At 71.6% G+C, this 56,808-nt stretch carries 50 protein-coding genes and 1 pseudogene (2 of these 51 running past the window's edge); 24 read left to right on the top strand and 27 right to left on the bottom strand.

The genetic code is table 11. The features are described from left to right. Positions 1-600 carry the 5' portion of a hypothetical protein gene (locus QSK37_RS25815; RefSeq protein WP_285625766.1) on the bottom strand. Its footprint begins 426 nt before the window's first position, so the window shows 600 of its 1,026 coding nt (coding positions 1-600); its start codon is at positions 598-600; the stop codon falls past the left edge of the window. Positions 601-695: 95 nt separating this feature from the next. On the opposite strand from QSK37_RS25815, the gene cofD reads away from it, so the two are divergent. Both cofD and QSK37_RS25805 read left to right on the top strand, forming a co-directional pair. After that, the gene (cofD, locus tag QSK37_RS25810; RefSeq protein ID WP_285625761.1) at positions 696-1,640 is read left to right on the top strand and encodes a 2-phospho-L-lactate transferase; all 945 of its coding nucleotides are present in this window, start codon (positions 696-698) and stop codon (positions 1,638-1,640) included. A 64-nt stretch (positions 1,641-1,704) separates the two neighbouring features. After that, complete coding sequence (locus QSK37_RS25805) at positions 1,705-2,979, top strand: coenzyme F420-0:L-glutamate ligase (protein ID WP_285625759.1); 1,275 nt, start codon at positions 1,705-1,707, stop codon at positions 2,977-2,979. 67 nt (positions 2,980-3,046) lie between these two features. Here the strand turns inward: QSK37_RS25805 and QSK37_RS25800 are convergent, their stop codons facing one another. From QSK37_RS25800 to QSK37_RS25790, 3 genes are read right to left on the bottom strand one after another with little or no spacing between them, the layout of a single operon-like run. Continuing rightward, the gene (locus tag QSK37_RS25800; protein ID WP_285625757.1) at positions 3,047-5,356 is read right to left on the bottom strand and encodes an alpha/beta hydrolase family protein; all 2,310 of its coding nucleotides are present in this window, start codon (positions 5,354-5,356) and stop codon (positions 3,047-3,049) included. 15 nt (positions 5,357-5,371) lie between these two features. Beyond that, on the bottom strand, positions 5,372-6,064 hold the full coding sequence (locus QSK37_RS25795) for a hypothetical protein (RefSeq protein ID WP_285625754.1): 693 nt from the start codon (positions 6,062-6,064) through the stop codon (positions 5,372-5,374). Beyond that, a complete protein-coding gene (locus tag QSK37_RS25790) occupies positions 6,061-6,987 on the bottom strand; it encodes an ABC transporter ATP-binding protein (RefSeq protein ID WP_285625751.1) in 927 nt (308 codons plus the stop codon). The genes QSK37_RS25795 and QSK37_RS25790 overlap by 4 nt, the downstream gene beginning before the upstream one ends. Positions 6,988-7,054: 67 nt before the next feature. On the opposite strand from QSK37_RS25790, the gene QSK37_RS25785 reads away from it, so the two are divergent. From QSK37_RS25785 to uppS, 3 genes are all read left to right on the top strand, one after another. Then, entirely contained in the window at positions 7,055-7,354 is a 300-nt protein-coding gene (locus tag QSK37_RS25785) for a PadR family transcriptional regulator (protein ID WP_285625749.1), read from the top strand. An 11-nt stretch (positions 7,355-7,365) separates the two neighbouring features. After that, the gene (locus QSK37_RS25780; protein WP_285625746.1) at positions 7,366-8,133 is read left to right on the top strand and encodes a hypothetical protein; all 768 of its coding nucleotides are present in this window, start codon (positions 7,366-7,368) and stop codon (positions 8,131-8,133) included. A gap of 90 nt (positions 8,134-8,223) precedes the next feature. After that, positions 8,224-8,994, top strand: a complete 771-nt coding sequence (uppS, locus tag QSK37_RS25775) for a polyprenyl diphosphate synthase (RefSeq protein WP_285625743.1) — start codon at positions 8,224-8,226, stop codon at positions 8,992-8,994. 130 nt (positions 8,995-9,124) lie between these two features. Here uppS and QSK37_RS25770 read toward each other — a convergent pair whose 3' ends face one another. Together QSK37_RS25770 and QSK37_RS25765 are read right to left on the bottom strand one after the other, a co-directional pair. Continuing rightward, positions 9,125-9,643, bottom strand: a complete 519-nt coding sequence (locus tag QSK37_RS25770; protein ID WP_285625738.1) for a P-loop NTPase family protein — start codon at positions 9,641-9,643, stop codon at positions 9,125-9,127. Further along, positions 9,640-12,192, bottom strand: a complete 2,553-nt coding sequence (locus tag QSK37_RS25765; protein ID WP_285625735.1) for a bifunctional FO biosynthesis protein CofGH — start codon at positions 12,190-12,192, stop codon at positions 9,640-9,642. Before QSK37_RS25765 ends, QSK37_RS25770 begins: the two co-directional genes overlap by 4 nt. A 241-nt stretch (positions 12,193-12,433) precedes the next feature. Here QSK37_RS25765 and QSK37_RS25760 point away from each other — a divergent pair, with 241 nt between their 5' ends. Next, positions 12,434-12,559 (top strand): hypothetical protein, encoded by a 126-nt coding sequence (locus QSK37_RS25760; RefSeq protein ID WP_285625732.1) that lies wholly within the window; start codon positions 12,434-12,436, stop codon positions 12,557-12,559. Here QSK37_RS25760 and QSK37_RS25755 read toward each other — a convergent pair. The 6 genes from QSK37_RS25755 to QSK37_RS25730 form a co-directional block, all read right to left on the bottom strand. Beyond that, on the bottom strand, positions 12,544-13,449 hold the full coding sequence (locus tag QSK37_RS25755) for a DNA-3-methyladenine glycosylase family protein (protein ID WP_285625729.1): 906 nt from the start codon (positions 13,447-13,449) through the stop codon (positions 12,544-12,546). The two genes, QSK37_RS25760 and QSK37_RS25755, sit on opposite strands and share 16 nt — an antisense overlap. Positions 13,450-13,484: 35 nt before the next feature. Next, positions 13,485-14,687, bottom strand: coding sequence for an alpha/beta hydrolase family protein (locus QSK37_RS25750; RefSeq protein ID WP_285625728.1), 1,203 nt, complete (start codon positions 14,685-14,687; stop codon positions 13,485-13,487). A gap of 89 nt (positions 14,688-14,776) precedes the next feature. Continuing rightward, entirely contained in the window at positions 14,777-15,829 is a 1,053-nt protein-coding gene (manB, locus tag QSK37_RS25745) for a mannose-1-phosphate guanylyltransferase (protein ID WP_285626177.1), read from the bottom strand. Between the two features lie 47 nt (positions 15,830-15,876). Then, positions 15,877-17,001 (bottom strand): glycosyltransferase family 4 protein, encoded by a 1,125-nt coding sequence (locus tag QSK37_RS25740; RefSeq protein WP_285625725.1) that lies wholly within the window; start codon positions 16,999-17,001, stop codon positions 15,877-15,879. Between the two features lie 96 nt (positions 17,002-17,097). Next, entirely contained in the window at positions 17,098-17,802 is a 705-nt protein-coding gene (locus tag QSK37_RS25735) for a class I SAM-dependent methyltransferase (protein ID WP_285625722.1), read from the bottom strand. An 82-nt stretch (positions 17,803-17,884) separates the two neighbouring features. Further along, positions 17,885-19,696, bottom strand: coding sequence for a DUF2207 domain-containing protein (locus QSK37_RS25730; protein ID WP_285625719.1), 1,812 nt, complete (start codon positions 19,694-19,696; stop codon positions 17,885-17,887). A 196-nt stretch (positions 19,697-19,892) separates the two neighbouring features. Here QSK37_RS25730 and QSK37_RS25725 point away from each other — a divergent pair, with 196 nt between their 5' ends. Beyond that, positions 19,893-20,837, top strand: coding sequence for a lysylphosphatidylglycerol synthase transmembrane domain-containing protein (locus tag QSK37_RS25725; RefSeq protein WP_285625716.1), 945 nt, complete (start codon positions 19,893-19,895; stop codon positions 20,835-20,837). A gap of 70 nt (positions 20,838-20,907) precedes the next feature. Here QSK37_RS25725 and QSK37_RS25720 read toward each other — a convergent pair whose 3' ends face one another. Beyond that, complete coding sequence (locus QSK37_RS25720) at positions 20,908-21,474, bottom strand: TetR/AcrR family transcriptional regulator (RefSeq protein ID WP_285625713.1); 567 nt, start codon at positions 21,472-21,474, stop codon at positions 20,908-20,910. Between the two features lie 120 nt (positions 21,475-21,594). On the opposite strand from QSK37_RS25720, the gene QSK37_RS25715 reads away from it, so the two are divergent. The 3 genes and pseudogenes from QSK37_RS25715 to QSK37_RS51800 all read left to right on the top strand — a co-directional run. Further along, complete coding sequence (locus tag QSK37_RS25715; RefSeq protein ID WP_285625710.1) at positions 21,595-22,119, top strand: SDR family NAD(P)-dependent oxidoreductase; 525 nt, start codon at positions 21,595-21,597, stop codon at positions 22,117-22,119. Positions 22,120-22,170: 51 nt separating this feature from the next. Continuing rightward, positions 22,171-23,328 (top strand): epoxide hydrolase family protein, encoded by a 1,158-nt coding sequence (locus QSK37_RS25710; protein ID WP_285625707.1) that lies wholly within the window; start codon positions 22,171-22,173, stop codon positions 23,326-23,328. A gap of 157 nt (positions 23,329-23,485) precedes the next feature. Continuing rightward, positions 23,486-23,731: pseudogene (locus tag QSK37_RS51800) on the top strand (hypothetical protein); the annotation flags it as partial. Positions 23,732-23,848: 117 nt separating this feature from the next. Here the strand turns inward: QSK37_RS51800 and QSK37_RS25700 are convergent. Beyond that, positions 23,849-24,772, bottom strand: coding sequence for an NmrA/HSCARG family protein (locus QSK37_RS25700; RefSeq protein WP_285625705.1), 924 nt, complete (start codon positions 24,770-24,772; stop codon positions 23,849-23,851). Between the two features lie 122 nt (positions 24,773-24,894). Between QSK37_RS25700 and QSK37_RS25695 the strand changes: the two genes are divergently transcribed. Together QSK37_RS25695 and trxA are read left to right on the top strand one after the other, a co-directional pair. Continuing rightward, a complete protein-coding gene (locus tag QSK37_RS25695; protein ID WP_285625702.1) occupies positions 24,895-25,461 on the top strand; it encodes a TetR/AcrR family transcriptional regulator in 567 nt (188 codons plus the stop codon). Positions 25,462-25,553: 92 nt separating this feature from the next. Continuing rightward, complete coding sequence (trxA, locus tag QSK37_RS25690) at positions 25,554-25,901, top strand: thioredoxin (RefSeq protein ID WP_285579202.1); 348 nt, start codon at positions 25,554-25,556, stop codon at positions 25,899-25,901. Positions 25,902-25,946: 45 nt separating this feature from the next. On the opposite strand, the gene QSK37_RS25685 is transcribed toward trxA, so the two are convergent. The 5 genes from QSK37_RS25685 to QSK37_RS25665 all read right to left on the bottom strand — a co-directional run bounded on the left by QSK37_RS25685 (position 25,947) and on the right by QSK37_RS25665 (position 30,265). Next, positions 25,947-26,816 carry a class II glutamine amidotransferase gene (locus tag QSK37_RS25685; RefSeq protein ID WP_285625699.1) on the bottom strand — a complete coding sequence of 290 codons (870 nt, stop codon included), beginning with the start codon at positions 26,814-26,816 and terminating at the stop codon, positions 25,947-25,949. Continuing rightward, positions 26,816-27,673 (bottom strand): pyridoxal-dependent decarboxylase, encoded by an 858-nt coding sequence (locus tag QSK37_RS25680; RefSeq protein ID WP_285625696.1) that lies wholly within the window; start codon positions 27,671-27,673, stop codon positions 26,816-26,818. The genes QSK37_RS25685 and QSK37_RS25680 overlap by 1 nt, the downstream gene beginning before the upstream one ends. Before the next feature lie 129 nt (positions 27,674-27,802). Next, positions 27,803-28,381 (bottom strand): Uma2 family endonuclease, encoded by a 579-nt coding sequence (locus QSK37_RS25675; RefSeq protein WP_285625694.1) that lies wholly within the window; start codon positions 28,379-28,381, stop codon positions 27,803-27,805. 91 nt (positions 28,382-28,472) lie between these two features. Beyond that, positions 28,473-29,606, bottom strand: coding sequence for an agmatine deiminase (gene aguA, locus QSK37_RS25670; RefSeq protein ID WP_285625692.1), 1,134 nt, complete (start codon positions 29,604-29,606; stop codon positions 28,473-28,475). Beyond that, a complete protein-coding gene (locus tag QSK37_RS25665) occupies positions 29,603-30,265 on the bottom strand; it encodes a VC0807 family protein (RefSeq protein WP_285625690.1) in 663 nt (220 codons plus the stop codon). Before QSK37_RS25665 ends, aguA begins: the two co-directional genes overlap by 4 nt. 123 nt (positions 30,266-30,388) lie before the next feature. Here QSK37_RS25665 and QSK37_RS25660 point away from each other — a divergent pair, with 123 nt between their 5' ends. Then, positions 30,389-31,024 (top strand): TetR/AcrR family transcriptional regulator, encoded by a 636-nt coding sequence (locus QSK37_RS25660; protein WP_285625687.1) that lies wholly within the window; start codon positions 30,389-30,391, stop codon positions 31,022-31,024. 285 nt (positions 31,025-31,309) lie between these two features. Here QSK37_RS25660 and QSK37_RS25655 read toward each other — a convergent pair whose 3' ends face one another. From QSK37_RS25655 to QSK37_RS25645, 3 genes are read right to left on the bottom strand one after another with little or no spacing between them, the layout of a single operon-like run. Continuing rightward, positions 31,310-32,398: a glycosyltransferase family 4 protein gene (locus QSK37_RS25655; RefSeq protein WP_285579214.1), complete on the bottom strand. Its 1,089-nt coding sequence runs from the start codon at positions 32,396-32,398 to the stop codon at positions 31,310-31,312. Further along, complete coding sequence (locus tag QSK37_RS25650) at positions 32,395-33,291, bottom strand: glycosyltransferase family 2 protein (RefSeq protein WP_285625684.1); 897 nt, start codon at positions 33,289-33,291, stop codon at positions 32,395-32,397. Before QSK37_RS25650 ends, QSK37_RS25655 begins: the two co-directional genes overlap by 4 nt. Positions 33,292-33,344: 53 nt before the next feature. After that, the gene (locus QSK37_RS25645) at positions 33,345-35,408 is read right to left on the bottom strand and encodes a hypothetical protein (protein WP_285625682.1); all 2,064 of its coding nucleotides are present in this window, start codon (positions 35,406-35,408) and stop codon (positions 33,345-33,347) included. 213 nt (positions 35,409-35,621) lie between these two features. Here QSK37_RS25645 and QSK37_RS25640 point away from each other — a divergent pair, with 213 nt between their 5' ends. From QSK37_RS25640 to QSK37_RS25630, 3 genes are all read left to right on the top strand, one after another. After that, entirely contained in the window at positions 35,622-36,368 is a 747-nt protein-coding gene (locus QSK37_RS25640) for a TIGR03089 family protein (RefSeq protein ID WP_285625679.1), read from the top strand. Between the two features lie 6 nt (positions 36,369-36,374). Further along, positions 36,375-37,781: an LCP family protein gene (locus tag QSK37_RS25635; protein ID WP_285625676.1), complete on the top strand. Its 1,407-nt coding sequence runs from the start codon at positions 36,375-36,377 to the stop codon at positions 37,779-37,781. A 115-nt stretch (positions 37,782-37,896) separates the two neighbouring features. Continuing rightward, positions 37,897-39,030 carry an acyltransferase family protein gene (locus QSK37_RS25630; RefSeq protein WP_285625673.1) on the top strand — a complete coding sequence of 378 codons (1,134 nt, stop codon included), beginning with the start codon at positions 37,897-37,899 and terminating at the stop codon, positions 39,028-39,030. Here QSK37_RS25630 and QSK37_RS25625 read toward each other — a convergent pair. The 3 genes from QSK37_RS25625 to wecB are packed head-to-tail and all read right to left on the bottom strand — an operon-like array spanning position 38,960 to position 42,980. Further along, positions 38,960-41,209 carry a glycosyltransferase gene (locus QSK37_RS25625; protein ID WP_285625671.1) on the bottom strand — a complete coding sequence of 750 codons (2,250 nt, stop codon included), beginning with the start codon at positions 41,207-41,209 and terminating at the stop codon, positions 38,960-38,962. The genes QSK37_RS25630 and QSK37_RS25625 overlap by 71 nt on opposite strands. Next, positions 41,206-41,877 carry a hypothetical protein gene (locus QSK37_RS25620; protein ID WP_285579227.1) on the bottom strand — a complete coding sequence of 224 codons (672 nt, stop codon included), beginning with the start codon at positions 41,875-41,877 and terminating at the stop codon, positions 41,206-41,208. Before QSK37_RS25620 ends, QSK37_RS25625 begins: the two co-directional genes overlap by 4 nt. A gap of 44 nt (positions 41,878-41,921) precedes the next feature. Continuing rightward, entirely contained in the window at positions 41,922-42,980 is a 1,059-nt protein-coding gene (wecB, locus tag QSK37_RS25615; RefSeq protein ID WP_285626176.1) for a non-hydrolyzing UDP-N-acetylglucosamine 2-epimerase, read from the bottom strand. Positions 42,981-43,039: 59 nt separating this feature from the next. Between wecB and QSK37_RS25610 the strand changes: the two genes are divergently transcribed. The 3 genes from QSK37_RS25610 to QSK37_RS25600 all read left to right on the top strand — a co-directional run bounded on the left by QSK37_RS25610 (position 43,040) and on the right by QSK37_RS25600 (position 46,900). Beyond that, complete coding sequence (locus QSK37_RS25610) at positions 43,040-44,461, top strand: glycosyltransferase family 4 protein (RefSeq protein WP_285625668.1); 1,422 nt, start codon at positions 43,040-43,042, stop codon at positions 44,459-44,461. A 13-nt stretch (positions 44,462-44,474) separates the two neighbouring features. After that, positions 44,475-45,743: a nucleotide sugar dehydrogenase gene (locus tag QSK37_RS25605; RefSeq protein ID WP_285625666.1), complete on the top strand. Its 1,269-nt coding sequence runs from the start codon at positions 44,475-44,477 to the stop codon at positions 45,741-45,743. Between the two features lie 68 nt (positions 45,744-45,811). Continuing rightward, positions 45,812-46,900, top strand: coding sequence for a glycosyltransferase (locus QSK37_RS25600; RefSeq protein ID WP_285625663.1), 1,089 nt, complete (start codon positions 45,812-45,814; stop codon positions 46,898-46,900). 25 nt (positions 46,901-46,925) lie between these two features. Here QSK37_RS25600 and QSK37_RS25595 read toward each other — a convergent pair whose 3' ends face one another. After that, positions 46,926-48,662, bottom strand: coding sequence for an outer membrane protein assembly factor BamB family protein (locus QSK37_RS25595; protein ID WP_285625661.1), 1,737 nt, complete (start codon positions 48,660-48,662; stop codon positions 46,926-46,928). A gap of 327 nt (positions 48,663-48,989) precedes the next feature. Here QSK37_RS25595 and QSK37_RS25590 point away from each other — a divergent pair, with 327 nt between their 5' ends. The 5 genes from QSK37_RS25590 (at position 48,990) to QSK37_RS25570 (ending at position 56,367) form a co-directional block, all read left to right on the top strand. Next, a complete protein-coding gene (locus QSK37_RS25590) occupies positions 48,990-50,411 on the top strand; it encodes a bifunctional cytidylyltransferase/SDR family oxidoreductase (protein ID WP_285625659.1) in 1,422 nt (473 codons plus the stop codon). Beyond that, positions 50,408-52,351, top strand: a complete 1,944-nt coding sequence (locus QSK37_RS25585; protein WP_285625656.1) for a hypothetical protein — start codon at positions 50,408-50,410, stop codon at positions 52,349-52,351. The genes QSK37_RS25590 and QSK37_RS25585 overlap by 4 nt, the downstream gene beginning before the upstream one ends. Then, the gene (locus QSK37_RS25580) at positions 52,348-54,372 is read left to right on the top strand and encodes a hypothetical protein (protein ID WP_285625654.1); all 2,025 of its coding nucleotides are present in this window, start codon (positions 52,348-52,350) and stop codon (positions 54,370-54,372) included. The genes QSK37_RS25585 and QSK37_RS25580 overlap by 4 nt, the downstream gene beginning before the upstream one ends. Positions 54,373-54,748: 376 nt before the next feature. After that, the gene (locus QSK37_RS25575; RefSeq protein ID WP_285625651.1) at positions 54,749-55,342 is read left to right on the top strand and encodes an RNA polymerase sigma factor; all 594 of its coding nucleotides are present in this window, start codon (positions 54,749-54,751) and stop codon (positions 55,340-55,342) included. Positions 55,343-55,344: 2 nt separating this feature from the next. After that, positions 55,345-56,367: a CU044_5270 family protein gene (locus QSK37_RS25570; protein WP_285625649.1), complete on the top strand. Its 1,023-nt coding sequence runs from the start codon at positions 55,345-55,347 to the stop codon at positions 56,365-56,367. Positions 56,368-56,521: 154 nt separating this feature from the next. On the opposite strand, the gene QSK37_RS25565 is transcribed toward QSK37_RS25570, so the two are convergent. Next, positions 56,522-56,808, bottom strand: partial view of an RpnC/YadD family protein gene (locus QSK37_RS25565; protein WP_285625646.1) — the final stretch only. It continues 637 nt past the right edge of the window; the window shows 287 of its 924 coding nt (coding positions 638-924); its start codon lies off the right edge, out of view; its stop codon occupies positions 56,522-56,524.

Here is a 56,808-nt window from a genome sequence, read left to right as displayed (position 1 = left end):
CGGCTGCTGCGGCTGCTGCGGCGGCTGACCGTAGGCCGGCGGCTGCTGCTGGCCGTAGGCCGGCTGGCCGTACGGCGGCTGCGCGCCCGGCTGACCCCAGCCCTGCTGCGGGTACTGCGGGCCGTACGGCGCCGGCGGGGCGGAGGTCTGGTAGGTGTGCAGGGCGTAGAAGCCGCCGACGGCGAGCACCGCGAGCTTCGAGAGCCCGTACAGGAACATGGTGACCTTCTGCGTCGCCGCGCTGTCGAACAGGATGCCCGACTCGTCACCGCCCGCGCCGAGGCCGGCGAGCATGCAGATGATGGTCAACAGAGCGACGACGCCGAGCACGATGAGCGCGGCGAGGGCCACGTTGCGGGCCTGCCGGGTCGGCGGCCCGCCGATCCTCGTCACGAGCAGCACGGCGACCACGACCAACCCGGTGACGGCCGCCTCAGTGAAGAACAGGTCACCGGTGACGTACTGGAAGGCTTCCATCGTGAAGGGCAATCTGCCCCGGCCGAACAGCAGCCCGATCAGGCCGGACAGGATCTGAAGCGCGACCGCTCCGAGCAGAACCCATGCCCCGGGCTCTCGCAGCCGCTGTACGTCTTTGTTCACGAACCAGCTCCAGTGAGTAATCGGTTTGTGTCAGCTTCGCACAAGCGGATGGCCCGTCGCATTTGGTCCGGCCCAGTGATGCCAGACTTGTCCACATGCGCATCGTGGCACTCGCGGGCGGGATCGGGGGAGCCCGTTTCCTGCGCGGACTCCGGCACACCGCTCCCGAAGCGGACATCACCGTCATCGGCAATACAGGCGACGACATATCTCTCTTCGGGCTGCGGATCTGCCCCGATCTCGACACCGTGATGTACACCCTCGGCGGCGGCATCAATGAGGAGCAGGGCTGGGGGCGCGCGGACGAGACGTTCACCCTCCGGGAGGAGCTGGCCGCGTACGAGGTGGGGCCCGCGTGGTTCACCCTCGGCGACCGCGACTTCGCCACGCACATCGTGCGCACCCAGATGCTCGACGCCGGATATCCGCTGTCGGCGGTGACCGAGGCGCTGTGCGACCGCTGGCGGCCCGGCGTCCGGCTGCTCCCGATGACCGACGACCGCGTGGAGACGCACGTCGTCATCGAGGACGACGGGGGAAAGCGCGCGGTCCACTTCCAGGAGTGGTGGGTGCGCCTGCACGCCGGGACTCCGGCGCGGAGCATCGCCGCGGTCGGCGCCGACGACGCCAAGCCCGCCCCGGGCGTGCTGGAGGCGATCGAGGCCGCCGACCTGGTGGTCCTGCCCCCGTCCAACCCCGTGGTCAGCATCGGCACCATCCTCGCCGTGCCGGGCATCCGCGCCGCGGTCGCGGCCAAGACGGTGGTCGGGGTCTCGCCGATCATCGGCGGCGCCCCGGTGCGCGGCATGGCGGACGCGTGCCTGACCGCGATCGGCGTGGAGACCTCGGCCCGCGCGGTGGCCGCGCACTACGGCCCGGACCTGCTCGACGGCTGGCTGGTCGACACGGCCGATGACGGCACCGCCGGTGACCTCGACGGCATCGCCGTGCGGGCCCGGCCACTCCTCATGACCGACCTGGAGGCCACCGCGGACATCGCCCGCGCGGCACTCGACCTCGCCGAGGAGCTGCGGGCATGACCGAGCGAAGCGAGGGAATCGACAACACGCCTCAGTGGTCACGCCCTCCGACGAAGCAGGACTCATGACTCAAACATTCGAGGTCTTCGGTGTGCCCGGTCTGCCCGAGGTCCACGAGGGCGATGACATCGCGGCGCTGATCGCCGGCACGGACCTCCGGGACGGCGACATCGTGGTCGTCACCTCCAAGATCGTGAGCAAGGCGGAGGGGCGGGTCCTCGTCGCGGACGACCGGGAGAAGGCGATCGACGCCGAGACCGTGCGCGTCGTCGCGCGCCGCGGCGACACCCGGATCGTGCAGACGCGCCATGGCCTCGTGCTGGCCGCCGCGGGCGTGGACGCCTCCAACACCGAGCCCGGCACCGTGCTCCTGCTCCCGGTCGACTCCGACGCGTCGGCCCGCCGGATCCGCGCCCGGCTGCGCGAGCTGACCGGCGTACGCGCCGGCGTGATCGTCTCCGACACGCTCGGGCGTCCGTGGCGGATGGGCCTGACCGACGCCGCGATCGGCGCCGCGGGCGTACGGCCGATGGACGACCTGCGCGGGCGCACCGACGCGTACGGCAACCTGCTCACGGCCACGGCGACCTCGGTGGCCGACGAGGTCGCCTCGGCGGCGGAGCTGGTCAAGGGCAAGCTGGCCGGCGTCCCGGTGGCGGTCGTACGCGGCCTGCCCCACCTGGTCACCGAGGAGGACGGGCCGGGCGCGCGGGTGCTGGTCCGCCCGGCCGACGAGGACATGTTCCGGTACGGCTCCGCGGACGTCGTGGGCGCCCGCCGGACGATCCGCGAGTTCACCGACGAGCCGGTCGACCGCGCCGCCGTACGCCGCGCGGTGTCCGCCGCGATCACCGCGCCCGCCCCGCACCACACGACGCCGTGGCGGTTCGTGCTGGTGGAGGAGGCCAAGGACCGGCTGCTCGACGCCATGCGCGACGCCTGGGAGGCGGACCTGCGCGGCGACGGGTTCTCCGAGGAGTCCATCGCGCGCCGCCTGCGGCGGGGCGAGGTGCTCCGGCGCGCGCCGTACCTGGTGGTGCCGTGCCTGGTGGCGGACGGGGCGCACCCCTACCCGGACGCGCGCCGCTCCCGTGCGGAGCGCGAGATGTTCCTGGTCGCGATGGGCGCTGGGGTGGAGAACCTCCTCGTGGCGCTCGCCGTGGAGGGCCTGGGATCGTGCTGGGTGTCGAGCACGATGTTCTGCGCCGACGTCGTACGCGAGACCCTTGACCTGCCGGCGAACTGGGACCCGATGGGCGCCGTCGGCATCGGCCACGCCGCCGCGCCCCCGCGCGACCGCCCACCCCGCGACCCGGACGCCTTCATCGAGCTGCGCTGACGGCGCGATCGCGGTCGGGAGTCGATGAGGCTCTCGACGCGCGGCGTCGGCGGTTGTCGAGCGTCCGTCACCGCACCGCTGGCGTCGACCGTATCGTCGGCTGGATCCGTATCTGCGGGTAGGGCGTGGTCTGTCCGGTGAGGAGCGGTTCGGGGCTGCCGCGCAGGGCGTGGTCGACGAATGCGCTCAGGTAGGTGTTGGTGATCTGGAGCCCGAGGTCGCCGTCGATCGTGCCCAGCGCGAGCAGGGGGCGGATGGGGGCGGCCAGGTAGTAGGCGCCGTAGTCGGTGAAGTTGAAGTGCCGGGCTCCCTCGATCTGGTAGCGCCAAGCGGGCCCGGTGCCGGCGGTGAGCATCGCGTGGGCCGTGGCGACGTCGGAGCGGTCCGCGGTATCGGCGGGCCGGCAGGTGCCGGTCACGCAAGAGTCCTGAGCGGCGATGATCATCATGGGCTTGTTCAGGCCGGTGTGTGCGACCGGTCCGAACTGGGTGCCGTCGAGGTCGGCAGCGCCCGCGCAGTGCGGGTCGGTGCGGCATGCTTCCAGTGCGGCCGCACCGCCGAAGGAATGACCGACGTAGGCGGTACGCGCCGTGTCGACGCGCCCGGCGAACCGGCCGGTCAGGCCCAGCCGTGCGACTTGGGCGGCGGCGAAGCGCGCGTCGGCGGCCCAGATCCCGGTCAGACGGTCACCGGCCTCGGTGGCGGCGGCGGTGTGCAGGTCGGTGCCGTCGAACGCCGGGTTGCCGGAGGTCGTCGCGTGTACCGGGTGTGCGTGCAGGACGGTCAGGTTCGCGCTGTAGGTGGGGGTGACGCCGGCGACGAGGTAGCCGTGGCTCGCCAGGTTCTCGGCCAGCGTGGCGTACTGCGGCGCGGCGAACCCCAGGCCGGGTAGCAGCACGACGACCGGGAAGCGGCCACCGGCCGGTGGGACGTCCTCCAGAGCATGGGTTCGGACGGCGGCGAAGTCGGTCTCGCCCAGCCCCGGCAGGCTTGGCAGATGCAGTTGGTTCCAGGCGCCCGGGGCGTACGGCGCGCGGCGGCCACGGGCGCCCGGCACTGCGGGATACCACACCCATACGGACAGGTTCCGAGCGTTCCCCGGGGTGGGGGCGAGCGGGTCGGCGCGGGTGTGGTCGGTCCAGTCGAACATCGTGCGGCCGACGTGGTGCGGACCTGCCGGGGCGGGCAGCGTGACCGGCTGCGCGTGCAGTATCGCCACGGCGGCGACGTAACCGGCGCTCACGACCACCAACGCGGTCGCGGTCGCCGCGATCGATTTGACCGTACGGCGCACCCATCCGCGCCACCTTCGCGGGCGTCGGCGCGGCCTGGTCGGTCGGCTGAGAATGAGGACGGTGCCGAAGACGACCAGTGTGGTGGTGGCCGTGCCGGTGAAGGTGATCGTGGCGAACGCGACCGGTACGGGCAGCCGGCCCCCGCTGCCGAGCATCGGCCAGATGCTGCCGCGCAGCACCGCGGACGTGGGCAGGGCGAGCGCTCCGGCGACGGCGGCCATCCGGGCCGAGCGGCGTGCTCTGCCCAGACGCCCGGACAGCGTTCGATCGTCCGCATGCGGTACGACGATCCGTAGCGCCTTGTTGCAGATCATGATCAGGGCGAAGAACCCTCCCGAGCCGATCGCGTTCACGGTGACCGACAAGAGTGGGTCGGTCCAATGCTCGCCGAGCGCCTCCCCGATGCTGAGCGGGAGTTCGGTGACCAGGGCGATCGCCGCCGCGAGCGGCAGGACATGCCGCCGGGTGAACCCGATCACCTCGTCACGGCCCAGCACGCCGGCGAGCCGACGTCCGGTGCGGGGAAGGGCTCGTGCCACCAGTTCGGTCAGGGCTGGGAGGTCGTCCAGCCAGTCGCCCTCCGGCCCGCGGGCGTCGCGCGGCGGCAGTCGGCGGAACGCCCGCCACTGCGTCAGTAGTCCTGCCGCCACCGCCGCGGTGAGGGGGGCAAGCGCTGCTATGAGCCAGGGTGTGCCGTGGTTCCAGAGCCGATGGTCGGCCCGTACGGTGACCGCGAGCCAGTCGGTGACGACGGTGGCGGCGACCAGCAGGGTGCACACGAGCGCGGCCCGCAGCAGCTGCCCGACCCGGAACACCGGCTGGCAGCCGCATCCGCGTAGCAGCCGAGCGCGCGTCACGGTCAGCACGGCCAGCGCCGGGACGATGAGCTGGGTGAAGGACACGACGCCGTCGTACGGGTCGTCCTGCCACGGGCTGCCCGCCCGAATGGCGTGAACCTGGGTCGTCAGGAAGGCGAACACCGTGAAGGCCGCCGCCCCGGCGACCGAGACCCACAACGCCGTCACCGCGGCCGATCGTGCCCGGTGCCCAACCGTGAGGAGCACCATCTCAGAACTCGTCAAAGGAAGGTCGCTCCTTCAGCTGTTGATATCGCGGCGCAGGAAGAAGACCAGCGCGGCCGCGTCGAGCAGGACGAGCGGGAGGGTGGCGTGGAACACGGCTTCGGCCGTCGTACCGCCCGGGGCGACGTGGCCGAGGGTGAAGTCGTGCAGGACGGAGCCCGGCAGCCACCTGTCGAGCCGCGCGGAGCGGCCCTGCAGGACGGCTTCGGCGGGCAGGATCCAGCCGAGGGTGACGGTCAGGGCGACGGGCACCGACCGGGTCATGACCCCCGTGGCATGCCCGAAGACCGAGAGGGCCGCGCAGGCCAGGGCGAGCTGCGCCGTCGCGGTGGCCATGGCGCCGACGGGGGGAACGCGGCCGAACACCCCGCTGACCAGGTAGGCGCCCAGTCCCATGAGCACGGCGGTGCCCACCGCGATGGTGAGCGAGGCGGCGAGCTTTCCCAGGAACACCGGACCTCGCGACCGGGTAGAGATGATCCACGGCCGGATCGTCCCGGTGCTGAAGTCGCCGGCCGTGACGGTCGCGGCCCGGCCCATGAGCAGGGTCGCGATGAAGATGGCGGCCTGGCGGAATCCCCACAGCGGCGGCTCGTGCTGTGGCCCGGCGTTCGACATGCTGAAAACAGCCAGGCAGAGGCAGAGCAGCAGCAGGCAGCCGGTGGCTCGACTGGCGGAACGGAGCAGTTCGGCGCGGTAGGTCCTCATGAGCGGGCTCCGGAGATCGCGGCGTGGAACGCCTCTTCCAGGGTCGGTGTGATGTGGCCGAGCTCGACCAGCTCGATGCCGGCGTCGACCGCGGTGGTGAAGACGCGCTGGGCCGCGCGGTCGGGGTGTCGGCCGTCGGCCGGAACTCGGACGCCGTCCGTGGCCTGCCGGGCCGCGATCCCCTCGTCCTGGAGGCGTGCGGTGAGCCGGGCCATCGCCTCGGCGTCCTGTGCCCGGACGCGCAGGCTCGGCGGCCCCACGAACGACGCGAACGGGCCGTCGTAGAGGACCTGCCCCTCGTGCATGACGGTGAGGGTGTCGGCGACCCCTTCGAGCTCCCGGAGCATGTGCGTCGACACGATCACCGCGGTTCCACGGTCGGCGATGCGCCGGACCATCACGCGCAGGTGGGCGGTGGCCTCCGGGTCGAGGGCGTTGGTCGGCTCGTCGAGCAGGAGGACGGCGGGTGATCCCAGCAGCGCCACGGCGATGGCCACTCGCTGCCGGTAGCCCTGGGACAGGGCACGGACACGGCGTGACATGACCTGATCAATCCGGGTCAGCGTTGCGACGGATTGGACGTCGTCCGGGTGCGCGCCGGTGAGGATGCGATGAATCCGCAGGTTGTGGCGCACCGTCAATCCGGTGAACAACGCAGGAGCCTCGATCATCGCGGACAGCGAGCGCCGCCCCTGCTCGGCCGGCACCGTCACCGCACCCCCCATCGGCTTGATCAGGCCGGTCATGATCCGCATGAGGGTCGATTTACCGGCGCCGTTGAGGCCGACCAGCGCTGTCACCTCGCCGCGCCGGGGCGCCCAGGAGACCGAGCGGACGGCGTTCGCGGATCCGAACTTCTTCGTTACGTCCGTCACGACCACGGGGTTTCCGTCGTTCATGACCGCAAGGTTTCCGTCGTTCATGACCGCAGATAGTACACGGCGCGTAGTACTTGTCGCGTAGTAAGGTGGGCGGTGAGAGGAGGTGCTGATGCAAGCGAACGATGCTCAGACGCTGGTGCTGTGCGTACTTGCGGAAGGGCCGCTGCACGGTTACGCCATCAACACCGCGATCGAGGAGCTGACCGGGCGGCGGCTGGGGCCCGGCAGTCTGTACGGGGCCCTGACCCGACTGGAGACCAAAGGGCTGATCGAGTCGCTCGACGAGAGCGGCCGCCAGCGTCCGGTCCAGCTGACCCCTCAGGGCCGTCAGGTCCTGGAACGGGAGCTGCGGGCCATGGAGCGGGTCGCCGCCGCAGGCCTGCGCAACCTCGGGGCGCATCCGGCGTGAACATCGCGCGGATGCTGGTCAGGCTCTACCCGGCCGCCTTTCGGAGCCGGTGGGGTCCGGCCCTGGAAGGCGAGATAGGGACCGGCGGATGGAAGGCATGGCCCAACGTGCTGGCGGGGATCGCCGACATGTGGCTGCACCCGGTCGTCTGGCCCGCTGAGTCCTGCACGCAACGCTACCGACGGGCTGCGACGATGGCGGTCGCGGTCTCTGCCGTCTGCTGGTTCATCACGCATGCGGTCATGGAGTTGCACGCCCCGCTGCCGGTGAAGACCGCCGGGTCCTGGCCGATGAGCGTGTGCAGCCTCCTGATGCTCCTCGGGCTCGCCCTCGTCGCACCTCGACCCCGCATGACGCTCAACGCCGTGATCGCGGTGGTTCGTTGCGCGGCCGCGCGATTCGCCGTCCCGGTCGCGCTCGGCGCGGGCGTGGTGGTCTGCGTTGACACCGGCGCGTACACGGCCGCGCCGACGCTGCTGCGACCGGTGCTGCTCGCCTGCTGGTGGACCGCACTGGCGCTCGCGGCGATCCAAAGTTGCCGGATCGTCGCGGCCTTCGGTCAGGCCGTGGTCGTGCCGCCCCGCCCCGGCCGTCTGAAACTCGGCCTGTGGGTTCTGGCGGCCGCGGTGACCGCGCCTGGTCCCATCCTGCTCCACGCTTCCACGACGAACGGGCATCTCGACCTGCTGTCCGCCGCGTCGGGTGCCGGACTGCTCGTCTTGGTGCCGGCGTTCGCCGGAACCCTGTACGACATTCGTCACCTGTCGCCGGCCGACTGAGCGACGCCCACAACGCCCCGAGCCCGGTCGCGTGTTTCCTCACGACTCCGAGGCGCGCCGATGACGGCGCCCGACAGCGGAAGGTGCCAGATGATCGGTCCGCTCTACTCGTTCTACGCTCGCCGCCTGCGTCGGCGGGTCATGGCCGGTTCGCTGCCCGAGCACGTCGGGCTGATCATGGACGGCAACCGCCGGTGGGCCCGGCAGATGGGCCTGGAGAACCCGAGCCTCGGGCACAAGTACGGCGCCGAGCACGCCGAGAACGTCCTGTCCTGGTGCGAGGCCGTCGGGATCAAGCACGTCACCGTGTTCCTGTGCTCGACGGAGAACCTCCAGAACCGTGGTGACGCCGAGGTCGCCTTCCTCATGCAGGTCATCGAACAGCTGGTGGCGGACCGGCTCGGCCGCCGGGACGCCCGCTGGCGGGTGCATGTCGCCGGCGTGCTCGACGCGCTGCCCGATACGACGGCCCGTGCCCTCAAGGACGCCGTGGAGGCCACTCGCGGCTGTGCGACCGGCGCCCACGTCACGCTCGCCGTCGGGTACGGAGGCCGCCAGGAGGTGATCGACGCCCTGCGTGAGCACCTGTACGACCGGGCCGAGGCCGGAGAATCCCTCGCCGACGTGGCGTCGACCCTGACGGTGGACGACATCGCCCGGCACCTCTACACGGTGGGCCGGCCCGACCCGGACCTCATCATCCGCACCAGCGGCGAACAGCGGATGTCGAACTTCCTGCTCTGGCAGAGCGCCTACGCCGAGCTGTACTTCTGCGAGGCCAACTGGCCTGCGTTCCGTGAGATCGACTTTCTGCGGGCGCTCCGCAGCTTCGCCGCCCGACAACGCCGCTACGGCGCTTGAGAAAGCCCGCGGACTGCCCGTTTCGCGAACCGGACAGCCTCGTCCTGCACGGTCCGCCCGGGTCGATCGGGCACACAGGCGACCGAACGGCGGCCGCGGTCCGACTCGAACCGTTCCCGGCCTGATCGGGTCAGGCCTGCCGTAGCCAGTGACGGGCCTGGCGTGCGGTGCGCAGGCGGACGACGGTGACGCCGGGGAACCTCGCCGCCCGCGCGGCGGTCGCCTCGCGGCGGGAGGCGGCCTGCGACCAGGCCCAGCGGATCGGGTGGGACGGGCGCAGCCAGTCGCGGGCGCTCTCGCGGTTGCCGTTCCACAGCTCGCGGCGCGTCACCGCGCGGGCCACCGAACGGCGTACGACACGCCACATCACGGTGCGCCGGGGCAGGTCCAGCCAGATGACCGTGTCGGCGCGCTCCCACAGCAGGTCGCCGAGGACGCGGTGGTACTGGTCCTCGGTGACCCAGCGGTCCTCCGCGGCGAGGCGGCGCACGTCCGGGAGGAACCCCGGACGCGGCGTCCACCCCGGGCCGTGGTGCAGCGCGTCGAGTTCGTGGCGCGGCAGGCCCCAGCGGACGGACAGCCTCCGCGCGAGCGTGGTCTTGCCCGCGCCGGAGATCCCCGCGACCAGGACGCGGCGGGGCGGGGTCAAGACACGATGGGCAGGAAGTGCCCCACCCCGTCCGTGGCGCGGGCCGCCGCGACGCGTTCGGCCGGGACCTCGCCGTACATCGTCATGCGCTGGCGGGCCGGGCGGCCGGCGCGGGCGGCGATCTCCTCCAGCGCCGACATCGTCTTGAACGAGCCGTTCTCCGAGCCCGCCATGCGGCTGATGGTCTCCTCCATGAGGGTGCCGCCCAGGTCGTTGACGCCGCCCTGGAGCACCTGGGTGCACAGTTCGTCGTCGAGCTTGACCCAGGAGCACTGGATGTTGGGGATCGCGCCGTGCAGCAGGATGCGCGCGAGGGCGTGCACCGCGCGGTTCTCCCGCCGGGTCGGGCCGGTACGGGCCAGGCCGGCGAGGTAGATCGGCGCGTTCTGGTGCACGAACGGCAGGAGCACGAACTCGCTGAAGCCGCCCGTGCGCTCCTGGATCGAGCGCAGCAGCTTCAGGTGCGCCACCCAGTGCGCGGGGGTGTCCACGTGCCCGTACATCATCGTCGAGGTCGTCGGGATGCCCAGCTCGTGCGCGGTGGTGACCACCTCGACCCACTCGGCGGCGGGCAGCTTGCCCTTGGTGAGCACCCAGCGCACGTCGTCGTCGAGGATCTCCGCGGCGGTGCCGGGCAGCGAGTCGACGCCCGCGGCCCTGGCCTCGGTCAGCCAGTCGCGGATGGACAGGTTCGTCCGGGACGCCCCGTTGACGACCTCCATCGGGCTGAACGCGTGCATGTGGATCTCGGGCGCGCGCTTCTTCACCTCGCGCGCCAGGTCGAAGTAGGCCGTGCCGGGCAGGTCGGGGTGGATGCCGCCCTGCATGCAGACCTCGGTGGCCCCGGCCGCCCACGCCTGGTCGACGCGGTCGCCGACCTGGGACAGCGAGAGTGTGTACGCGTCGGCGTCGGTGCGCCGCTGGGCGAAGGCGCAGAAGCGGCAGCCGGTGTAGCAGACGTTGGTGAAGTTGATGTTGCGGGTGACGACGTACGTCACGTCGTCGCCGACCGCGTCGCGCCGCAGGTCGTCGGCGAGCCGGGCCAGCGCGTCCAGCTCCGCGCCGTCGGCCTGGAGCAGCGCCAGGGCCTCCTCGTCCGACAGCCCGCCCGGGTCCCGCTCCGCGCTGCGCAGCGCCGACGCGACGTCCGCGTCGAACCGCTCGACCGGCCGGATCCGCTCGCCCACCTCGGCCCAGTCGCCGTACACCTCGTCGAAGTCCTCGCGCCGGTCGGCGCTGCGGCCCGCGGTGTCGATGGCGACGTGCAGGTCCGTACGGCCCTGGTCGGCCCAGCCGCCGTCGGGCTCCTGCCAGGGCAGGCCCTCGGGAATGACGTCCTCGCGGGCCAGGCCGGACGGCTCGGCGAGGGCGGCGACGTGGGCGGCCAGGCGCGGGTCGAGCCAGGGTTCGCCGCGCAGGACGTACTCGGGGTAGATCGTCAGGCGTTCGCGCAGCGTGAAGCCGCTCTCGGCGGTGCGCGCGGCGAGGTCGTCGATCTGGGGCCACGGGCGCTCGGGGTTGACGTGGTCCGGGGTCAGCGGTGAGACGCCGCCCCAGTCGTCGATGCCGGCCCGCAGCATCAGCTCGTACTCGGCGTCCACGAGGTTAGGCGGCGCCTGGACCCGGATCTTGGGGCCGAGGACCAGCCGGGTGACCGCGATCGTGGCGGCGAGTTCCTGGAGGTCGGCGTCGGGCATCGACCGCATCTTGGTGTCCGGCTTGGCGCGGAAGTTCTGGACGATGACCTCCTGGATCCCGCCGTACTCCCGCGCGACCCTGCGGATCGCGAAGATCGACTCGGCCCGGTCGCGCACCGTCTCGCCGATGCCGATGAGGACGCCCGTGGTGAACGGGACGCTGGAGCGTCCCGCGTCCTCCAGCACGCGCAGGCGTACCGCCGGGTCCTTGTCGGGCGAGCCGAAGTGCGCCTGGCCTTTCTCCTCGAACAGCCGGCGCGAGGTCGTCTCCAGCATCATCCCCATCGACGGCGCGACGGGCTTGAGCCGCTGGAGGTCCTGCCAGGTCATGACGCCGGGGTTGAGGTGCGGCAGCAGGCCGGTCTCCTCCAGCACCCGGATCGCCATCGCGCGCACGTAGGAGAGCGTGTCGTCGTAGCCGTGCGCGTGCAGCCACTCGCCGGCCTGCTTCCAGCGGTCCTCGGGCCGGTCGCCGAGGGTGAACAGCGCCTCCTTACAGCCCAGCGCGGCGCCCTGGCGAGCGATCTCCAGGACCTCGTCGGGACTGAGGTACGGGGCGTCGAGGCGGCCGGGGACGGTGGCGAACGTGCAGTAGCCGCACCGGTCGCGGCACAGGCGGGTCAGCGGGATGAACACCTTGCGGCTGTAGGTGATGACGCCGGGCCGGCCCGCCGCCTCCAGGCCCGCGTCGCGCACGCGGGAGGCGTGTTCGAGCAGCGTGTCGAGTTGTTCTCCCCGGGCGGCCAGCAGGACTTCGGCCTCGGTGACGTCGAGCGCCTTGCCGTCGCGGGCGCGGGCGAGCGCCCGCCGGACGGCGGTCGGCGGCGGGGACCCGTCGGCGAGATCGGTCACGAGCCCTCCTTCGCCGGGGGACGGACCGGGCGCGCCGGTCCCTCGATTCGCTCACTCCGTTCGCTCATGTCCGGAACATACGCCGAGGCCGTGCCCGGTATTCCCGTCGCCCCCGGCGTTGCGGCCGAAGCTTCAGCGACGCTTACCGGTTCCGTACAGAAACGCTCGCTGGTGCTGAACGTTTTCACCGCGCACACTTAAGCAGCGAAACGACAAACACTCCTTACTCCGGGAGACCGTCATGGCCTGGATCATCCTGTCCTTCATCGTCGCCCTCGCCGTGCTCGGCCCGCTCTACGGCGCCGACACCCGCGACGGCCGCTCAAGCCACTTCGGGCCGGCCTGGCGCCGTCAGAACGCGCGGTAGTCGCGTACGGACATCCGCGGCCCGCGGCGGGGCGGGCCGCCGCCGGACAGCTCCAGCATCCGGGTGACCCGGTAGCGGTGCCCGGCGTACGGCTTCAGCAGCTCGAGCATCCCGGCGTCGTCGACCTTCTGCCCGGTCAGGGCCCAGCCGACGATGCCGGGGATGTGGTAGTCGCCGACGGAGACCGCGTCGGCGTCGCCGAGGGCCCGCTGCCGTACCTCGGCCGACGTCCAGACCCCGATGCCGGGCAGTGAGCGCAGCCTCCGGTCGGCCTCGGCCGTGTCGGCGACCTCCAGCCGGCTCGCCACCCGCGCGGCGCCGATGATCGTACGGGCCCGCACCGCTTCGATCCCCGACCGGTGCCATTCCCACGACGGGATGGTGGCCCAGACCCGGGGCGGCGGCGGCACCCGCAGCGGCCACCGCAGGTGCGGCGGCTGCGGACCCGGCGCGACCTCGCCGAACCTCCGGACCAGGTAGCGCCAGGCGCGCCAGGCCTCCTTGCCGACGACCTTCTGCTCCAGCACGGCCGGCACGAGTGCCTCGAAGACGTTGCGGCTCCGGCCGACGCGGAAGTGGCCGAACCGGACGGCGGCCGTGCGCAGGATCTCGTGCGCGGGCGTGAACGACGTCGGGTCGTCGGCGGCACCGAGGAGCTCGGGCAGGCCGTCGAGCAGCCACTCCGCCCCCGGCCCCCACGCCCGGCCCTCGACCGTGTCGCCGCGCCGCAGGACCCGCAGCGTGCCGGGCCCCTCCGGCGTCGTCGACGCGCGCCACACCGCGCCGTCGGGACCGACCGTGTACGCCGGGTCGCCCGAACCGCGCCGGTGCGGCCCCAGCGTCAGGTTCAGGTCCACCGGCCATGAAGGCAGCCACTCGCGGGTGAGCATGGTTCTCGTCCTGAGCTTACGTGGTTTCGCCGTTCTTACAGGGAGGCGAACCAGCGTACGACCTGCGGCACGGAGCGGAACGCGGAGCCGTTGTGGTCGGTCGCGCCGACGTCGGTCAACGGCGCGTCGACCCCGTGCTCGCGCAGCTGCGCCTGGCAGTGCCGCGCGTTGAGGATCGTCACGTCCTTGTCGCCGTGCGCGGCGAAGATACGGATCGGCACCCCGGGCCGCCAGCTGGAACAGGTGTCGTCGTTCTCGCGCAGCGCGCGGGCGAGGGAGCCGTCGGGGTGGTCGAGCCGCGCGATGAACTCCGGCCGGAGCAGCTCCTGCGGCGTCGCGGGCAGTCCGGCGAAGATCTGCGCCCCGCTGTGGTCACCGTCGAAGAGAGTCTCCACGGTCTCGTCGTACGGCTTCCGGAACACCTCGGACGGCGAGGCGTAGAAGTGGTGCAGCCGGTTCATCGACGTCGTCCAGTAGCCGAGGTAGAAGGTGACCTCCTGGGGCGACAGCCGATCGCCGTGGAGACCCACCGGGATCTCGGCGTGCTCGACGTCGTACGGGCCGCTGATCGGAGCGAGTGCGACGAGCCGCCCGCGCGCCTGCAGGACGCGGCCCAGCGCCATCGCCGCCGCGCCGCCCTGGGAGAAGCCGGTGACCCGCACCTTCGAGGTGAGCGAGCGGCCGTGGTCGGCGGCGACCTCACCGGCCGCACGGAGCATGTCCAGCGAGGCGGTCGTCTCCGAGGCGTGGTCCATGTACGGGTGGTGCCCCGGCCCGAGGCCGAGCCCGAGGTAGTCGGGGGCCACCGTGCCGAACCCGGCGGCGGCCATGAGCGCCGCCGCGGCCCGGTCGTAACTCTCGGCGGAGGTCGTCGCCGCGTCCAGCCGCGTGGGGTTGGTGCCGTGTTCGTAGGCGACCGTGCGCAGCGTACGGTCCTTGTTGCGCGGCAGGATGAGCAGGCCGCTGGCGGTGGTCGGCGCTCCCGTGGGGGTGATCGTCCGGTAGACGATCGCGTACTCGTCGATCCCGTACCTGGGCGCCGGCGACCCGAAGTTCATCGTGTCCAGGTACGAGGCCGTCTGCTCCCGGGAGAGACCGGCGATCTTCTTGGCGGAGACCACGCGGCCCCGTCCGCCGGAGTCATCCCCGTGCGGTGACGTGGCCGACGACCGGGTGGGCGCCGAGACGACCCCGACCAGGGCGAGCCCGGCGAGAGCGGCGGATGAAAGAATCCTCATGCCGACGAAACTAGGCACGCCGCCCGTCCCGCCCCAGCCGGTCAGACCCCGGGCGGGGGTGTACCCAGCACCACTTCTCGGCGCCGGCCTCAGACGTCGCTGGAGAACCGCACCGCGGTCGGCGGGAGCTGGGTGCCGGGCCACAGCCGCAGGCCGCCGCGCAGTTCGTTGCCCGCGCCGACCATCGCGCCGTCGCCGATCACCGTCTCGTCGAGCACCGCGCCCGCGCAGATGCGGGCGCCCCGGCCGATCACCGAGCGGGAGACCCGCGCGCCCTGCTCGACCACGGCCCCGTCGAACAGCACGCTGGACTCCACCGTCGCGCCCGACTCGACCACGGCCCCGGCGCCGACGGCCGTACCGCCGGAGACCGCGGCCTCCGGGGCGACCACCGAGCCGTTGAGGAACAGCACGCCGCCGCCGGGCGTGACCGCCGGCGACGTCATCCGGCCGAGCACCAGGTCGCACGAGCCCTGCACGAACGTGCTCGGCGTGCCCACGTCGAGCCAGTACGCGCCCTCGACGTACCCCATGATCGTCTCGCCGGCGGCGAGCAGGCCGGGGAAGGTCTCGTACTCCACCGAGACGACCCGGCCCTCGGGGATGGCCTCGATCGCCGAACGCCGGAAGACGTAGCAGCCCGCGTTGACCTGGTTGGTCGGCGGCTTCGGCGACTTCTCCACGAACTCGATGACCTTGCCCTCGGAGGTCGTCGGCACGGCGCCGTAGCGGCGCGCGTCGTTGACCAGGGTCAGGTGCATCGTGACGGCCGCGCCGGACTTCTCGTGCATCATGATCTGGGCCGCCAGGTCGTGGCCCGACAGGATGTCGCCGTTCAGCACGACGACCGGGCTGTCGGCGTCGCACGTCAGCTCGCGCGCGGCGTTGCGGATCGCGCCGGCCGTGCCGAGCGGCTGGTCCTCGGTGACGTAGACGAGTTCGAGGCCGAGCCGCGAGCCGTCGCCGAACGCCTCGGTGAACATCGACGCGCGATAGGACGTCGCGAAGACGATGCGCCGGATTCCGGCCGCGCGGGCCTTCCTGAGCAGGTGCTCCAGCAGTGGCACGCCGGCGGTGGGAAGCAGCGGTTTGGGGGTGGAGATGGTCAGCGGCCGCAGCCGCGTGCCCTTACCTCCGACCAGCAGAATCGCTTCCAGCGTGTCCCTCCCTTATCGGTGTGGCGGCCACACTACTGCTCGGCGGCGCGCCGGTAGGAAGCGAGATGCGCCTCGGCGGACGCCGTCCAGGTGAACTCCGCGGCGCGGGCGGCGGCCGCCTCGGCGAGCGCGCGCCGGCGGGCGTCGTCGGCGATCAGCGTGCTCAGCGCCGCGCCGATGCTCTCGGCGTCGGGCTCGGTGTAGGCGACGGCCTCACCGCCCACCTCCGGCAGCGACGAACGGTGCGTCGTCAGCACGGCCGAGCCGCAGGACATCGCCTCCAGCACCGGCAGCCCGAAGCCCTCGCCCCGGCTCGGCAGTGCGACGACGAGCGCGCCGCCGAAGAACCCCGGCAGCGACGACCAGCGCAGATAGCCCGGCCGCAGCACTCTCAGCTGGTGCGGGACGTCGGCGAGCGCCGCGTCGACCTCGTCGTCCCAGCCGCCGCTGCCCGCCAGCACGAGGGCGGGCGCGTCCTTCAGGCCGTCGGCGGCGCGCACCCAGCCGCGGATGAGGTTCGGGACGTTCTTGCGCGGCTCCAGCGCGCCGAGGAACGCGATGTACGGGTGGCCGTGCAGGCCGAGCCGGTCGGAGACGCGCCGCCGCTCGTCCTCGCCCGGCGGGTGGAAGATCTCGTGGTCGACGCCGTGGTAGGCGACGTCGATGCGCGTCGGGTCGGCGCGCAACAGCCGGACCATCTCGTCACGCGTCGCCTTGGACGGCACGATCAGCCGGGCCGCGCGGCGTACCGCGGTGCGCGTGGCCGACTTGATGTAGGTCGCCTTGACCGGGTTGTGCACCTCCGGCTCGGCGAAATAGGTGACGTCGTGCACCGTGACGACCACGGGCACCCCCGGCCGCAACGGTGTCGAGTAGTACGGCGCGTGGATGACGTCGGCGGCGACCTGCTTGGCGATGAACGGCAGCCCGGTCTGCTCCCAGGCCAGCCGCGCCGGCCGGTGCACGATCGCCGGCGGCCCCGAGACGACACGGGCCTTCGGTGCGAGCGCGGCGTAGCGCTCCTCATCCGATCGCTGGCAGGCGACGGCCAGATCGGCGTCCGCGCGGTGCAGCGCGGCGATCAGGCCGTCGACATATCGCCCCAGCGCACCGCGGTCAGCGGGTACAGCGGTCGCGTCGACGAGGACCCGAGGCACCACGTTGACAGTCGCCCCCTCGTTAGGTGCCGAAGTGGTGGGGATCACTCCCCGATCGGAAGCCTACGCCGATCAGTCCGGAACGGGGGGACGTCACTATTTCTTGCGCGCCCTGATCAGCACGATGCTGCCGCGGTCATTGGGACTGCGGCGGTCGGCGAGTGCCACGAGGGGCGTCAGCGGCGCGGCGGCGTTGAAACCGACCCGGCCCCCGTACGCCGACAGCGACAGGTAGAGGCGCTCGGTGGTCCGGCTGCGGAACTGGTAGGAGTAGTCGACCAGCTCCATGCCGCGCTCGCCGAGCAGCCCGGCCAGGGTCTCGTGCGTGTAGGTGTGCTGCACGTGGTACTTCTCGCAGTGCGCCTCGCGGAGCTTGGGCCAGTCGCGCGACCGGCTCAGCACGTCGGCGGACATGAACAGCTCGCCGCCCGGCTTGAGGATGCGCGACATCTCGTCCAGCGCCGTGCCGCCGTCGTCGAAGTGCTCGATGGCGCACACCGACAGCAGCGCGTCGAAGGACTCGTCGGCGAACGGCAGCCGGAGCGCGTCGCACTCGATCAGCGCCGGCGTGTACTTGAGCGTACGGCCGTAGAGCATCTTGCCGCGGGCCAGGTCGATGGAGACCGCGTACGCGCCGCGCTTGCGCGCCTGCCCCGCCCAGTAGCCGTCACCGCCGGCGACGTCGAGCACCCGCTTGCCGCGCAGGTCGTCACCCATCCAGCGGAGAAGCGTCCCGGCCTCACGGAAACGGCACACGTGCACCTGATGGCCCACGAAGGCCTTTGCGTCGTTGAGTTTCATCGCGACCCCACTCTACGGGCGGAACCTGAGCGGTATCCGCTGATCACCGAGTGTTCACCGTTTGCTTCCGCCGTACGGCCCGTCACCAGGAGCCGCCTCCTCCGCCGCCCGCACCGCCGCCGACCGAGAAGCCGCCGCCGGAGCTCGATCCGGAGCCCGAACTCGATCCGCTGGAAGACGGCGCCCTGGTGGTCGAGGAGACCGCCGAGAGGATCGCCGTGGCCATCAGCGGTCGGTACAGGGACGCCCTTGCGCGCCGGTGCCCGGACGCCGGAGGCACCGTCGACTTCTCCGCCGCCTCGGACCAGCGGTCGGCCACGCCGAGGGCCACCGCCCAGGCGGTGTACTGGTCCAGCGCTCCGGCCTCGGCCGCCTTCTCCACATGCTCGGCGCCCGCTCCGGCCAGGTAGCGGCGGAAGGACTCCACTTCGAGCCACAGCTTCGACCCCCGAGGGGTGCGGACCAGCGTCTCGTCCGCCCAGGCGAACAGTGCGACGCTCGCGCCCGCCACGGCCGCCCCGATGGGCAGCAACACCGACCAGTACCCGTGCACACCTCCCGCGGCGGCACCGGCGACGCCCACGGCGATCAGACCGGCCAGGGCACCGACCACACCGCCGAGCACGAGACGTCTTCTCAGCCTCTCCCGGCCCGGCTCCCACAGGCCACTGCCGTCGAGCCACCCTCTCAGCTGATCGGCGATCTTGTTCCAGGCCTTCGTGAAGTACGGGTCGTAGGAGCCGCCGAGCACCAGCGAGTCACGACCCACGAATGCCTGGTCCAGCACGTCCCGGACGGCACGGTCGTCGCGCGTGACCTCCTCCCGCGACGGGCGGGTGAGGGTGGGATACGAGTCGTTGTCGTCGCCCAGGACGAGGTAGCCGTCGATCGTGGTGCTCAGCAGCCAGGCCACCTGGTGCCTGGGCCAGACGAACTCGTCGAGCAGAAGGCCGCCCTGCGCCGGGGTCAGCTCCTCCGGCGGGGACGACGCCTCGGTGGCCAGGGAGGCCAACCGCGTGACGTCCACGCGGCGCACCTTGCCGGCCGGCGGGGAGCCTGGCAGCGCGTCGGCGGCGATCCGCTCACGCCCGGCCCTCCGCATCACCCACCCCACCAGCAGCCCGGCGGCCAGAGCGATCCCGGCGGCGTACAGCCCGGCCCACAGCACACCGGGCCGGTCGGCGAGGACGACCGGGCCGGAGGGCTCGGCCGGCGACGGTGGCGCGGCGGCGAGCCTGCCGGCGGAGGTGGCGTACAGCGTGGCGCCCTGACCCGCCTTCAGCGCGTCGAGCCCGAGCGTGAGCTGCCCCGGCTGCGGCCGGCCGGCCCGACACGGGTTCCTGGAGCCGGACCGGCCGCTGACGCAGCGGACGTCACCGAAGGCGAAAGGCCCGGTCACCTGGATCTCGATGTGGCTGAGCGGGACCTGCCACCCGGTGCCCACGGCGTTCCAGGCGAGCTTCCCGCCGGGGGCGACGCCCTCCAGCGGGTACTGGATGCGATAGCGGTGATGGCCGCTGATCAAGTGGTCGGCGTCACCGATGAGAATCCGGGTCTCACCGTGATCGCCCCAGTAGGGATCCACGTCGTACGGGACCGGCTTGCCGTCCATGGTGACGCTCACCTTGGCGTCCTCGGGTATGCCGGGGACGTCGCGGAAGATGCCGTGCCGGCGGTTGGCTCCCCCGAAGTCGTAGTCGATCACCTCGGTGACGCGGGCACTGCCGTCGGCGGACAGTTCCGCCTCGACCCACATGCGGGCGACACGCTCGTTCTGCCCCAGCAGCGTGGTCAGCGCCGCGACCCCGCCCACCACCAGCGCCACGACGACCGCCCATACAACCCTCCGGCGCCGCCGCCGGCGCACCTCGCCCGCCGTCCTGCCGCCGCTCACGGCACACCCCTATCCCCCGCGCGGGCCGACTTATCGGCCTATGCGCACGTCGTGAGGCCGCAGCGTACGTGAGCGGCCGAGCGGGAAGTTCGACGAAGGCCCGTACCGCCGGGTTCCGGCGCGAACGGGCCGTTGTTCATCAGGCGGGCGCGAGCGTGATGCCCGGGCCAGGCCGGGCAACGACTACCCTGACCGGGTGATCTCCCGGCTGCGAGCGAGTCGCCTGCCGCGCGTGGCGCTGGTCGTCGTCGCGCTCGCCTTCTGCGTGTACGGCCTGGCGTCGCGCTGGGACGACACCCGCCATGCGCTGACGGCCTTCTCCTGGCCGTACATGGTCGCCGCGCTCGTCGCCGGCGTCGCCGGGCTCGGCGCCTGGATGCTGGGCTGGCGGTCGCTGCTGGCCGGGATGGGCTCGCCGCTACCCCTGCGGGCGGCCGTGCGGGTCTACTTCGTCTCCCAGCTCGGCAAGTACATCCCCGGCTCGGTGTGGGCGCTGGTCGCCCAGATGGAGCTGGCGAAGGAACATCGCGTACCCCGCCAGCGCGGTGCGACGGCGGCCCTGCTGGCGATGGCCACCACGATCGCCACCGGCTGCGCGGCGGCGGCCGTGACCTTGCCGCTGACCTCGTCCGATGCCACCCGTCGCTACTGGTGGCTGCTGGTGCTCGCGCCGATCTTCCTGGCCCTGCTGCACCCGCGGATCGTGGCGTGGGCGCTCAACCGGGCACTCCGGCTCGCCCGGCGCCAGCCCCTCGACCGTACGGCGGGCCTGGCCACGATGATCCGCGCGGTGGCCTGGACGGCACTGGGCTGGCTCCTGTTCGGCGCGCACGCCTGGCTGCTGGTCCGCGCGGCGGGCGGGTCGGGGTTCTTCCTGTCCACCGGCGCGTACGCGCTCGCGTTCACCGCCGGATTCCTGGTCGTCATCGCACCAGGCGGCGTGGGGGTACGGGAGGCGGCGCTCACCGTGACACTGGGCCCGGTCCTGCCCGCGGGCGCCCCACTGATCGTCGCCCTGGCCTCAAGGGTCGTGATGACCGTCGCCGACCTGGCATGGGCGGGCGCGGCGGTGCTCCTGGGCTCCCGCCACCCGGCCCTCGAAGAGGCCGAACTCCTGGAGGAACAGCCGGGCACCCGGTGACCGACGCCCGACACGTACGGCTTCGGCCACCGGCCGTCAGGCGAACGGCACCGACATCGCCCGGCCGCGTTCACTGGCCAGGTTCGACGAGCGCGGCGGCGGCGTTCGCGATCCGTTCGCGCAGATCCTGTGGGTCGGGGGCGCCTCCGAACACCATCGAGCCGGCGATGGGCAACGCCTGGGCCCACGTCGCCAGCGCCAGGATGCCGTACAGGACGAACCGTGCGGTCTCGTCGTCGGTACCCGGAGGCACGAGCCGCTGTGCGGCCTCGGTGTAGAAGCGCGTTCGCCGCGCCGCGGCCTCCGGTGAGATCCGCTGTCGCTGCAACGACTCCCACATCAACAGGCGGATCAAATGCGGGTTCGACCGGTGGAAGTCGAATGTCGCGGCCGCGTAGGCGGCCGGGTCGGTCAGTCCGGCGGCCGGCTTGAGTTCCGCCGCCTCGGTCAGCGCGGCCGAGAGCACCGCCTCGAAGAGCTGTTCCTTGTTGCCGAAGTGGCCGTAGATCCGCTCCTTGTTCACTCCCGCGGCCCCGGCGATGCGGTCCACCCGAGCGCCCTCGAGACCATGCTCGGCGAACTCCGTCCTCGCGGCATCCAGCAGCCGTCTACGGGTCTCCTGCGTGTCACGTGCCATACGACGATCATATCGAGGCGTCAACTGAACCGTTGGTTCCGTACAGCCAAGCCGACCCTCGCATTTCGCTGCCTCTCGCCTGCTAGCATCAGCTACAACCAAACAGTTGGTTGGAGCTACGTGAATATCCAGAAGGTCATCGCCATCACGGGCGCCGGCCGGGGACTCGGGCGCGCGCTCGCCCTGGGGCTCGCGGCGGAGGGTGCGCGCATCGCCCTCCTAGAACGCGACGGCGCGGACCTCGATGCGGTCGCCCGCGAGATCGAGCAGAGCGTGCCGAGCGCGGAGGAGCCACTGGCTCTCAAGTGCAACGTCACGGACGAGGCCGCCGTCGCCGAAGCGGTCGGCGCCATCGACGGCCGATGGGGGCGGATCGATGCCCTGGTCAGCAATGCGGGACTGATGCTCCCCGCGGAGAAGCTGCGACTACTGCACGCCGACATCCGCGACGTACGCCGTCTGACCGACACCCCGGGCATGCGCGGCACCGTCGAAGACGGGTACGCCGAGCGCGTCGCGTCGGCGTACCCGGGCGGGCGAGTCGACCGGCCCGAGGACATCGTTCCCTTCGTGCGCTTCCTGTGCGCCGACGAGTCCATGCACCTGTCCGGCACCCTCCTGCCGATCCGCCCGGTCACCGGCTGAACGCGACCGCCGCGCGACCACGTCAACGCGACCGTGGAAAGGAACCTCCCGATGAGTGACCGCCAGAATGCGGAGATCACCTCGTTTCGGCCCGTCGTGCCGGATCACGAGATCAACGACCTGAGAGAACGCCTCAGCCGAGCCCGGCTCCCCGAACCGGAGACGGCACCCGGTTGGGCGCAGGGCATCCCCCTCGACTACCTGACCGAGCTCATCCGCTACTGGCGCGATGAGCACGACTGGCGGCGCGTGGAGGGCGAGCTGGCCTCGCGCGGACAGTCGCACACGATCCTCGACGGCCTCGGCATCCACTTCCTCCACATCCGGTCCTCGCGGCCGGATGCTCGTCCCCTGCTGATCACGCACGGGTGGCCGGGATCGGTCATCGAGACCCTCGACGTGATCGACGCGCTCGCCGAGCCGTGCGACGGCGAGCCCGCGTTCCACCTCGTCATCCCGTCCCTGCCCGGGTTCGGCTACTCCCAGAAGCCGGCCGAGGCGGGGTGGGGCATCGAGCGCATCGCCGATGCCTGGGTCGCGCTGATGACCCGGCTCGGCTACGAACGGTTCCTCGTTCAGGGCGGCGACTGGGGCGCCATGGTCACGATCACGATCGCCGTGCGCCACCCCGAACGGGTCGCCATGATGCACACCACCGTGCCCTGGGCGCCGCGCCCCGAGGGATTCGACGACAACACGCTCACGCCGACCGAGAAGCGCTGGCTCGAGGAGTACGCCGAGTTCGGGCGGTCAGGGCGGGGCTACGCGCTCCAGCAGTCCACACGCCCGCAGACGATCGGGTACGCGCTGGTCGACTCGCCGACCGCCCAGCTCGCCTGGATCGCGGAGAAGTTCTTTGACTTCTCCGACTCAGAGACCAACCCCGAGGAGGCGGTGTCCCGGGATCGCATCCTCGACGACGTCTCGCTGTACTGGTTCACCCGCACCGGCGCGTCCGCGGCCCGGCTGTACTGGGAGAGCTTCCGCGGCCTCGGCATGTCCGACACGAACACGCCCGTGACGGTGCCGGCGGCCGTGACGGTCTTCCCCCGCGACCTTCAGAAGCTGCCCCGCTCATGGGTCGAGGAGCGCTACCGCGACCTGCGCCACTGGAGTGTGGCCGAGCACGGGGGCCACTTCCCGATGCTCGAAGTGCCCGAAGCCTTCTGCGCGGAGATCCGCACGGCATTCGCGAACGCTCCGGCGTGACAGCCGTGGCCGCGAGAAGGAGGGGGGCTGAGCCCATGAGGTCGTCCACGCTCTCCTGGCCGTGGGCGGCCCACTCACTCACGACGAACGCGCGGCCGCGCTCCCCCGGCGTGCGGTGACCGGCGAGGCCGTCTCATGAGACTCCCCCAAGGCGACGATGACCTGCTCAGACGCCGGGAGGTGGCGGAGCTCTTCGGGGTCCGTACGGTGGGCACGCGACGGCAGGCTCACGCCGATCCGCACTCCCGGCGGTCACCGTCGCTACCGCCTCGCGGCGATCCGCCGCCTCCTCGAGGCCGAACGCGGCGAATCGGGCGATGCCCTACGGCAACGCGCCGAGGACGCGGTACGCCTCTACGAGCCGGGCTGGAGCATCCGCCAGGTCGCCGACAAGTTCGGCACCGGCAACGGCGTCATGCGGCGGATCCTCCGGCAGAACACCACCCTGCGAGGCCGGGGCGACCGGCTGGACGGTCGACCGCCGTGGCGTGGACTCGGCGACCCCGGGCCAAGAAAACGGTCAGGCCGCTGCCCGCATGTGCTCCCGCGCCCACTCCTCGAAACTCGTGAGCGGGAGGCCGAGGGCCCTCGCGTACTCCGGGCGGCCCGGCTGGCCAGCCACGTTCAGCCACTCGTGGGTGGCTCCCATCGCGGGCATTCCGGCGGCGAGGGCCTCCTCCTCGGTCATGTCCGGCGCGGTCAGCCGTGTGCCCAGGGCGCGGGAGAGGACCTCGGCGATCTCCTTCATCGACAGATGGTCGCTCGCCAGCTCCAGCTCCACCCCGTCGAACCGCTCCGGCGCGGCGACGGCCGCGGCGGCCGCCCTGCCGATGTCGTCCACCGCGACCAGGGACAGCCGGGTCTCGGGGTTCAGGACGCTCACCAGACCGCCCTCGACGCCGCGCGGGAACAGGAACGCCATTGACGGGAGGAAGTTCTCCATGAAGAAGCCCGGCTTGAGCAGCGTCCAGTGCGGGAAGCCGGCCTCGCGGACCCGGTCCTGAATCGCACTCTTGGCGCCCAGGGTGCCCTCCATCGAAGCCCACCGGCCCTCGGCCCAGCCCGGAACCTCGGTGTGCCGGCCGGCGCCGGTGACGGACGTGTGCACGAACTGCGGCACTCCGGCGGCCTTCGCGCCCTCGACGAGGTTGACGCCCTGGGCGATCTCCCCTTCGAAGTCGAAGGCATCGCCGACGATCGCGGGCATCTGCACGGAGAAGACCGCGCGGGCGCCCTCGGCGGCCCGGATCACGGAGTCGCGGTCGTGGAGATCGCCGGTGACCAGTTCGGCGCCGAGCGCCTCGACGGCCCTGGCCCGGTCCGTGGACGGGTCGCGCACCAGGGCGCGTACGGGAACGCCCGCCGCACGCAGGGCACGGGCGGTGGCCCCGCCCTGCCTGCCGGTGGCGCCGGTGACCAGGACGGGCGCGGAGTATGTGGACATGGTGCTCCTCGGGGTGCTCGACACTAAACGGCGGGCCCCGCCGTTTTCTCCGCGCTACGATATGGCGGGGCCCGCCACTTAACAACCCCGCCGCATGACAACCGACCCTGGAGACGAGGCCGATGCCCGACCGCCAGCGCGCGGACGCCCGGCGCAACTACGGGCGCATCCTCGCCGTGGCCGAGGAGGAGATCGCCGCCCACGGCGCCGACGCCTCCCTGGAACAGATCGCCCGCATCGCGGGGGTCGGCTCGGCGACCGTGCGCCGCCACTTCCCCACCCGGCGCGCGCTGCTGGAGGCGGTGTCCCGGAAACGGATCGAAGCCCTGGCCGCCCGCGCCCAGGCCCTGACCGGCGAGAGCGACAGCCGGGCCGCGCTCCTGGAATGGCTGAGTGACGTCGTCGCCTACTCCGCCTCCGCCCGGGGGCTGGCGGCCGCGCTGACCTACGACGGGACCGAGCCCGACCCGTTGCACGACAACACCTGCGCGGCGGTGATGCGAGAGGCGGGAGATCCCCTGCTGCACCGCGCCATGCAGGACGGCACGGTGCCCCCCGGCGTCACCATCGCCGACCTGATCGCGCTGATCGTCGGCATCGTCCTCGCGACGGAGCACCATCCGGACCCCGCCGCCGCGGCGGACCGGCTGTTCCGGCTGTCCGTCGCGGGACTGAGCCCCCGGACTTGAGGCCGGCAGTGCGGGAACAACTTGGGCGGTTCGCGACTTTCAGCGTGAGACGTCGCCGCCGTACGGGCGGTGCGCCCGGAAGGAGACATCTGATGGCGGACGCGGCCGCGCCCTTTACCGTGACCGACGCGACCTTCGACGAGGCGGTGCTGGCGAGCGAAACGCCCGTGCTGGTCGACTTCTGGGCGACCTGGTGCGGACCCTGCCGCATGATCGCTCCGGTGCTCGACCAGATCGCCGAGGAGCACGGCGACAAGCTCAAGATCGCCAAGCTGGACTACGACGCCAACCCGAACGTTCCGAACCGCTACGGCGTCATGGGTCTGCCCACCCTGCTGCTGTTCAAGGGTGGCGAGCCGGTACAGCAGATCGTCGGGGCCAAGCCCAAGCGTGCCCTGCTCAAGGAGCTCCAGCCCCACATCGAGGGCATCAGCGCCTGAGACACCCCGTACCCGGCGCGCCGTCCGGCGAGGCGCGCCGGGTCCCTACGCGGACTTCTGGGATTCGGCGGCCTCGGGCCGCAGATCCTTCAGGCGGAGCCGATGGCTCGGTTCGCGGGGAAGCGCGATCGTGTGGGTGACGCGCGGGCCGGGTCCCGCGTGGAGGAGCTCGCCGGGTTCCATCAGGCGCCAGGCGGGGTTGTCGTCCATGCGTTCGCTGGCGATCACGACCGCGGGCGCGCCGGTCAGGTCGCGGGAATGGACGCGCATGTGGCCGGCGGTGCCGCCGTGGTCCAGGTGCCGGTCGCCGTGCCGGCCGCCCGGCGGGCGTTCGAGCACGTACAGGGCGTGGGTGTCCGGGTAGCGCAACGCCCACAGCCCGTCCGCGGTCGTCAGGACCAGGTTGAGGGAGTAGACCGGCAGGCGGTCGGCGACCCAGCGGGCCGCGCGGACGATGCCGCCGGCGACGTCCCCGCCATGAGCCCGGATCTCGCGTGTGATCAGAGCGAAGAACCGTTCGGAATCGGTGTCCCCGTGGACCAGCGCGATGTCCGGACCGAGCTCGGTGTCGAGCTCGTCCAGGTTCTCCAGCACGCCGTTGTGCGCGAACAGGCGACCGTCCTGTTCGAACGGGTGAGTGTTGCGCCGCTCCAGGCCGCCGGTCGAGGCGAAGCGGATGTGCGCGAGGAAGGTCGTCGACTCGACCTGCTTGGCCTCTGTCGCGAAACGCCGGTCCTCGTACGCGGCGATGGGCGCCTTGCTCACCCGCGGGGTGCCGTCGGCGTCGAAGTAGCCCAGCCCCGTACCGTCCGGGTCCCGCCGGCTCTGGTCGCTGAGGCTGTCGGGGGCGTCCAGCAGCCAGAACGTGGCGTGCGTACGCCGCGGCGAACTGCTCATCCCGAACAGGCGACACATCACGTCTTGATGCCGTGAGCGAACGCCTCGTTGCGGACGACGATCCGCAACACCGACAGGTCGGTACGGTCCGGCGGAAAGGTGTACGCGGGCACCAGCCGCCCGTATTCGCGCAGGGCGGCCGAGACGTCGAAGACGGTGAAGTTGGTGATCTCCGGGCGCAGCCGGAACGCGAAGACCGGCGCCTCGCCTCCGTCGGTGATCAGCTCGAACGGCCCCAGCGCGGCGATCTCTCCGGCCAACCGCACGGCGACGTCCCGGCAGGTGCGCTGGACGCGGCGGTATGCGTCGAAGCCCAGCCGCAGGAAGTTGCAGTACTGCGCGATGACCTGGGCGCCGGTACGGGAGAAGTTCAACGCGAACGTGGGCATCTGCCCGCCCAGGTCGTTGACGTGGAAGACCAGGTCGTCCGGCAGCGCGTCGGCGTCACGCCACAGCGCCCAGCCGAGACCGGGCATGACCAGCCCGTACTTGTGGCCGGAGGTGTTGATCGACGCCACGCGGGGCAGCCGGAAGTCCCACACCAGGCCCGGGTCGAGGAACGGCGCGATCACCGCGCCGGCGGCCTCGCTCGATCTGGTCGTCGAGCACCCCGCCACCCGCCGGGGATCCGGGGCGTGCCACAGCCGGGCCGGCATGTGCACGCACCGCAGTTCCAGCTCGGCGGTCTGCGGACACTCATCCTTGTCGATCATGTTCTTTTCCGCGCACTCGGCCACGAGCCGCAGCGCCCGCCGGGTCCATCTCCCCGGCGGCAGGGCGTACCGGGGAACCGTGACCGGCTCCTGGCTGAAGAGGGGATTCACCTCCAGGTCACGGGTGGAACGACCGCCGCGCCGCGAGTGCTTCAACGCCATCTGCTGACATCCCCCGAAGCTGTGAAGCCGTACCCGGCGATCACAGAATTCCCCGCGCGGCGCGTCGCGACGCCCAAGCGATCTTCAACCTACGGCGGGGCCAGACCCAAGCGCGCCCTGCTCCGAGCGCTACGCCGCACGCCGTCCGACGAGACGCGCCGGGTCGAACGCGACGGGGAACGGCTGGGTCAGCTCCAGCACCTGCCCCGCGTTCGCCTTCGCCACCAGGGTGTACGCGCCGTCACGCAGATGAAACACCTCGACGTACGGCGGCGCGATCCCGGCCAGTTCGATGCGAAGGAAGGTCGGGATGCCGACGCCGGCGTAGATCCGGGGCTTGTCGTGATAGTCCCGCTGGCGGTGACTCGGACTGACGATCTCGGCCACGAGGTGAGTCTGCTCGGGGAGCAGCACGGTGGCGCCACCCAGAATCACGTCTGCGTCACCGACCACCACATCCGGGACCGGCACCTCGTTCGCCGTCCGCACGCCGAACGCTTCGAGGACCTCGAGGTCATGCGATGCGGCATCGTCCAGAATGCGTACCAGCCGCTTGGCGCAGAGCTGATGAGTCGACAACGGCGTGGGACTCACGACAAAGCTCCCGTCGATGAGCTCGATCCGCTGCCCGACGGTTTCGGGCAGGTGAAGCCAGTCCTCGACGGTGTAGTGGTCACGGGGCAGGTCGACCTCAAGGGGCACGGCCATGCCTTCCTCACCTCCACTACGCATACTTCAGTTAAACACAGATCGCCGATCACTCAGCGACACCGTTCGATTACGTCGGGGAATCGGGGGATTAGCGCACCGAGAGGCCCTTACGGGCGCGTTCGTCAGGAGAATCAGCGTCGAGAACGCCGATAGCGGGGATCTGCTGGGTCGCGCAGTGGATGTTGCCGCCGCCCAGGAGGAGTTCGCGGGTGGGGAGGCCGACGACGGTGTGGTTCGGGAAGATCCGGCCGAGTCGGAGCATCGCCTCGTCGTCGTGTTCGGGGTCGAGCAGTGGCGCGAAGACGTGGTCGGACGTGAGGTAGAAGTTCGCGTACGACGCCGCGAGGCGGCCGGGTCCCGTGTCGGGCACGCCGAGGGTGTCGACGCCGCGGGCCTCCTCATCGGTGCGGTGAAGCGGGCCGGGCAGGGGGAGCTTCTCCACCCGCAGTGTCCTTCCCCGGGCGTCGGTGGCGTGCCGTAGGTCCTCCAGCGCGCGGGCGCTGCGCTCGTACTGCGGGTCGCGCGGGTCGTCGGTCCAGGTGAGGCAGACGACGCCGGGAGCGGCGAAGCAGGCGATGTTGTCCACGTGGCCGCGCGTCTCGTCGCAGGTCAGGCCCCACTCGATCCAGACGGTGCGGGTGACGCCCAGGTAGTCATGGAGAAGCTTTTCCATCGCGGGCTGGGAGGGCGCCGGGTTCCGGTCGGGGTCCAGAAGGGTCTCGGCGGTGACGAGGGCGGTGCCCTCGCCGTCGACGTGGAACGCCCCGCCCTCCAGGACCATGGGGGCGCGGTAGCGATCGGTCCCGGTGAGGTCGAGGACCTTCCGGGCGTACTGGTCGTCGGTGGCCCAGTACGGGTAACGGGCGCCGTAGCCGTTGAAGGCGAAGTCCACCCCGCGCCGGCGGCCCTCGCGGTCGACGACGTAGGTCGGGGCGATGTCGCGCGCCCAGCCCAGCCAGCACGTGGTCTCCACCACGCGGACGCGGCCGTCGAGTACCGCGCGGGCGTGCGCGTACTGGTCGCCGGTGACCGTGACGGTGACCTGCTCGCCGACGTCGGCGAGCGCGTTGGCGACGGCCGCGAGGGCGCGCTGGGCGGGCCGTGCGCCCTCCCGCCACACGTAGCCGTTCTGCGGCCACGCCATCCAGCATCCCTCGTGGGGTTCCCACTCGGCCGGCATGCGGAAGCCGTCCGCCGCCGGCGTGCTCTCCAGGGTCCTCATCGCGTCCACCCCGGTCCGTCCGCCGCGGCGCCGACCGGGGCCCGCGGGTCGGACGCGGCCCGGGCGCCGCCGTCCGCCGCGCGAGCGCGCCTGCGATGCCACACCGCCCAGGCGACCAGCGGCAGCAGGACGGCGAACTCCACGGGCGGAACCACGGTGGCGCTCGTGGAGAGCGGCAGCGTGAAGACCAGCACGAGCCGCAGCAGCGCCTCGGCGGTCAGCCCGATGCCCAGTACGACGGTCTCGACCAGGTGCAGCCTGCGGTACGCCCGCTCGTCCGCCGGCCGCTCGCCATGCAGCTTGCGCGCGAGGTACGCGGTCGCGGGCGTGCCCTTGACGCAACTTCCCAGGAACACCAGGCCCGCCAGCCCGCTGGTCACCGGATCGCGCGTGAGCAGGAGCCGTGGGTCGGCGGTCGCCGCCGCCAGGGCGGCCATGACGCCGTACATCCCCAGCATGCAGACGGCCAGGGCGTCCGCCTTGCGATCGTGCACGGTGACGGCGACCAGCCATACGCCGGCCACCACCGTGGCGGTGAGCAACGAGCGCAGCGTGGAGACACCGGCGAGAACACAGCCGTAGTACGCGAGGGGAGAGATCCCCAGGTCGAGTGCCAGGCGGACCAGACGTGCGCCATGACGCCGACGCCTCTGTCCCATGAGACCTCCTGCAAGGGGTGAGAAGAACGAACGAGAGCCAATGTAGCATGACCGTGCTACTACAAGGCGTAGTCGATGGCGCCGCATTGTCCAGGGCACCGAGAGGACGGCTAGATTCGTCGCATGCCCCGGTACGTGGATCCCGTCGCCCGCCGTACGGACGTCATCGACGCGCTGTTCCGGGTGACGGAGCGCGACGGGTTGCACAGCGCCTCGCTGCGCACCGTCGCCGAGGAGGCGGGGCTCAGCATCGGTTCCGTACGTCACTACTTCGCGAGTCACCACGACCTGATGACGTTCGCGATGCGCTCGATGCTCGACCGGCTCGGCACCCGCCTGCGGACCCGCCTCGACGAGCTCGGCGACTTCCGGCGCCTGTCCCCCGCCGAGCGGCTCCGCGCCGCGACGGATCTGCTGGCCGAACTGCTTCCGCTGGACACCCGCCGCCGCAGCGAGGTGGCGGTCTTCCTCGACTTCATGGTCGCGAGCCGGACCGACACGTCGTTCCAGGCACCGGCCCAGGAGGCGTCCGCCGACGAGCGCGTCTTCGTACGCCTGCTCCTGGACCGGCTCCACGAGACCGGCACGCTCCGGCGGGACCTCGACCTGACACTGGAGACCGAACGTCTCGCCGCCCTCATCGACGGCCTGAGCCTGACGACCGTTCTCCGGCCGGGCCCGGCACGGCCCGAGGACCACGTCGCCCTGCTCGAAGCCCACCTGCGCGCGCTGACCCCGCACGACGAGACCACGGACTAGCAAAAGCTGGACAAAGCGCACCATAAACCGGTTATCGGTGATTGGTGCACGGGAACGCTATGTCATGCAGTGGGCGCCTGCAGGCCCCCGTTCACGCACTCCGGCGACGACGAATTCCGCCGAGTCCTCCCTGTGGATAAACAGTCCGGCCGACCGACGCCGGGAACGGGGTCGCGGCGGAGAATACGGCCACGAATTCTAGGCGCTGAAAACCGACTCCCCCTCCTCATGCGAGGGGGAGTTCCGGTTTTCCAGCGAGACCGGCGCGTCGCCGCCGGGCGAAAATCAGTGACTGAGCAGCTGCTCCAGATAGGCGACCCAGTGCGGTTCCGCGTCGACCGGTTTCACGCCCGCGCGCAGCCGGGCCGGCTCGCCCGGGGCGTAGAAGCGTTTCAGCGCGTCGGTCAGGGAGTCGACGTCGTCCGGGTCGCACAGCAGTCCGTCGATGCCGTCGCGTACATGATCGGCGAGGGTGCCGGCGCGGGTGGCGATCACCGGGACGCCGTGCTCGTACGCCATGAAGACGTTCTGCGAAGCCGTCGCCGTGCGGTAGGGCAGCACGAGCGCGTCGGCGCGGGCGAACAGGCCCGGCACGTCGTCCGCCGGGACGTACCCCGGCCGCAGCTCGACCCGGTCGTCCAGGCCGAGCGAGGAGATCAGCGCGCGCGTCTCGTCCACACCGCCCCAGAACTCCCCGGCCACGGTCAGCGAGACGCCGTCGAGGCGCGCGAGGGCTCTCAGCAGCACGTCCAGCCCCTTGTACGGCCGGACCATGCCGAAGAACAGCAGGTGGTCGGCCGGCTCGGCGTCGGCGACCACGACCGGCGTGCCGCCGGCGGGCGTCGGCAGGTGGGCGGGCAGTCCGGCGGTGACCACAGGGGTGCCGGGCGCGAGGTCGCGGGCGAGCTGCGCCTGCTGCGCGGAGTGCACCAGGGCGCCGTCCACGCGACGCAGCAGCCGCCGCATCAGCGGGACGTCGTAGGGCTTGCGCTCGTGCGGCAGGACGTTGTGGCAGAGGGCGATCAGGCGGGGGCCACCGCGGCCGAGGCCACGCGCCATGCCGAGGTAGGCCGGCACCTGGACCGGCGAGAGCACCACCAGCACGACGAGGTCGAAGGAGCGCAGCCGCCGCCCCGTGCGGATCCAGCCGTCCGGGCGGTACCAGGCCAGCGTGCGGCGGGTGCCCGGGAACGGCACGCCCTCCGGCGTGGAGATCGTCTGCTCGCCCGGGTAGAGGAAGCCCGGATACTGGGCCTTCCACGACTCGATCGTCACGTCGTGCCCGGCCGCGGCGAGCCGGTGGGCGAGTTCGGTCGTGTGGTGTGCGCCGCCTCCCTTGTACGGGAAGGCGGGACCCACGATCGCTATCTTCACGTGTCTCCCCGCGACCGCACGATGAGGTCGGCGAGCAGCGCGAGCGAGGCGATGATCATGCCGGTCACGAAGATCATGACGGTGTTGTTCGCGAACCGCACCGGGTGCACGATCAGGTCGAAGACGCCCTTGGCGATGCCCAGGCCGAGCAGCCACAGCGCGGGCGGCATCAGCACCTTGAGCGGGTTGAAGTACATCACCATCCGCAGCACCTGCAGGATGTAGCGGTAGGCGTCGTGCACGAAGTGGAACTTCGACTTTCCGGCCCGCTTGGCGTAGTCGATCGGGACGTACCGGACGTCGTGCTGGTTCGACATGAACGCCAGCGTGATCGTGGTGACGCAGGAGAACCCGGGCGGCAGCAGCTTGAGGTACGGCTCGGCGACGTCACGGCGGAAGGCGCGCAGGCCGGAGTTGAGGTCGGGGATCTTCTGCCCCGCCAGCCGCTCGGCCGTCTTGCGGATGAACCACTTGGCGGGCACCCGCAGGAGCTTGTGCGAGCCCTCCTCGCTGGTCCGCGCGCCCACGACCTGGTCGACGGTCGGGTCCTCGTCGAGGATGTCGACCAGGTCGGGGATGCGTTCGTTGGGGTAGCTCATGTCCGCGTCGGTCCAGACGACGATGTCGCCCTTGGCCTGCTGGGAACCGATGCGGCGCACGGTGCCGGAACCGCCGTTGCGGTGGAACGGGACCACCTGCATGGAGGGGAAGTTCGGCGCCGCCTCCTCGAGCCGCGCCAGCGTGCCGTCGGTCGAGCAGTCGTCGACGGCGAGAAGCTCATAGGTGTGGCCACTGGCATCCATCGCCTTACAGATGCGCTCGACCTCGTCGATGACGTGGTCCTGCTCGTTGTAGCACGGCAGGACGATCGTCACGTGGGGCGTGTCAGTCACGCATGGCGAGGATACTCGGACTGGCTGGGCCACGAGCCAAGGGTACGCACTGTTCACCCTGCGTACACGGGAACGGCCATCCAGACGTTGATCGCCAGTGACCACGTGCCGTGCGGAGCGGCGACGAGGCTGCTGGAGTCGCGGCGGGTGCTGACGTGATAGACGCGCCGCGCGGTGCCGTACGGCGCCACGTCCACGGAGTTCGCGCCCAGGAGCACCGGGCGGCGACCCGCGGCGACGACCTTCTCACTGATCCGCTCGACGTCCTCCGACGCCGCGGTGTTGGAGCCCGGCCGTACCCGGATCCGGCCGGACGGCACACCGCACGTGCCGCGGACGAGCTGGGTGAAGCGGTCGGCGGTGACCCGCTCGATGATCAGCACGGTGGCGCGCGGGCCGATACTGCGGCACATCGACCGTGCCTGCGCCACCTCGCCCTGCTCCGTCGGGGTGAACATCATTCCGGTGGAGGTCAGCACGGTGGGCACTAGGACCAGCAGCACGCCGACGACCGCCGTGCCGCCCGCGATCTGCGGCCCGTACCCCAGCCGCCGCACGCTCCGCACCGCCCAGGCCATCATCCACAGCGCGAACAGCAGCAGGCCGGGCAGCACCACGACGATCAGCCGCCGGCTCGCCCAGGGATGGTCCGGGGTGATTCCCGGCCGCCACAGCGTGGTCACCGTCGTCCACGCGATCACCGCGTACGGCAGGAGCCAGTCGGTACGGCGGCGGAGCAGCAGCTTGCGCAGGAGCAGGCCGGCGCCGATCGTGGCGAGCAGCACCGCCGGCACGCCGATGTACCAGGTCACCCAGTGCAGGCTCAGCTCGGAGTACTGCCGGTACGGGTCGGCGGGCAGCCGCAGCGACTTCTGCAGCGCCGCGATGAAGGAGGCGTTGGCCTCGTCGTCGGGGTTGTGCGGCACGCGCCGGACCGTCTGCAGGCTCGGCCGGGCAGCGAAGAACGCCATCACCGCGAACACCGCCGCCAGCGCAAGGTCCGGCAGCCGGAACCGGTCCAGGCGGGGCAGGCCCCACCGCCGCACGACGACGACCGCCACCGCCGTGGCCACGAGCACGGCCCCGCCGATGTACAGCAGCGGGACCAGTGAGGCGCGGACGTAGTGCAGGTACGGCTGCGAGAGGGTGTAGCCCTCGAGCACCCCGGCGCCGACGCCGACGACCAGCCCGGCGAAGAGCGCCGGCCCCGTGCGCCGGCGCAGCGCCACCAGCAGCCCGGCGTACGCCACGACGGGCAGCACGTCGCGCAGCCCGTCGATGCGCACCAGGATGGTGAGCCCGAGCGCGAGCCCGCCGAGCAGCGCGGTCAGGCGGCGGTTCGCCCGTACGGCGTCGATGGCGAGGGCCAGGCCGCCGCACACCAGCACGAGCGCGGCCGTCTCGCTGTAGATCGACCGCGAGATCATCATCATCGGCCAGACCAGCGCCAGCAGCAGCGCGCCGGCCGGCGCCCACCGGGGCCCGACGAGGCGCGCGGTCAGGCCGCCGAACGACAGGACGGCCAGCGCCCCGATCACCGGCATCGCGGCGAGCATGGCGTACGGGCCCGCGAGGCGCCCGACCGGTGCGAGGATCATCGGCGTACCGGCCATGAACTGCGGCCACAGCACGCCGCCGCGCTGGTAGAACGCGGGGCTGCCGAACGACAGCGCGGGATCCGCGCCGCCGAACGGGCCCAGGGCCGGGTGGATCGGCAGCGACCCGTGGCCGGCGAGCCAGGTGGCGAAGTTGAAGTACGACGCGGGGTCGCGGCGCACCACGATCTGCTCGGAGAAGGTCAGGAGCTGCATCACGCAGAACGCCACGGTGACGGCGAGCAGGCCGCCGACCGTCCACCACGAGCCCCAGCGCGCCCCGGACGGGCGTACCGCCCGCAGGCCGAAGGTCAGCACGAGCGCGGCGACCGGCACGAACGACGCGATGGCGGGCAGCGGCGTGAACACCCCGGCCATGAGCAGCGGCAGCGCGACCGCCAGCCAGCAGACCAGCAGCAGCGCCGGGGCGACGGTCAGCCGGGCCAGGAAGACGCCCGCGCGGGCCTCGCCCGGGTCTCTCCTGTCCCGCTCATCCGTCGGTTCGGGAGCGACTACCGACACGGCGACCCGTCACCTCCGCTTCGAAGTGGGAATCGCCCTGATGTCGGCGCGTCCGTACGGTCCCGGACCAGCTCATCGACCAGCACAAGCAGTCAGGCTAGAACACGGATCGCAACGGAGGGGTCTCTCCGACGCGAACCCGGCGCGCACGAGAACCCATGAGACACCCCGGCTACACGCGGAACCCGTGAAACACCCCTAGTCTTCACTCTCATGTCTCATCCCGTCGACCTGCTGCGGGGGGCGCTGGCGGCCGAGCCGTCCCGCCCGCTCGTCACCTTCTACGACGACGCCACCGGCGAACGCGTCGAACTGTCGGTGAAGACCTTCGACAACTGGGTGGCCAAGACGGCGAACCTGCTGCTCGACGGGCTCGCCGCCGACCCGGGCGCCCGGGTCGCGCTCGCCCTGCCGGTGCACTGGCAGACCGCCGCGTGGCTGTTCGCCTGCTGGTCGGCGGGGCTGACCGCGATTCCGGTGGACGAGGGCGAGATCCCCGCCGACGCCGACATCGTGGCCGCCGGCCCCGGCCGGCTGGAGGCCGCGCTCGCGGCCACCGGCAGTGGACACGCCGAGGTGGTCGGCCTGTCGCTGCACGCGCTCGGCGCGCCGCTGGCCGAGTGCCCGCCCGGGGTCACCGACTACGCGGTCGAGGTGCGCTCGTACGGTGATCACTTCACCGGCGTGACGGACGCGGACGCCCCGGCGGTGGAGATCGGCGGGGAGGTCATGAGCGGGGCGCGGCTCGTCGCCGCGGGCGAGGCGCTGGGGCTGCCGCCCGGCACTCGCACGCTCACGACTGTGTCCTACGCCACACCGGAAGGGCTGCTTTCCGGACTGATCGGACCGTTGGCCTCGCAGGGATCAGTAATAATCTGCCAAAACCTCGAACAAAGCGGACTAGATCGACGTATATCCCTGGAAAGGGCCACTGCGTTGGTCACCTCGCCTAGCCTCTAGGGCCGAATGTTCAGCGACTACGAGTACCCCGAGTACGACGACCCGCTCGGCGACGCGCCGAAGCGAGGCGTCCTCTGGCGCGTGCTCGGCTGGGTGTCGATCGGGCTCGCCGTGGTGCTGGTCGGGACGAGCCTCGTCGCGTACGGGACGTACCGCAAGCTGCAGGGCAACATCACGCAAGAGGACGTCACGGCCGAGCTCGGCACGCACCGGCCGCCCAAGCTCAACCAGGCTCTCAACGTCCTGCTGATCGGCTCGGACCAGCGCAACGGCGCCAACGCCAAGTACGGCAAGGCGGAGGGCGAGCGTTCGGACACGATCATCCTGCTGCACTTCTCCCCCGGCGGTCAGAAGGCCGTCGGCATCAGCTTCCCGCGCGACTCGATGGTGAACCTCCCCTCGTGCAAGACCCCGAGCGGGCGGACCATTCCGGGCGGCCTGAACATGATCAACTCGTCGTTCAACAACGGCGGCGCGGGCTGCACCATGCACACCATCGAGACGCTGACCGGGATCCGCGTCGACCACTTCGTCAAGGTGGACTTCTCCGGCTTCAAGCGGGTGGTGGACGCCCTCGGCGGCGTCGAGATCTGCCTGCCCCAGCGCGTGGACGACAGAGACAGCAAGCTGCACCTGTCCGCCGGCCGGCACATCGTCAAGGGCGACACGGCCCTCGCGTACGTGCGCAACCGGCACGGCCTCGGCGACGGCTCCGACACCGACCGGATCAAGCGGCAGCAGAAGTTCCTCGGCGCGGTCGTGAAGAAGGCCACCAGCAACGGCACGCTGACCAGCCCGGGCAAGCTCTACGGCTTCCTCGACGCCGCCACCAAGTCGGTCACCACGGACAAGGACTTCACCGTCGACCAGATGAAGAAGGTGGCGGGCAGCCTCCAGGGCATGTCAGCGGGCAAGGTCCAGTTCGTCACCGTGCCGTGGGGGGCCTACGCGCCGGACCCCAACCGGATCGCCTGGCGGCAGCCGGACGCCAACAACCTGTTCGCCGCGATCCGCAACGACAACAAGATCCAGACACCGGCGAAGGCCCAGAAGGTGAGCGTGCCGCCGGCGCAGATCAAGGTGCGCGTGCTGAACGGCACCGGCACCGCCGGTCTGGCCCAGCGGGTCGGCGACCAGCTGACCGCGCGCGGCTACTCCGTCGCCGGCATCGGCACCGCGACGACGAGGCCGAGCAAAACCGAGCTGCGCTACGGCAGCGGCGCCGACCAGCAGGCCACCGCGCTCGGCCAGGTCGCCCCGGCGAGCACGCCGGTGCCGGACCAGTCGGTCGCGGCCGGCGTCGTCGACCTGGTCCTCGGCCCGGACTGGAACGGTCTCAAGGGCGCCCAGTCCACCACCATCCCCAAGTCATCGGACGCCGTGACCGCCTCCGACGACCCCTGCAAGACCTGAGAGCTTTTGGAGAGTTTTTCGACCCGGCGTCCGATCAGCGGCCCGGATAGGTATGGTCGTTCGCGGCCCCGGGCGTGCCCGGGGCCGCCCTCACCGTCGTCCCTCAACGGAATCGATGACTTCGCCGAGCACACCTCACACCGCACCGCCGGCCTCACCGACCGGCATTCCGGCCGACGCCTCCGCCGCCCCGACGGTCCCCGCACCACGGGACGCGGTCGTCGAGCAGCGTCCCGCGCGACGGCGGCGCGACCCGTTCTTCGACAACGCCAAGTTCATGGCCATCGTGCTCGTCGTGGCCGGTCACTCGATCGTGAACCTGCGCGACGTACGCGCCGCGCACGCGCTCTACATGTTCGTCTACACGTTCCACATGCCGGTCTTCATCGTGATCACCGGCTACTTCTCGCGTAACTTCACCTTCAGCGGCCGCAAGGCGCAGAAGCTGATCGTGAACCTCGGCGTGCCGTACGTCGTGTTCGAGACGGCCTACTCCACCTACCACTGGGCGGTCGGGCACTCGAAGTTCGAGATCAGCATCCTGGATCCGTACTACCTGACCTGGTTCCTGATGGCGCTGTTCCTGTGGCGCCTGTCCACGCCGGTCTGGCAGCAGATCCGCTGGCCGGTCCTGGCGGCCGTGCTGATCTCGCTGCTGTCGGCCATGACCGCCCTGCCGGGCGAGCTCGAGATGCACCGCACGCTCGGCCTGGTGCCGTTCTACGTGCTGGGCCTGGTGCTCAAGCCGGAGCACTTCGAGATGCTCAAGCGCCCGGTGGCCCGGGTACTGGGCGGGATCACGCTCGTCCTGGCGCTCGCCTTCACGTACCTCTTCGCCGACCGCCACATGACCACCGAGTGGATGTACTGGCGCGACGGCAACGCCGACATGCACGTGAACAACCTCGTCGGCTCAGGCATGCGCCTCGGCCTCCTGGTGGGCGCGGGCATCCTCGTGTTCGCGTTCCTCACGATGGTGCCCGCGCGCCAGACCTGGTTCACCAACCTGGGCGCGACCACGCTGTACGCCTATCTACTGCACGGCTTCGCCACGAAGCTGATGGAGTACATGGGCTGGTACGACACGCCGTTCCTGCACACGCTGCCCGGCGTCGCCGTGACCGCCGTGACCGGCGCGGTGCTCGCGACGATCCTGTGCACCCCGCCGGTGCGCTGGCTCATGCACTGGGCGTTGGAGCCGGACATGTCGTGGGCGTTCGTCCCGCTGCGCCGTCCGAAGAGCGTGTGAGCACCAGTTCGGCCCACCGGTCGCAGACGAGGTCGAGGGCGTAGGACCGCCGCACTTCTTCGCGTGCCCGCGCCCGCTCCTCCTCCCAGCGGCCCTCGGCGACGGTCGCCGTGATCGCGTCGGCCATCGCGGCCGGGTCGTCGTGGATCCAGCGGCGGTCATAGATCCGGTCCGAGCCCTCCCAGGGCAGCAGCGCCGGTATCGCGCCGGAGGCCATGCCCTCGGCGGGCGCCAGGTGGAAGCTCTCGTCGTCGCTGGTGGACAGCACGAAGCCGACCCGTCGCAGCCAGGAGGCCACGTCGGGCCCCGCCGGGTCGAACACCACACCCGGGGCGAGCAGCGGCGACCGGCGGATCCGGCGGAACAGCGCCTCGAACCTCTCCCGCTCCTCGCTGCGGTTCCAGATCCACGGCAGGTCCCAGGGCAGCTTGGACTTGATGAAGAGCGTGAACCTCGGGTCGTCGCGCCGGAGGCGTTCGAGCACGTCGACGGCCAGGTCGAGTCGCTTGCGCCACGGCGCGAGGCCGATGAAGCCCAGATGGTGCTCGGCGCCCGGAAGCTTGGCCCGGCCGAACTGCGCGTCGTCCACCCAGTTGGGGATGACGGTGACCTTGTCGGCGGGCCAGCCCGTCATCTTGCGGGTCAGGTCGGCGTAGTGCGGGCTGACGCACACCACCTGGTCGACGGCGTCGATGTCGAGGCGGCCCGGCCACGCGCCGTACAGCTCGAAGCGGTGCAGCCGGACGACGAGGCGCTGTTCCGGCCGGCCGTGCTTCTTCAGCCACTCGCTGTACCAGATGGCGTTCGGACCGCACCACTCGCAGACCACGACGTCCGCCCACGCGGCCAGTTCACGGCTGACCTCCGGGTCGTGCTTGCCGAGCGCGGGCCACTGGTCGACCCGTACCTCCACGTTCGGCAGGGAGCGCAGGTGGTCGAGCAGCCGGGTGAAGAACTTCAGGTCGTGCCCGGCGACCACGATCTTCGTCGGGCTCGCGCCCTCCGGAGCGGGCGGGAAGGCCTGGCGCAGATAGCCGCGCAGCCGGCCGGCGGCGGCCTGGAGCGTGAACGCGCGCGCGGCCTCCAGGCAGCGCTCGCGCGCCCGTGCGTACGTCGCGGGGTCGGCCGCCCCGGCGATGACGTCGACCACCTCGTCCTCGGTGCCCGCGAAGAGCGGATAGTCCGGGCCGAGGAGGTTCTCGTGCATCGGCGTGCGGTTCAGCACGACCGGCACGCCGAGGCCGCCCATCTCCAGGACCTTCGTGGACAGTTCGAGGCTGGCGTCCAGCTCCGGGTGCCGCCAGGACAGCCCGATGTCGCAGCCGGCGCTCACCCGCATCGCCTCGGCACGCGGGTGCCCGCCGTGCCAGACCAGGCCGGGGGTGGACTCCAGTGCCACGCGCATCCGGCGGGAGAACCCCGGGTCGGTACGGTCGTTGTGGATCTTGTCGCCGACCATGTGGAGCTCGGCGTCGACGCCGCGCGCGGCCAGGCGCCGGGGCAGCGAGGTCATCTCGTAGGTGTTCCACCGCGGCGCGAACTTGCCGGTGTAGACGAGCTTCAGCGGCCGGCCGGGGATGCGCTCCGGCGCCGGCTCCAGTCCCTCGGGCAGCACCACGACCGGCGGGAACAGCACGCACTTGCCGGCCGCCTTGTGCAGCATGCCTTCGAGGAAGCAGCGCAGTTCCTCGGTCTGGCAGAGCAGGAAGCGCGACGCCTTGGCGACCGCGGCCAGTTCGCCGCGGACGCCCTTGTTCGCCGGGGCGGCCATCTCGGCGGCGTTCTGCGGCACGTCGGTCAGGTAGGTCCACAGCCGTCCGGCCAGCGGCGTGGCGGTGACGCGCACCGCGAGCCGGCGCCCGCGCACGACGACCAGGTCGTACGGCTCGGCGGCGTCCAGCTCGGTCAGCAGCTGAGCGGCGTCCTCGACCTTGAGGGGGCCGGCGGCGTCCTCGGGCCGGCGCCGCACGGTCACTCCCGGCAGCCGCTCCAGCGGGGCCACGAGGCGGTCCGTGCGCACCGGCGCCTTCAGCACGAGGGTGACCTCGACGCCCGCCTCGTGCAGCGCCTGCACCATCGCCTGGGCCCAGATCGCCGACCCGTCGATGATGTTGAGGTCCACGTCGCCGTACACGAGAGCGCGCACGCGATTTCCTTTCGCGGTGGTGGTGAAGGTCATGGTCGTTCGAGGCCGAAGCGGGTGCGAAGAGCGGCGAGTCCCTCGTCCAGGGGCGTGCCGGCCTTCAGCGTGGCGTCCCAGCCCAGCCCTGCCAGACCGGGCGCGGAGCCGAGCAGCACGAGCGGGCGGCCCCGGCCCCGCGCGACGTCCATCAGGCCCAGCAGGGCGCGCTCGCGGTCCGGCACCCCCGGGACGCCCAGGTACGCCCACGGCCCGCCGGGCGCGCCCGCGGCGGCGTCCACGAGCACCAGGTCGACGTCGGCGGTGTCGACGATCAGGGCGGCGTCGTGCGGCATCAGCGGGACGACGCGGGCGGTACGGCCCAGCTCCTCGGCGGCGGCCGCGCCGAGCACCCCGGCCACGATCAGGCCCGTGGCGGGCGAGCCGACGATCAGCCGGTCCTCGTCACGGGCGCTGAACATCGGACGCTCGCGGGCGTCGACCGACGTGACGACGTTGGGCGCGCCGCGGTGCCGCCACATGCGGTACAGCTCGCGCGGCAGCCGGACGACGCCCTTGCCGGGGCTGCGCGCCGCGTCGGTGACGGCGCGGCCGACCCGCAGCGAGGTCGACTCCTCCAGGGCGGCGACCCGCGCCTCCAGGATGCGAACCCGGGCATCGCGGTCGGCCAGCGCCGCCTTGAGCCGGGACACCTGCCGGTCAGCCATTGAGCAGTCCCTTCGTATCCGCGATCCGCGACCCGGCCTCCGGGTCAGCCATTGAGCCAGCTCTCCGTGATCCGGGCGATGCGCGGGCCGGCCTTGCCGTCCCACAGCGGCGGGACCTCGTGCTCGCCGGCCGGCGACGCCAGCACCTGCTCGACCGCGGACACGAGCCCGTCCGGGGTGACGAGGCGGTTCGTGCCGTGCGTGATGGTGATCGGCCGCTCGGTGTTGGGCCGCAGGGTCAGGCACGGGACGCCGAGGATGGTGGTCTCCTCCTGCACGCCGCCCGAGTCGGTGACGGCGGCGACGGCGCCGCGTACGACCGCGACGAAGTCGACGTAGCCGAGCGGCTCCAGCAGCGTCACGCGCGGGTGGTCGTCCAGCCCGGCCTCGGTCAGCACCCGGCGTCCGCGCGGGTGCACCGGCATGACCACGTCGGCCAGGTCGGCGATCTCGTGCAGCCGCTTGACCAGCCCGGCGGCGACCTGCGGGTCGTCGACGTTCGCCGGCCGGTGCAGCGTCGCGACGATGTAGCGCTCGGGCAGCCCGTGGGCGGCGCGCACCGCCTCGGTGTCGAAGGAGTCCAGGTGGGCGAGCAGCGTGTCGATCATCGGGTTGCCCACGAAGTGCACCCGGTCGACGTCCACGCCTTCGGCTGCGAGGTGCCCGACGGCCTCGGGGCTGGTGACGAACAGCAGGTTCGAGAGCTGGTCGACCAGCCGCCGGTTGACCTCCTCGGGCATGGTCATGTCGAAGCTGCGCAGCCCGGCCTCGACATGGGCGACCGGGATGTGCAGCTTGGCCGCGACCAGCGCGGCGGCGATGGTGGAGTTCACGTCGCCGTACACCATGACGAGCTCGGGTGAACGCTCGATGAACTCCTTCTCCAGCGCCACCATGATCGCCGCGGTCTGCGCGGCGTGGCTGCCGGAGCCCACCCCGAGGTTCACGTCCGGCTCGGGCAGGCCGAGCTCGCGGAAGAAGACCTCTGACATGCGTTCGTCGTAGTGCTGACCCGTGTGGATCAGGCGCTGCTCACGGTTGTGGGCGGCGATGACGGGGGCGGCCTTGACGAAGTTCGGCCGGGCGCCGAGGACGTGCGCGATCACGTTTGCCTCTCGTTCATTGAAGGTGCTTAGCCTCGCCCGCCATGCAGGTGGCCAAGATGATCTTTTTCTCCGCTGCGCTGGCCTGGCGGCACGCGCGCGACGACCCGCGGCGTGCGCTCCGGCTCGCCGTACGCCTGGCGCTCCGCGTCGTTCCGGGGAGGGTACGCCCTCGCCTGGCGACGTGGGCACGGCCGACTCCGAAGTCCGACGAGACGCGCGACCTGCGGGCCCTGCTCGCCGCCACCGGCACGACCGCGCCGAAGCGGGCCCTCGGACGGCGGGACCCCGCCCGCGTGCTGCACTTCGTCACGAACGCGCTGCCGGCCACCCAGGCCGGGTACACCGTGCGGACGCAGCGGATCGTCTCCGCCCAGCGGGAGCTGGGACTGGAACCGCACGTCGTGACCCGGCTCGGGCATCCGCTCGCCCAGGGCGTCACCGACGCGCGGCCGCGGGTCGACGTCGACGGCGTGACCTACCACCGTCTCCTGCCGTGGCTGCCGCCGCGCGGGCCGGTGCGCGAGATCCGCAAGGCCGCCGACCTGGCCGGCGGCCTCGTGGAGCGGCTCCGCCCCTCCGTGCTGCACGCGGCCAGCAACCACATGAACGCCGCCGTCGCGCTGGAGCTGCGCGACCGGTACGGCGTGCCGGTGGCCTACGAGGTGCGCGGCTTCCTGGAGGACTCCTGGCTGTCGCGCGACCCGGCGCGGACCGAGAACGATGAGTTCTACCGGCTCACCCGTGAGGTCGAGACGGCCCGGATGCGTTCGGCCGACCTCGTCGTCACGCTCGGCGAGGCGATGCGCGAGGAGATCGAGAGCCGCGGCGTGGGCAATGTGCTCGTCGTACCGAACGCCGTGGACGACTCGTTCCTCGCGCCCCTGCCGGACGCCGCGAAGCTCCGGGCCGAGCTGGGCATCGCACCCGGCGAGGTCGTGGTCGGGCTGACCTCGACGTTCTACGGCTTCGAGGGCATCGCCACGCTGATCGAGGCCGCCGCCCTGCGCCGGGACTTCGCCCTGCTGCTCGTCGGCGACGGGCCGGAGCGTCCGGCCCTGGAGCGCCGAGCGGCCGAGCTGGAGGTTCCCGCGATATTCACCGGCCGGGTGCCGGTCGATCAGGTACGTCGGTATCAAGCCGTCCTCGATGTGTTCGCGGTCCCGCGGACTGCGGACCGTGTCTGTCAGCTGGTGACTCCGCTGAAGCCCCTGGAGGCGATGGCAGGGGGAATCCCAGTAATAGCAAGTGATGTCAGAGCACTTCGCGAAATCATCGAACCAGGTGTGACGGGGACGTTAACACTTCCCGAAAACCCGGAAGCTTGGGCGAATCACCTGGACCAGCTCATTTACAGTCCCAGGACACGCGGTGAAATCGGACAGGCCGGCCGAGAGTGGGTCGCGGAATACCGGACCTGGCGGGCCGTAACGGCTCGCTATCTCACCCCTTATCGAGAAATCGCCTCATCTGCTTCCTGAAGGGAGCCACCTGGTGGACCTGGTGGTCATCGGACTCGGATACGTCGGCCTCCCGCTCGTGCGGGAGGCCTGCCGCGCCGGACTCAAGGTCGGCGGGCTGGATCTCGACGCACGCGTCGTGGCCGGGCTCAAGGCAGGGCTCTCCCACGTCGACGACGTCAGCCCGGCCGAGGTCGAGGACATGCTCGCGGCGGGCTTCACGCCCAGCCGGGAGGAGCCCGTCCTCGACGGCGCGCGCACCGTCGTGATCTGCGTGCCCACGCCCCTGTCGGCCGACGGCGGGCCCGACCTGACGGCCGTGCGGAAGGCCGCGCAGACGGTCGCGCGGCACCTGGAGCCCGGCACGCTGGTCGTCCTCGAGTCGACCACCTACCCGGGCACGACCGAGGAGGTCGTCGCGCCGATCCTGGAGGAGTCCGGCCTGACGGCGGGCGCCGAGTTCCACCTGGCCTTCTCGCCGGAGCGCATCGACCCGGGCAACCCGGTGTACGGCGTCAAGAACACCCCCAAGATCGTCGGCGGCATGACCCCGGGCTGCGCCCAGGCGGCCGCCGGGTTCTACGGCAAGTTCGTCGAGCACGTCGTGCAGGCCAAGGGCACGCGTGAGGCCGAGATGGCCAAGCTGCTGGAGAACACCTACCGGCACGTCAACATCGCCCTGGTCAACGAGATGGCGGTGTTCTGCCACGAGCTCGGCATCGACCTGTGGGACGCGATCGGGTGCGCGGCGACCAAGCCGTTCGGGTTCCAGGCGTTCTACCCGGGCCCCGGCGTCGGCGGCCACTGCATCCCGATCGACCCGAACTACCTGTCGTACAAGGTGCGCTCGCTCGGCTACCCGTTCCGCTTCGTCGAGCTCGCCCAGGAGATCAACGACCGGATGCCGCGGTACGTGGTCGAGCGGGCCCAGGCCCTGCTCAACCGCGAGGGCCGGGCGATGAAGAACGCCAAGGTCCTGCTGCTCGGCGTGACGTACAAGGCCGACATCGCCGACCAGCGCGAGTCGCCGGCGCGGCCGGTCGCGCGACGGCTGCGCAAGATGGGCGCGGACCTGACCTTCCACGACCCGCACGTGGAGGACTGGGAGGTCGACGGCGTCGCGGTGCCGCGCGCCCGCGTGCTCTACACGGCGCTGGCCGAGGCCGACCTCGTCGTCGTCCTGACGAACCACGCCGAGTACGACGCCGACACGCTGACCCGGCACGCGCGCCTGCTGTTCGACACCCGCGGCCGTACGCGGATGGTGGACGAGTCGGCCGCCGAGCGCGTCGAATTGTTGTGAACTGATGGCCGTACCGAATTCACCGAATGTTCGCCTTACCCCAACAGACTCGCGGTGAAGTGAAATCGATGCGGATATTCGTCTGTACGGTCGTGCACCATCCGGAGGACGCGCGAATTCTGCACCGGCAGATTCGAGCCTTGCTCGACGCGGGTCATGAGATCACCTACATGGCGCCTTTCCGCGCGTGCAATGTCACGCCCTGGCCGGAGATCGTTCCGGTGGACGTGCCGCGCGCGACCGGCCGGCGACGGCTGCACGCGCTGCGGATGGCGCGGCGCGTGCTGCGCGAACGCGGCGGGGAGGCCGACCTCGTCCTGCTGCACGATCCCGAACTGCTGCTCGGCGTGCCGCGCCGCCTGCGCTCACGCACCGTCTGGGACGTCCACGAGGACACCGCGGCGGCCCTGGGCGCCAAGGGCTGGCTGCCGGCGCCCATGCGCATACCGCTGCGGTTCGCCGTACGGCGGCTGGAGCGGCGTGCGGAACGCCGGATGAAGCTGCTGCTGGCCGAAGAGGGGTACCGCGCACGTTTCCGCGAGACCCACCTCGTCGTGCCGAACACCACGAACGTCCCGGACGTCCCGCCGGCGCCGCCCGGCGACGAGCGGGTGGTCTACGTCGGGCAGCTCTCGATGGCCCGCGGCGCCGCCGACCTGATCGAACTCGCGCGGATCCTCCAGGCCGACGGGATCACCCTGGAGCTCATCGGCGCGGCCGACGCGGGCGTACGGCCGCTGCTGCGCGAGGCACAGCGGACCGGTCTGCTGCGCTGGTACGGCTTCGTGCCGAACGACCGGGCGCTGCGCATGGCCGAAGGCGCCATCGCGGGGCTCGCGCTGCTGCACGACTCGCCGAACTACCGGCACTCGATGCCGACGAAGGTCGTGGAGTACATGGCGCGGGGCCTGCCGGTCGTCACCACGCCCAACCCGATCGCCGCGGAGATCGTCAACGAGAGCGGCTGCGGCCTGGTCGTGCCGTTCCAGGACCCGGTGGCCACGGCGGCGGCGGTCCGCCGGCTCCGCGACGACGCCGCGCTGCGCCTGGACATGGGCAAACGGGGTCACGAGGCGGCGCGCGCCCGCTTCCACTGGCCCGAACAGGCACGCCTGTTCGTCGCCCAGCTCGAGGATTGGGCCTCCGCGAAGGCCTGAGCGCGCGGGCGGGCTAGTAGTGCTACTAGGGCGCGGCGCGGAGCCGGGCGGCGACCAGGTTGGCCAGGCCCGAGGCCATGCTCGGTATGCCGGAGGTGACCGTCACGATCGTGCGGTCCACCCGCATCACCACCGTCCCCGACGGCACGCCCAGCCCGTACGCCGCGTCGCCGGCCTTCACCGGGTCACGGACGCCGTTCTGCGTGTCACGGGCCGCCCAGAACAGGGCCGTGGCCGTGCTCTCGTCGGCCGCGACCCACTGGACCGTGACCGACACGGCGGCCGCCTCGCGTTCGGGACCGTCCGACGCCCGGCGCTTCTGGTGGCGCAGGCGGTAGGTACAGCCGACCCGCAGGCGCAGGCCCTCGACGTGTGCGGTGGTCGGTTCCGCCGCGTATCCGCGTGGCAGGTCGTGCTTGGTCAGCAGGGAGCACGCCTCGGGCCACTCCCGCGCCGGCACGCCTGCCAGCTCCGGCGGCCCCGACCCGCGGATCCCGCCGCGCAGGGCGACCAGCCGCGCCCCGCCGAACGGGCGCGGGCGCGCGGTCGGCACGGCCACGTACAGCAGTCCGCCGCCGGCGGCGAGCCAGGGCCGTACGCCGTCCAGGCCCGGGCGGGTCACCAGCGGCGCGGGCACCGTGGTGCCGGCGCCGGTGGCCGGGTCGATGACGTCGATCCCGGCGGGCAGCAGCGGATCGGCGAGCCGGGAGCGCAGGCCGTACACCAGGCCGCCCGACACCGACAGCGCGGTGTACCCGGACATGTCGCGGCGCCAGGACAGCCCCCCGGAGCCGATGTCGATCGACTCCAGCCTCCGCGTCTCGGTGCCGTTCTCCGGTCCGCGGGCCAGGTCGTAGGCGATGAGCAGATGCCCACCTGTGACCACGGCCGGGCACATCTCGCGGCAGACGTCCTCTCCCCTGCGGACGAGGAACTCCCGGCCGCCCCGGTCGTAGGCGTGCAGGCCGGTGCCGTCGAAGACGGCGGTCACGTCGCCGCTGACCGACACCGCGGGGTGCGCGGCGTTCGTCGTGAACAGGGTGCGCCCCGTGCGCGGGTCGAGCGCCAGCGTGCGGTCGCGCGCGCCGCAGTCGAGGCCGAACGCGGCGACGCTGTCGCTGGCCGACGAACCGTACGGGACGGCCTCGGGCAGCAGGCAGCCGTGCGCGAGGCGTTTGCTCCACACGCGCCGGCCGGTCGCCGCGGCACGGCCGTACAGCGTGTGCCGACCGTCCTCGGTGACGATGACCACACCGCCGCCCGCCGGCCAGCGCAACGTGGTGCGCTCGGTCGCGGCCGGCACGTCGCCGCGCTGGCGCCAGAGCAGTGTGCCGCTGACCGCGTCGAGGCCGACCATGAGGCGGTTGCCGCGGTGGCCGGTGCGCTCGAGGTAGGCGACGACCACGTGACCGGTGCGCGCCCACCCCAGCAGGGACCACTGCCCGCGGTAGTAGTGCCAGCGCTCACGGCCCGTACGCGCGTCGCGGACGGTGAGGCCGTGGCCGGACACGACGACGAGCTCTCCGTCCATGATCGTGTAGGCGACCCGGTCGTAGGCGGGCAGCTCGCTGTCGGCCACCGGAGTGCTGAGCTGCCAGCTCAGCGTGACCGGACCGGGTGGTGGCCCCAGGTCGGCGAGCGGCGGTCGCGGGGCGTGGGTCACGGTGCGGTTCACCTGCCACCACTCCGCCTGGAGGATGAGCCGGTCGGCGAGGATCGCTCCGCAGATGACGGTGACCAAGGTCGCGACAACCCCGGGCACGGCGCGCCAACGGCTCCGTGCGGACTCGACCGTGACCACCTCCAAATCCCGGGACTGCCGAGCGTACGGGGTTCGGACGCTCGCCACCGATGATGGCGGCACGAGGGCGCCGGTCAAGGCGATTCGGCCGACGGCGGACCGGGACCGTACGGGGCGCGATCATGCGCGCGCCCCGGTCAGGCGAGGCTCGGACGGCGTAAAACGTTGATCAAGTAACCGAATTCTCAGGTGAGCGTTACGTAGCCTTCATGTGGTACGTCTGTCGTTTTTTACCGGTTATCTGACGCTATCCTCGCTTGCACCTATCAGACAGAGGACGGACCCAAGTTGTACAACGTCGCAGTCGTCCTGGCAGGTGGCACGGGGCAGCGGATGGGGCTCGAGATCCCCAAACAGCTCGTCAAGATCGCCGGCAAGCCGATCATGCAGCATACGCTGCAGGTTTTTCAGAGCGCGCCGCAGATCGACGAGATCATCGTCGCCATGACCCCCGGTTTCACCGCCGATGCCGAGGCCATAGTCGCCGCCGCCGGATGTACGAAGGTCTCCCGCGTCATCGAGGGCGGCGCCACCCGGACCGAGACCACCATGCGCGCGATCGAAGCGGTCGGCGCCACCGCCCCCGAGGCGAACGTCCTGTTCCACGACGCCGTCCGGCCGTTCATCGACCACCGCGTCATCGAGGACTGCGTCACGGCCCTGGAACGGTACGAGGCCGTCGACGTGGCGATCCCCTCGGCCGACACGATCATCAAGGTGGACGACTACGGCGGCACGGTCATCAAGGACGTGCCCCGCCGCGACCTGCTGCGCCGCGGTCAGACGCCGCAGTGCTTCCGCCTGTCGACGATCCGCGAGGCGTACGAACTCGCGCTCGCCGACCCGGACTTCACCGGCGGGAAGGTCACCGCGACCGACGACTGCAGCGTCGTGCTCCGCTACCTGCCCGACGTGCCGATCGTCGTCGTGCCCGGCAGCGAGCAGAACATGAAGGTCACCCACCCGGTCGACGTGTTCCTCGCCGACAAGCTGTTCCAGCTGTCCTCCCAGGCGCCGCCGCCGTCGCCGGAGGACGACGGTGACTACGAGAGCCGCCTGAGCGGCAAGACCGTCGTCGTCTTCGGCGGCAGCCAGGGCATCGGCGCCGACATCGCCGAGCTGACCCGGTCCTTCGGCGCCAAGGTGTACTCCTTCTCGCGGTCGGAGACCGGCACGCACGTGGAGAACCCGCAGGACATCGAGAACGCCCTGGCCAAGGCGTACGGCGAGACGGGCCGCATCGACTACGTCGTCAACACCGCGGGCGTCCTGCACACCGGCCGCCTCGACGAGATCGACGAGGCGATCATCGACGAGTCGCTGCGGATCAACTACCTCGGCCCGCTGCGGGTCGCGCGGGCGGCCATCGGCTATCTCCGCGAGACCAAGGGCCAGCTGCTGCTCTACACCTCCAGCAGCTACACGCGCGGCCGCGCCGGCTACAGCCTCTACTCCTCGGCCAAGGCCGCCACCGTCAACCTGACCCAGGCCCTGGCCGACGAGTGGGCCGACGACGGGGTGCGCGTCAACTGCATCAACCCCGAACGCACCGCCACGCCGATGCGGACGCGCGCGTTCGGCCAGGAGCCGCCCGGCACGCTGCTGGCCTCCCGCGACGTGGCGATGACCTCGATCGACGTGCTCATCTCCGGACTGACCGGCCACACGGTCGACATCCGCCGCCACGACCCGACGGCGGTCACCCGATGACTCACCCGTTGGTACGGGCCGTGGCCGGGCCCGCGCTCGTCCTGTCCTATCCCGCGACGGTCGTGGCCGCGCTGTGGCCGAACACCTGGGCCTTCGCCGCCACCGCGCTGATCGCCTACGTCGCCGACGCGGTCGCCTCGCGTGACGAACTCCCCGTCACCGAGCGGCTCGCCCAGACCCACACCGGCGTGACCGTGCGGTTCCTCATCCGCGAGCTCGCCGTGCTCCTGCTGCTGGTGCGGGAGGGCCACGCGGGAGACACCGTCTTCGCCGTCCTGGCGCTGGGCCTGCTCGGCCTGCACGCGCTGCGCGGCGTGTACTCCGGGCTCACCCTCTACGTCATCCGACGCCGGCGGCTCCCCGTCGTCACGCGCGGCATCGACCTCACCGCTCTGCGCATCCCGGACGCCCCGAGCCCGCAGCTGACCACCCGGCACTCGCGCACGATGCTGCACCTCGACGTGCTGCCGGTCATGCTCGGCGGGCTCTTCGGGCTGCGAGCCGGGGTGAGCGGGCTGGCCACGGCGTACGTCCTCGGCCTCGTCGCGTTCGCGATCATGGCGCGGCACGCCGTGCGCAACCGCCACCTCGGTGACGAGAACCGGGTCTTCGACCTGGTCAACGAGCGGCTGGCGGAGCTGCGGCCGGAGGTCGCGCTGTACTTCTCCGGCTCGGCGGACTCCGCCTACCAGGCCAACATGTGGCTCTCCACGATGGACGAACTCGATCACCGGGCAGTGATCATCCTGCGGGAGCGCGTCATGGTGCCGCTGCTGGGCCGTACGAAGACGCCGGTGCTGTGCGTGCCCAAGGCGATGGACATGGTGCGGCTCGACCTGTCCTCGATCCGCACCGCGCTGTACCCGGCCAACGTCGGCAAGAACCTCCACATGCTGCGGATGTCCGGCATCCGGTCGGCCTTCATCAACCACGGCGACAGCGACAAGCCGGCGAGCTTCAACCCGTTCGCCCGCGCGTACGACGAGGTCTGGGTGGCCGGGCCGGCCGGGCGCGAGCGGTACCTGACCATGCGTACCGGCGTACGGGACGAGGACATCGTCGAGGTCGGCCGGCCGCAGCTCGCGCCGATCGACGCCTCCGGCCGCAACCCGGACCCGATGTTCACCGTCCTGTACGCCCCCACCTGGGAGGGCTGGTCGGACGACCTGGCGCACAGCTCGGTCGCGACGATGGGCCCGGCGATCGTCCGGGCGCTGCTGGAGCACGCGCCGCAGGTCCGGGTGGTCTACAAGCCGCACCCGCTCACCGGCACCCGCGACCCGAAGGCGATCGAACGCCACGAGGAGATCGTCGCGATGATCGAGCGGGCCAACGCGGGACGCCCGGCGAGCGGCGGCGAGCACGCCGACCGGCTCAAGGCGCTGTCCCGGCGGCTGGACGCCCTCGCCGGCGACGAGACCGCCGGCGACGAGGCCCAGCTCACCCGCGACAGCGCCGCGGCCGGCACGTCCGACGAATGGCGCCAGACCGAGGAGGCGTGGACCGCGGCGTACTGGCAGGCCGGCGGCCCGCAGCGGCACCGCGTCATCACCGGTCCGCGGCCGCACGTGTACGACTGCTTCAACCACGCCGACCTGCTCATCACCGACATCTCCAGCGTGGCGGGCGACTTCATCGTCAGCGGCAAGCCGTACGCGGTGACGAACGTCAAGGGGCTGAGCGGCGAGGAGTTCCGGCAGCTGTTCCCGACGGCGGCCCTCGCGGCGTACCTCATCGGGCCCGGCTGCGCCGAGATCGGGCAGATCCTCGCGCACGCGCAGGCCGAGGGCCCCGACCCGCTCGCCGAGCGGCGGCGGGAGCTGCGCGCCCACCTGCTCGGGCCCGACGGCCTCGACTCCGCCAAGCGGTTCGACGCGGCCGTCTCCGCGCTCGCCGCCAAGTCCCTCACCCGCACCGACGACGATCGGCCAGCAGCTTGAATCCGTCCAGCATCCTCTCCAAGATCGGCCGGCGCTTCGGAGGCGACACGGCCGGACCCGCCATCGCCGGCGGCCTCGTCCTGTCGTACGCGCTTCTCGTCGTCGCCGCCGTGTGGCCGAGCGCCCTGTTCGTCGCCGTGTTCGCGCTGACCGGCTACGTCGCCGAGGCGTTTCTGGTCCGCCGCGCGCTGTACTTCAACGCCGCGCTGAGCCAGGTCGGTCTCGGCGTGACGCTGCGCGCGACCGTCCGCGACGTGGCCGTGCTGGTCATGCTGGCCCGGTCGGCGACGCTGTCCGCCGGCTGGTTCACCACGGTCGCGGGCACGCTGGTGCTGCTGCACGTCCTGCGCGCGGTGCACTCCTGTCTCGCCGTCGTCGTCATCGAACGGCGCCGGCTCCCGGTGATCACTCGGGGCATCGACCTGACGCGGCTGCGCCTTCCCGCGCCGCCGCCCGCATCGGTGCGGGAGCACCGGTCGATGATCTACCTCGACGTGCCGGTGGTGGCGGGCGCGGTGCTCACCGTCGGGCTGGAGACCCCGGGACCGGTCGCCGCCGGGCTCGCGGTGGCGCTGGCGGCCGGCCTGGTCGCGCTCGTCCTCGCCGCCGTGCACATCCGGCTCAACCGGCAGCTGGCCGACCGCGAGCGGGTGCTCAAGGACGTCGCCGAGGAGATCGCCGCGTACGGGCCGGAGGTCGTGCTGTACTTCTCCGGCGCCGACGACTGCATGTACCAGGTCAACATGTGGCTGGAGACGTTCGACCGGCTGCCGCACAAGAAGATGATCATCATGCGGGAGCGGAACAACATGCCGCTGCTCGGCCGCACGTCCTCGCCGGTCCTGTGCTTCCCCGGCGGCACCGAGATGATGAACTTCCCGATGCCCGAGACCACCCGGGTCGCCCTGTTCCCGGCCAACGCCGGCAAGAACATCCACATGCTGCGGCTGCCGGACATCGGCTGCGTGTTCATCGGCCACGGCGACAGCGACAAGGCGGCCAGCTTCAGCCCGTTCAGCAAGGTCTACGACGAGGTCTGGGTCGCCGGGCCGGCCGGGCGCGAGCGCTACCGGCGCAGCGACGCGGGCGTGCGCGACGACGAGATCGTCGAGGTCGGCCGGCCGCAGCTCGCGCCGATCGACACCTCCGGCGTCACCCCGGACCCGATGTTCACCGTCCTGTACGCCCCCACCTGGGAGGGCTGGACCGGCGACCCGTACCACACGTCGGTCGCGGTGATGGGCGTCAAGCTGGTCCGCGCGCTGCTGGACCACGCGCCGCACATCCGGCTGCTGTACAAGCCGCACCCGATGGCCGGCAAGAACGACCCCGCCGTACGCCGCGCGCACAGCAAGATCGTCAGCATGATCGCCGAGGCGAACGCGGCCCGCGACGCGAGCGGTCAGTGGCCGGCCGACCCGGCCCGCGACGCCGCGGCCCGGCGCGACCTGGAGGCGCTGACCGCGAGGCTGGCGGCGCTGGGCCGGGAGTCGAGCCGCGGAGCCGACGAGGCGGAGGAGTCACGGCGCGCGGCCGAGCCGGACCTTGCGGGCGACGCCCTGTGGCGCGACACCGCGGCCGGGTGCGAACAGGCGTACTGGGCGTCCGAGGGCTGGTGGCGGCACCGCGTGGTGACCGGCACGATCCCGCACCTGTACTCGTGCTTCAACCGGGCCGACCTGCTCATCACCGACATCTCGAGCGTCGTCGCCGACTTCATCGCGAGCGGCAAGCCGTACGCGGTGACGAACGGCGCGAACCTGCCGGACGGCGAGTTCCGCACCCAGAACCCGAGCGCGTCGGCGGCCTACCTCATCGGCCGCGACTGCGCGAGCCTGAAGGACGTGCTGACGGCCGTGACGGCGGAGGGCGAGGACCCGATGTCCGACCGCCGGCGGGCGCTGAAGCACGACCTGCTGGGCGCCGACGAGCCGGACGCGATGACCCGCTTCACCGACGCCGTGAACGCGCTGGCCGCCAAGCGCACCCGCACCGCCCTGGAGTCGGCCGACAGGGCCTGAGCGTCCACCACCGCCCGCCGAGGCGGCACGACGAGTTCTTCGGCTGATCGCCGTCAGAGCTCGTCGGCCGTCTCGGCGGTCGCGTTTCTCCCTCGACCGGACCGGACCGGGCCGCGCGGCCCGGATCCCCGGCCGGGTCGACGCCGTCCACCTGGCCGCCGCCGTCTCGGCGGGCCGGTCGGATCCGCCGCCGGAACCACCGCCGACCACCAGGCATCGACCGGTGTCCGCACCACCTTCCCCGGCCTCGCTCCGGCCGGTCACCTCTACGTCCTGAGCTCCCGAAACCTGGCGGCGTGAACAGCTTCGGCGGGATCGGTGAAGGAGGTTGTCCGACCATGCTACGGAGGTAGCCGATGACTGAGTCTTCTCGACCATGGCAGTGGTGAGCCGGATGCTCCCGACCGAGGTCAGCGATGCCGCGATCATCGAGCGGTCCGTGCGGGAGCCAGAGGATTTCGCCGCCGTCTTCGCACGGCACTACGCGCCGATTCACGGCTTCGCCGGCCAGCGGCTCGGGCCGGGTCTGGCCGACGATGTGGCCGCCGAGACGTTCCTGATCGCGTTCGACCGGCGGGATCGCTACGACCTGTCCCGTGCGGACGCCCGGCCCTGGCTGTACGGGATCGCCACCAATCTGATCGCTCGGCACCGCCGGGCGGAGGTGCGGCAGTACCGGGCGCTCGCGCGCGCCGGCGCCGAGGGGATCTACGAGAGCCACGCCGACCGGGTGGTGACACGGCTGGACGCGGAAGCGCACCGGGGCCCGCTGATGGCGGCGCTGGCGAAGCTGCGGGACGGCGATCGAGACGTGTTGCTACTGGTCGCCTGGGCCGAACTGACTTCCGAGGAGGCGGGCGAGGCGCTCGGCATTCCGGCCGGGACCGCACGATCCCGGCTGCACCGTGCCCGGAAGAAGATCCGGGCCGCGATGGGCCAGACCGAACCGACGAGTGAAGAGGACCGCTGACCATGAACGACGACCTCACGACGCTTCGCGCCCTTCGCCCGAACACCGCACCGCCCTCCACCGAGGCGCGTACCGCCGCCCACGCGGCGCTGATGGAGCGAGCCGCGTCCTCCGCGCCCGTGCGCGGCCGCACACGCCGGCTCCGCCCCTCGCGGGTGGGCCTGCGGCTCGCCGTGGCCGGCGGGCTGGCCACCGCCGCCGCGGCGGTGACCGTGGCCGTCGGCCTGGGCGGGGCAGACGGCGACAACGGTCCCCGCACCGTCCCGACCAGCGGGCCGGTGGCCGATGTCCAGACCGTGCTCTACCAGGCGGCGGACCGCACGGGCTCCCGTCCGTTCACCCCGCCCCGGCCGGGCCAGTGGACCTACCTCGAGACCCGGTACACCTCGCCGGGCAAGCCGCCGATCGGCGGGGTACAGACCCCGAAGTCGCCGCTGAAGACCCGGGTCGACCGGCTCTGGACCCGGATCGACGGAACGCGGGTGGCCCAGTACGACCACGGCAGGCTGACGGTCGCACCGACCGGTGCGGGCGCCATGCCGCCGGTGGACTACGGGTCCGTGACCAAGATCCCGCTTGACCCGGACGCGCTGATCGCCTGGGCCAAGAAGGGAGCGCCGGCCGGCGTCCGGCCCGGCAGCCCCGCTGACGCGAGCGACGCCCAGACCTTCGGAATACTCGCCTCGTTGCTGAACGACAACCTCGTGCCGCCCCGGCAGGAGGCCGCGGTCTACCGCGCGATGGCGAAGATTCCCGGCGTCACCCTCGAAAGGCGGACGGTGGACGTCGCCGGCCGCCCCGCCCTGGCCGTCTCCCGGATCGTTGAGGGCTACCTCCGTCAGGAGGTGCTGCTGGACCGTACGTCCTACGCGTATCTCGGTGAGCGAAGCGTCGTGGTCAAGGATCACACCGGTGACGCGGGCACCGGCGAGAACGGCACCTGGAAGGTCGAGAAGGGCACGATCGACGTCTTCTCGGTCCGTCTCGCGGCGGCCTTCGTCGACAAGCCCGGCCAGCGCCCCTGACCTTCTTTCGCGGGGCGTCCACGGACGCCCCGCGAAAGTGCGTGCACGCTCAGATGATCGGGCGGTTGCCCCGGCAGGCGCCGAACCACGGACGCAGCGAGGACGGCCTGCGGACCGCAGCCGGGTACTGAAACACGACGAGCTCTAACGGCGATCAGCCGAAGAGCTCGTCGGCCGCCTCGACGGTCGCGGCGCGCGCTACCCAGGTCTGGAGTTGGGTAAGGTCGCGGCAGCCACTGATGCGCTTTTTCTGTTCCTCTGTGAGGAGAAGGCCCCGGACCTGCAAGATCGTCAGTACGGCTTCAGCCTTGGCCGCGGCTCGTCCTTCGGCCCTTCCCTTGGCTTCGGCGTTTCGGAAGGTTTCGCTGTAGAACTCGGATTCGGTCATCATGAGCGCCTCCAAGGCGTCGCGGGCGGCTTGGGGAACGACGGCGAGGACGC

Origin of the sequence: Actinoallomurus iriomotensis, from assembly GCF_030269445.1 — a bacterium.
GTDB lineage: Bacteria > Actinomycetota > Actinomycetes > Streptosporangiales > Streptosporangiaceae > Actinoallomurus > Actinoallomurus iriomotensis.
The sequence above is the reverse complement of the archived record's forward strand: the minus strand, read 5'-3'. Positions and strand labels throughout refer to the sequence as shown.

Bases quoted from the DNA above. Each gene is read 5' to 3' on its own strand.
- QSK37_RS25795 (WP_285625754.1), bottom strand. From the start codon at position 6,064: ATGAGGACCTACCGCGCCGAACTGCTCCGTTCCGCCAGTCGAGCCACC.
- QSK37_RS25735 (WP_285625722.1), bottom strand. From the start codon at position 17,802: ATGAAACTCAACGACGCAAAGGCCTTCGTGGGCCATCAGGTGCACGTG.
- QSK37_RS25685 (WP_285625699.1), bottom strand. From the start codon at position 26,816: ATGTGTCGCCTGTTCGGGATGAGCAGTTCGCCGCGGCGTACGCACGCC.
- QSK37_RS25630 (WP_285625673.1), top strand. From the start codon at position 37,897: ATGACTTCGCCGAGCACACCTCACACCGCACCGCCGGCCTCACCGACC.
- QSK37_RS25600 (WP_285625663.1), top strand. From the start codon at position 45,812: ATGCGGATATTCGTCTGTACGGTCGTGCACCATCCGGAGGACGCGCGA.
- aguA (WP_285625692.1), bottom strand. From the start codon at position 29,606: ATGAGGACCCTGGAGAGCACGCCGGCGGCGGACGGCTTCCGCATGCCG.
- QSK37_RS25665 (WP_285625690.1), bottom strand. From the start codon at position 30,265: ATGGGACAGAGGCGTCGGCGTCATGGCGCACGTCTGGTCCGCCTGGCA.
- QSK37_RS25785 (WP_285625749.1), top strand. From the start codon at position 7,055: ATGCAAGCGAACGATGCTCAGACGCTGGTGCTGTGCGTACTTGCGGAA.
- QSK37_RS25760 (WP_285625732.1), top strand. From the start codon at position 12,434: ATGGCCTGGATCATCCTGTCCTTCATCGTCGCCCTCGCCGTGCTCGGC.
- QSK37_RS25625 (WP_285625671.1), bottom strand. From the start codon at position 41,209: ATGACCTTCACCACCACCGCGAAAGGAAATCGCGTGCGCGCTCTCGTG.
- QSK37_RS25710 (WP_285625707.1), top strand. From the start codon at position 22,171: ATGAGTGACCGCCAGAATGCGGAGATCACCTCGTTTCGGCCCGTCGTG.
- QSK37_RS25780 (WP_285625746.1), top strand. From the start codon at position 7,366: ATGCTGGTCAGGCTCTACCCGGCCGCCTTTCGGAGCCGGTGGGGTCCG.
- QSK37_RS25635 (WP_285625676.1), top strand. From the start codon at position 36,375: ATGTTCAGCGACTACGAGTACCCCGAGTACGACGACCCGCTCGGCGAC.
- uppS (WP_285625743.1), top strand. From the start codon at position 8,224: ATGATCGGTCCGCTCTACTCGTTCTACGCTCGCCGCCTGCGTCGGCGG.
- QSK37_RS25700 (WP_285625705.1), bottom strand. From the start codon at position 24,772: ATGTCCACATACTCCGCGCCCGTCCTGGTCACCGGCGCCACCGGCAGG.
- QSK37_RS25750 (WP_285625728.1), bottom strand. From the start codon at position 14,687: ATGAGGATTCTTTCATCCGCCGCTCTCGCCGGGCTCGCCCTGGTCGGG.
- QSK37_RS25585 (WP_285625656.1), top strand. From the start codon at position 50,408: ATGACTCACCCGTTGGTACGGGCCGTGGCCGGGCCCGCGCTCGTCCTG.
- cofD (WP_285625761.1), top strand. From the start codon at position 696: ATGCGCATCGTGGCACTCGCGGGCGGGATCGGGGGAGCCCGTTTCCTG.
- QSK37_RS25620 (WP_285579227.1), bottom strand. From the start codon at position 41,877: ATGGCTGACCGGCAGGTGTCCCGGCTCAAGGCGGCGCTGGCCGACCGC.
- QSK37_RS25675 (WP_285625694.1), bottom strand. From the start codon at position 28,381: ATGGCCGTGCCCCTTGAGGTCGACCTGCCCCGTGACCACTACACCGTC.
- QSK37_RS25790 (WP_285625751.1), bottom strand. From the start codon at position 6,987: ATGAACGACGGAAACCTTGCGGTCATGAACGACGGAAACCCCGTGGTC.
- QSK37_RS25695 (WP_285625702.1), top strand. From the start codon at position 24,895: ATGCCCGACCGCCAGCGCGCGGACGCCCGGCGCAACTACGGGCGCATC.
- QSK37_RS25660 (WP_285625687.1), top strand. From the start codon at position 30,389: ATGCCCCGGTACGTGGATCCCGTCGCCCGCCGTACGGACGTCATCGAC.
- QSK37_RS25720 (WP_285625713.1), bottom strand. From the start codon at position 21,474: ATGGCACGTGACACGCAGGAGACCCGTAGACGGCTGCTGGATGCCGCG.
- QSK37_RS25570 (WP_285625649.1), top strand. From the start codon at position 55,345: ATGAACGACGACCTCACGACGCTTCGCGCCCTTCGCCCGAACACCGCA.
- QSK37_RS25805 (WP_285625759.1), top strand. From the start codon at position 1,705: ATGACTCAAACATTCGAGGTCTTCGGTGTGCCCGGTCTGCCCGAGGTC.
- QSK37_RS25575 (WP_285625651.1), top strand. From the start codon at position 54,749: ATGGCAGTGGTGAGCCGGATGCTCCCGACCGAGGTCAGCGATGCCGCG.
- QSK37_RS25755 (WP_285625729.1), bottom strand. From the start codon at position 13,449: ATGCTCACCCGCGAGTGGCTGCCTTCATGGCCGGTGGACCTGAACCTG.
- trxA (WP_285579202.1), top strand. From the start codon at position 25,554: ATGGCGGACGCGGCCGCGCCCTTTACCGTGACCGACGCGACCTTCGAC.
- QSK37_RS25680 (WP_285625696.1), bottom strand. From the start codon at position 27,673: ATGGCGTTGAAGCACTCGCGGCGCGGCGGTCGTTCCACCCGTGACCTG.
- QSK37_RS25610 (WP_285625668.1), top strand. From the start codon at position 43,040: ATGATCTTTTTCTCCGCTGCGCTGGCCTGGCGGCACGCGCGCGACGAC.
- QSK37_RS25640 (WP_285625679.1), top strand. From the start codon at position 35,622: ATGTCTCATCCCGTCGACCTGCTGCGGGGGGCGCTGGCGGCCGAGCCG.